The sequence below is a fragment of the Acidovorax sp. GW821-FHT09A11 genome, from assembly GCF_059418365.1.
Genome location: NZ_JBWKPS010000008.1, coordinates 115,343 through 172,216, shown reverse-complemented (window position 1 = coordinate 172,216; position 56,874 = coordinate 115,343). Strand labels below are relative to the sequence as shown.

The 56,874-nt window shown below is 68.0% G+C and carries 47 protein-coding genes and 1 pseudogene (1 of these 48 running past the window's edge); 27 read left to right on the top strand and 21 right to left on the bottom strand.

Going from position 1 to position 56,874, the window contains the following annotated elements; genetic code table 11:
• Positions 1-35: 35 nt before the first annotated feature.
• From eno (AC07PV_RS19810) to pyrG, 4 genes are all read right to left on the bottom strand, one after another.
• Positions 36-1,322: a phosphopyruvate hydratase gene (gene eno / locus AC07PV_RS19810; RefSeq protein WP_494631120.1), complete on the bottom strand. Its 1,287-nt coding sequence runs from the start codon at positions 1,320-1,322 to the stop codon at positions 36-38.
• Between the two features lie 183 nt (positions 1,323-1,505).
• Entirely contained in the window at positions 1,506-1,796 is a 291-nt protein-coding gene (locus AC07PV_RS19805; RefSeq protein WP_218295463.1) for a DUF1330 domain-containing protein, read from the bottom strand.
• A gap of 3 nt (positions 1,797-1,799) precedes the next feature.
• On the bottom strand, positions 1,800-2,657 hold the full coding sequence (kdsA, locus tag AC07PV_RS19800; protein ID WP_494631119.1) for a 3-deoxy-8-phosphooctulonate synthase: 858 nt from the start codon (positions 2,655-2,657) through the stop codon (positions 1,800-1,802).
• Between the two features lie 10 nt (positions 2,658-2,667).
• Positions 2,668-4,326, bottom strand: a complete 1,659-nt coding sequence (gene pyrG / locus AC07PV_RS19795; RefSeq protein WP_494631117.1) for a CTP synthase — start codon at positions 4,324-4,326, stop codon at positions 2,668-2,670.
• Between the two features lie 91 nt (positions 4,327-4,417).
• Between pyrG and coaBC the strand changes: the two genes are divergently transcribed.
• The 4 genes from coaBC (at position 4,418) to AC07PV_RS19775 (ending at position 7,273) form a co-directional block, all read left to right on the top strand.
• Positions 4,418-5,641, top strand: a complete 1,224-nt coding sequence (gene coaBC / locus AC07PV_RS19790; protein WP_218340192.1) for a bifunctional phosphopantothenoylcysteine decarboxylase/phosphopantothenate--cysteine ligase CoaBC — start codon at positions 4,418-4,420, stop codon at positions 5,639-5,641.
• Positions 5,642-5,663: 22 nt separating this feature from the next.
• Entirely contained in the window at positions 5,664-6,128 is a 465-nt protein-coding gene (locus tag AC07PV_RS19785; protein ID WP_494631116.1) for a hypothetical protein, read from the top strand.
• Positions 6,128-6,574 (top strand): dUTP diphosphatase, encoded by a 447-nt coding sequence (dut, locus tag AC07PV_RS19780; protein WP_218295459.1) that lies wholly within the window; start codon positions 6,128-6,130, stop codon positions 6,572-6,574. The genes AC07PV_RS19785 and dut overlap by 1 nt, the downstream gene beginning before the upstream one ends.
• A gap of 192 nt (positions 6,575-6,766) precedes the next feature.
• A complete protein-coding gene (locus tag AC07PV_RS19775; RefSeq protein WP_218295458.1) occupies positions 6,767-7,273 on the top strand; it encodes an outer membrane lipoprotein in 507 nt (168 codons plus the stop codon).
• Between the two features lie 72 nt (positions 7,274-7,345).
• Here AC07PV_RS19775 and AC07PV_RS19770 read toward each other — a convergent pair whose 3' ends face one another.
• Positions 7,346-7,870: an FKBP-type peptidyl-prolyl cis-trans isomerase gene (locus tag AC07PV_RS19770; protein ID WP_218295457.1), complete on the bottom strand. Its 525-nt coding sequence runs from the start codon at positions 7,868-7,870 to the stop codon at positions 7,346-7,348.
• A gap of 53 nt (positions 7,871-7,923) precedes the next feature.
• Here AC07PV_RS19770 and AC07PV_RS19765 point away from each other — a divergent pair, with 53 nt between their 5' ends.
• The 3 genes from AC07PV_RS19765 to AC07PV_RS19755 all read left to right on the top strand — a co-directional run bounded on the left by AC07PV_RS19765 (position 7,924) and on the right by AC07PV_RS19755 (position 10,072).
• On the top strand, positions 7,924-9,054 hold the full coding sequence (locus AC07PV_RS19765; protein ID WP_218295456.1) for a JmjC domain-containing protein: 1,131 nt from the start codon (positions 7,924-7,926) through the stop codon (positions 9,052-9,054).
• A 31-nt stretch (positions 9,055-9,085) separates the two neighbouring features.
• Complete coding sequence (locus AC07PV_RS19760; RefSeq protein ID WP_218295455.1) at positions 9,086-9,607, top strand: hypothetical protein; 522 nt, start codon at positions 9,086-9,088, stop codon at positions 9,605-9,607.
• A 201-nt stretch (positions 9,608-9,808) separates the two neighbouring features.
• The gene (locus AC07PV_RS19755; RefSeq protein WP_218295454.1) at positions 9,809-10,072 is read left to right on the top strand and encodes a hypothetical protein; all 264 of its coding nucleotides are present in this window, start codon (positions 9,809-9,811) and stop codon (positions 10,070-10,072) included.
• A 155-nt stretch (positions 10,073-10,227) separates the two neighbouring features.
• Here AC07PV_RS19755 and AC07PV_RS19750 read toward each other — a convergent pair whose 3' ends face one another.
• From AC07PV_RS19750 to AC07PV_RS19725, 6 genes are all read right to left on the bottom strand, one after another.
• The gene (locus tag AC07PV_RS19750) at positions 10,228-11,019 is read right to left on the bottom strand and encodes an MBL fold metallo-hydrolase (protein ID WP_218340196.1); all 792 of its coding nucleotides are present in this window, start codon (positions 11,017-11,019) and stop codon (positions 10,228-10,230) included.
• A 104-nt stretch (positions 11,020-11,123) separates the two neighbouring features.
• Complete coding sequence (gene bamC / locus AC07PV_RS19745; RefSeq protein ID WP_218295452.1) at positions 11,124-12,218, bottom strand: NlpB/DapX family lipoprotein; 1,095 nt, start codon at positions 12,216-12,218, stop codon at positions 11,124-11,126.
• Positions 12,219-12,263: 45 nt separating this feature from the next.
• Complete coding sequence (gene dapA, locus AC07PV_RS19740) at positions 12,264-13,160, bottom strand: 4-hydroxy-tetrahydrodipicolinate synthase (RefSeq protein ID WP_218295451.1); 897 nt, start codon at positions 13,158-13,160, stop codon at positions 12,264-12,266.
• Between the two features lie 30 nt (positions 13,161-13,190).
• Positions 13,191-13,745, bottom strand: a complete 555-nt coding sequence (locus AC07PV_RS19735) for a class I SAM-dependent methyltransferase (RefSeq protein WP_494631114.1) — start codon at positions 13,743-13,745, stop codon at positions 13,191-13,193.
• A gap of 80 nt (positions 13,746-13,825) precedes the next feature.
• On the bottom strand, positions 13,826-13,996 hold the full coding sequence (locus AC07PV_RS19730; protein ID WP_494631113.1) for a hypothetical protein: 171 nt from the start codon (positions 13,994-13,996) through the stop codon (positions 13,826-13,828).
• 27 nt (positions 13,997-14,023) lie between these two features.
• A complete protein-coding gene (locus AC07PV_RS19725; protein ID WP_218295449.1) occupies positions 14,024-15,241 on the bottom strand; it encodes an MFS transporter in 1,218 nt (405 codons plus the stop codon).
• Between the two features lie 237 nt (positions 15,242-15,478).
• Between AC07PV_RS19725 and AC07PV_RS19720 the strand changes: the two genes are divergently transcribed.
• From AC07PV_RS19720 to AC07PV_RS19705, 4 genes are all read left to right on the top strand, one after another.
• Positions 15,479-17,464, top strand: coding sequence for a DNA topoisomerase IV subunit B (locus tag AC07PV_RS19720; protein ID WP_494631112.1), 1,986 nt, complete (start codon positions 15,479-15,481; stop codon positions 17,462-17,464).
• A gap of 27 nt (positions 17,465-17,491) precedes the next feature.
• Positions 17,492-18,340, top strand: a complete 849-nt coding sequence (locus tag AC07PV_RS19715; protein ID WP_494631110.1) for a lytic transglycosylase domain-containing protein — start codon at positions 17,492-17,494, stop codon at positions 18,338-18,340.
• Positions 18,337-20,694 carry a DNA topoisomerase IV subunit A gene (parC, locus tag AC07PV_RS19710; RefSeq protein WP_218295446.1) on the top strand — a complete coding sequence of 786 codons (2,358 nt, stop codon included), beginning with the start codon at positions 18,337-18,339 and terminating at the stop codon, positions 20,692-20,694. Before AC07PV_RS19715 ends, parC begins: the two co-directional genes overlap by 4 nt.
• A 117-nt stretch (positions 20,695-20,811) precedes the next feature.
• Positions 20,812-21,915, top strand: a complete 1,104-nt coding sequence (locus tag AC07PV_RS19705; RefSeq protein WP_494631134.1) for a DNA glycosylase AlkZ-like family protein — start codon at positions 20,812-20,814, stop codon at positions 21,913-21,915.
• Positions 21,916-21,944: 29 nt separating this feature from the next.
• Here AC07PV_RS19705 and AC07PV_RS19700 read toward each other — a convergent pair whose 3' ends face one another.
• Positions 21,945-22,328 (bottom strand): hypothetical protein, encoded by a 384-nt coding sequence (locus AC07PV_RS19700; protein WP_218295445.1) that lies wholly within the window; start codon positions 22,326-22,328, stop codon positions 21,945-21,947.
• Between the two features lie 419 nt (positions 22,329-22,747).
• Between AC07PV_RS19700 and AC07PV_RS19695 the strand changes: the two genes are divergently transcribed.
• The gene (locus AC07PV_RS19695) at positions 22,748-24,526 is read left to right on the top strand and encodes a methyl-accepting chemotaxis protein (RefSeq protein ID WP_494631109.1); all 1,779 of its coding nucleotides are present in this window, start codon (positions 22,748-22,750) and stop codon (positions 24,524-24,526) included.
• A gap of 122 nt (positions 24,527-24,648) precedes the next feature.
• On the opposite strand, the gene AC07PV_RS19690 is transcribed toward AC07PV_RS19695, so the two are convergent.
• The 5 genes from AC07PV_RS19690 to AC07PV_RS19670 form a co-directional block, all read right to left on the bottom strand.
• Positions 24,649-25,530, bottom strand: a complete 882-nt coding sequence (locus tag AC07PV_RS19690; protein ID WP_218295443.1) for a LysR family transcriptional regulator — start codon at positions 25,528-25,530, stop codon at positions 24,649-24,651.
• 21 nt (positions 25,531-25,551) lie between these two features.
• Positions 25,552-26,637 carry an ABC transporter ATP-binding protein gene (locus tag AC07PV_RS19685; RefSeq protein ID WP_218295442.1) on the bottom strand — a complete coding sequence of 362 codons (1,086 nt, stop codon included), beginning with the start codon at positions 26,635-26,637 and terminating at the stop codon, positions 25,552-25,554.
• A gap of 131 nt (positions 26,638-26,768) precedes the next feature.
• The gene (locus tag AC07PV_RS19680) at positions 26,769-27,854 is read right to left on the bottom strand and encodes an ABC transporter ATP-binding protein (RefSeq protein ID WP_218295441.1); all 1,086 of its coding nucleotides are present in this window, start codon (positions 27,852-27,854) and stop codon (positions 26,769-26,771) included.
• Between the two features lie 34 nt (positions 27,855-27,888).
• Entirely contained in the window at positions 27,889-29,640 is a 1,752-nt protein-coding gene (locus tag AC07PV_RS19675) for an ABC transporter permease (protein WP_492807235.1), read from the bottom strand.
• 10 nt (positions 29,641-29,650) lie between these two features.
• Positions 29,651-30,970 (bottom strand): ABC transporter substrate-binding protein, encoded by a 1,320-nt coding sequence (locus AC07PV_RS19670; RefSeq protein ID WP_218295808.1) that lies wholly within the window; start codon positions 30,968-30,970, stop codon positions 29,651-29,653.
• 375 nt (positions 30,971-31,345) lie between these two features.
• Here AC07PV_RS19670 and AC07PV_RS19665 point away from each other — a divergent pair, with 375 nt between their 5' ends.
• The 4 genes and pseudogenes from AC07PV_RS19665 to eno (AC07PV_RS19650) all read left to right on the top strand — a co-directional run bounded on the left by AC07PV_RS19665 (position 31,346) and on the right by eno (AC07PV_RS19650) (position 35,997).
• A complete protein-coding gene (locus AC07PV_RS19665) occupies positions 31,346-32,050 on the top strand; it encodes an acid phosphatase (protein ID WP_494631107.1) in 705 nt (234 codons plus the stop codon).
• Between the two features lie 148 nt (positions 32,051-32,198).
• Positions 32,199-33,161, top strand: a complete 963-nt coding sequence (locus AC07PV_RS19660) for a porin (RefSeq protein WP_369642911.1) — start codon at positions 32,199-32,201, stop codon at positions 33,159-33,161.
• A 79-nt stretch (positions 33,162-33,240) separates the two neighbouring features.
• Positions 33,241-34,698: a pyruvate kinase gene (gene pyk / locus AC07PV_RS19655; RefSeq protein ID WP_494631105.1), complete on the top strand. Its 1,458-nt coding sequence runs from the start codon at positions 33,241-33,243 to the stop codon at positions 34,696-34,698.
• A 5-nt stretch (positions 34,699-34,703) separates the two neighbouring features.
• Positions 34,704-35,997 (top strand): annotated as a pseudogene (eno, locus tag AC07PV_RS19650) (phosphopyruvate hydratase).
• 49 nt (positions 35,998-36,046) lie between these two features.
• Here the strand turns inward: eno (AC07PV_RS19650) and AC07PV_RS19645 are convergent.
• Positions 36,047-36,511, bottom strand: a complete 465-nt coding sequence (locus tag AC07PV_RS19645) for a RidA family protein (protein ID WP_218295435.1) — start codon at positions 36,509-36,511, stop codon at positions 36,047-36,049.
• Between the two features lie 156 nt (positions 36,512-36,667).
• Here AC07PV_RS19645 and AC07PV_RS19640 point away from each other — a divergent pair, with 156 nt between their 5' ends.
• The 3 genes from AC07PV_RS19640 (at position 36,668) to AC07PV_RS19630 (ending at position 41,806) form a co-directional block, all read left to right on the top strand.
• Positions 36,668-39,217: a DNA internalization-related competence protein ComEC/Rec2 gene (locus tag AC07PV_RS19640; RefSeq protein WP_494631103.1), complete on the top strand. Its 2,550-nt coding sequence runs from the start codon at positions 36,668-36,670 to the stop codon at positions 39,215-39,217.
• A gap of 116 nt (positions 39,218-39,333) precedes the next feature.
• Positions 39,334-40,845 (top strand): circularly permuted type 2 ATP-grasp protein, encoded by a 1,512-nt coding sequence (locus AC07PV_RS19635; RefSeq protein WP_218295433.1) that lies wholly within the window; start codon positions 39,334-39,336, stop codon positions 40,843-40,845.
• A 1-nt stretch (position 40,846) separates the two neighbouring features.
• Positions 40,847-41,806 (top strand): alpha-E domain-containing protein, encoded by a 960-nt coding sequence (locus AC07PV_RS19630; protein ID WP_218295432.1) that lies wholly within the window; start codon positions 40,847-40,849, stop codon positions 41,804-41,806.
• A gap of 54 nt (positions 41,807-41,860) precedes the next feature.
• Here the strand turns inward: AC07PV_RS19630 and AC07PV_RS19625 are convergent, their stop codons facing one another.
• Entirely contained in the window at positions 41,861-42,823 is a 963-nt protein-coding gene (locus tag AC07PV_RS19625; RefSeq protein WP_494631101.1) for a LysR family transcriptional regulator, read from the bottom strand.
• A gap of 82 nt (positions 42,824-42,905) precedes the next feature.
• Between AC07PV_RS19625 and AC07PV_RS19620 the strand changes: the two genes are divergently transcribed.
• Both AC07PV_RS19620 and AC07PV_RS19615 read left to right on the top strand, forming a co-directional pair.
• The gene (locus tag AC07PV_RS19620; RefSeq protein ID WP_218295430.1) at positions 42,906-43,829 is read left to right on the top strand and encodes a carbon-nitrogen hydrolase family protein; all 924 of its coding nucleotides are present in this window, start codon (positions 42,906-42,908) and stop codon (positions 43,827-43,829) included.
• A 49-nt stretch (positions 43,830-43,878) separates the two neighbouring features.
• Positions 43,879-45,078, top strand: a complete 1,200-nt coding sequence (locus AC07PV_RS19615; protein ID WP_492244060.1) for a trans-sulfuration enzyme family protein — start codon at positions 43,879-43,881, stop codon at positions 45,076-45,078.
• Positions 45,079-45,103: 25 nt separating this feature from the next.
• Here AC07PV_RS19615 and AC07PV_RS19610 read toward each other — a convergent pair whose 3' ends face one another.
• Together AC07PV_RS19610 and AC07PV_RS19605 are read right to left on the bottom strand one after the other, a co-directional pair.
• The gene (locus AC07PV_RS19610; protein ID WP_494631099.1) at positions 45,104-45,439 is read right to left on the bottom strand and encodes a VF530 family protein; all 336 of its coding nucleotides are present in this window, start codon (positions 45,437-45,439) and stop codon (positions 45,104-45,106) included.
• 31 nt (positions 45,440-45,470) lie between these two features.
• Positions 45,471-46,388, bottom strand: coding sequence for a LysR family transcriptional regulator (locus AC07PV_RS19605; protein ID WP_494595217.1), 918 nt, complete (start codon positions 46,386-46,388; stop codon positions 45,471-45,473).
• Positions 46,389-46,574: 186 nt separating this feature from the next.
• On the opposite strand from AC07PV_RS19605, the gene AC07PV_RS19600 reads away from it, so the two are divergent.
• The 6 genes from AC07PV_RS19600 to AC07PV_RS19575 all read left to right on the top strand — a co-directional run.
• Entirely contained in the window at positions 46,575-47,477 is a 903-nt protein-coding gene (locus AC07PV_RS19600; RefSeq protein ID WP_494631098.1) for an alpha/beta hydrolase, read from the top strand.
• Between the two features lie 447 nt (positions 47,478-47,924).
• A complete protein-coding gene (locus AC07PV_RS19595; protein WP_218295425.1) occupies positions 47,925-49,181 on the top strand; it encodes an efflux RND transporter periplasmic adaptor subunit in 1,257 nt (418 codons plus the stop codon).
• A gap of 28 nt (positions 49,182-49,209) precedes the next feature.
• Positions 49,210-52,443, top strand: coding sequence for an efflux RND transporter permease subunit (locus AC07PV_RS19590; protein WP_492253571.1), 3,234 nt, complete (start codon positions 49,210-49,212; stop codon positions 52,441-52,443).
• Between the two features lie 91 nt (positions 52,444-52,534).
• A complete protein-coding gene (locus AC07PV_RS19585; RefSeq protein WP_492253570.1) occupies positions 52,535-54,031 on the top strand; it encodes an efflux transporter outer membrane subunit in 1,497 nt (498 codons plus the stop codon).
• 208 nt (positions 54,032-54,239) lie between these two features.
• Entirely contained in the window at positions 54,240-55,676 is a 1,437-nt protein-coding gene (locus AC07PV_RS19580) for an NAD-dependent succinate-semialdehyde dehydrogenase (RefSeq protein WP_494595213.1), read from the top strand.
• Positions 55,677-55,918: 242 nt separating this feature from the next.
• Positions 55,919-56,874, top strand: the 5' portion of a protein-coding gene (locus AC07PV_RS19575; protein ID WP_494631097.1) for an IPTL-CTERM sorting domain-containing protein. It continues 3,175 nt past the right edge of the window; only the first 956 of its 4,131 coding nucleotides appear in the window; its start codon is at positions 55,919-55,921; the stop codon falls past the right edge of the window.

The following is a 56,874-nucleotide window of genomic DNA, read 5'->3' as shown; positions in this document are numbered from 1 at the left end:
AGGGAGCCACAGGCAGTGGGCGACCGTGGGGGCCATTACTTCAGGTTATAGAACGCAGCGCGGCCGGGGTAGTGCGCGATCTCGCCCAGGTCTTCCTCGATGCGCAGCAGCTGGTTGTACTTGGCGACGCGGTCCGAACGCGACAGCGAGCCGGTCTTGATCTGGCCCGCATTCGTGCCCACGGCGATGTCGGCGATGGTGCTGTCTTCGGTTTCGCCCGAGCGGTGCGAGATCACGGCGGTGTAGCCGGCGCGCTTGGCCATCTCGATGGCGGCGAAGGTTTCGGTCAGCGTGCCGATCTGGTTGATCTTGATCAGGATCGAATTGGCGATGCGCTTGTCGATGCCTTCCTTCAGGATCTTGGTGTTGGTCACGAACAGGTCGTCGCCCACCAGCTGCACCTTGTCGCCCAGGCGTTCGGTCAGGTGCTTCCAGCCATCCCAGTCGCCTTCGTGCATGCCGTCTTCGATGCTGATGATGGGGTACTTGTCCACCCAGGCCGCCAGCATGTCGGTCCATTGCTGGGCGGTGAGCTTCAGGCCGCCTTCGCCTTCGAGCACATACATGCCGTCCTTGTAGAACTCGCTCGCGGCGCAGTCCAGGCCCAGGGCGATCTGCTCGCCCGCCGTGTAGCCAGCGGCTTCGATGGCTTGCAGGATGAGGCGGATGGCCGCTTCGTGGTTCTCGACGCTGGGGGCAAAGCCGCCTTCGTCGCCCACGGCGGTGCTCATCCCCTTGTCGTGGATGATCTTCTTGAGCGCGTGGAACACCTCGGCGCCCCAGCGCACGGCTTCGCGGAAGGTCGGTGCGCCCACGGGGATGATCATGAACTCCTGCAGGTCCAGGCTGTTGTTGGCGTGCGCGCCGCCGTTGATCACGTTCATCATGGGCACGGGCAACTGCACGCTGCCCATGCCGCCCAGATAGCGGTACAGCGGCAGGCCGGACTCTTCGGCGGCGGCGCGGGCCACGGCCATGGAGACCGCCAGCATGGCATTGGCGCCCAGGCGGCTCTTGTTCTCGGTGCCGTCGAGGTCGATCAGGGTCTTGTCCAGGAAGGCCTGTTCGGAGGCATCCAGGCCCAGCACGGCTTCGCTGATCTCGGTGTTGATGTGCTCCACGGCCTTGAGCACGCCCTTGCCCAGGTAGCGGCTCTTGTCGCCATCGCGCATTTCAATTGCTTCGCGGCTGCCGGTGGACGCACCGGAAGGCACGGCGGCACGGCCCATCACGCCCGATTCCAGCAGCACGTCGCATTCGACGGTGGGGTTGCCGCGGCTGTCCAGCACTTCGCGGCCTACGATGTCAACAATGGCACTCATGATTTTCCTTGAGGTTTTTGAAATTCATTCAGACGGGCGGGACGGGCTTTGCTTGTTCAGGCCAAATGGCAAAATGGTCGCTTGGGCGCGTCTGTAGTCATTTTATGCTACTGATTTGATAGTAAATCAGCCTGCAGGTACGAACCGGGTACAACCCGACCGGCGTGAGTTGGCCGCCGCGTATCAGACGCCCTCGACGCACACCATGCGCATGATGGCGGCGCCTTCGCGGGCGGCCTTGGCTTTCTGGTATTCGGGTGTGTCGTAGAAGGCGCGCGCGGCCTCGAAGCTGGGGAACTTGAGCAGCACGGTGCGGCCGGGGTTCCAGTCGCCCTCCAGCACTTCCACCTTGCCGCCGCGAATGCACACCTCGGCGCCATGCGCCTGCATGGCCACGGTGCTCCATTTTTTGTACTCTTCGTACTGCTCAGGGTTGGTGACGGTGACGGATGCGATGACGTAACCACTGCTCATGTCTCAGGCTCCAAAGTTGTTTTCGAGGAATCCATTTTTCTTGGTGATGTCGTCCAGCGCCACCAAGGTCTCCAGCAGCGCCTTCATGTGCTTCAAAGGCACAGCATTGGGGCCGTCCGACCAGGCCTCGGCGGGCCGGGGGTGGGTTTCCATGAAAAGGCCCGCCACGCCCACGGCCACGCCCGCGCGGGCCAGCACCGGCACCATGTCGCGCGCGCCGCCGCTCACGGCGCCCAGGCCGCCGGGCTTCTGTACCGAGTGGGTCACGTCGAACACCACCGGCGCGCCGGAGTTGCGCATCTCGGCCAGGCTGGTCATGTCGGCCACGAGGTTGTTGTAGCCAAAGCTCACGCCGCGCTCGCAGGCCAGGAAGCGGTCTTCCGAGAGGCCGGCTTCCTGCGCGGCCGCGCGGGCCTTGTCGATGACGTTCTTCATGTCCCAGGGCGCGAGGAACTGGCCCTTCTTGATGTTCACCGGCTTGCCGGACTGCGCCACCGCGCGGATGAAGTCGGTCTGGCGGCAGAGAAAGGCCGGGGTTTGCAGCACGTCCACCACGCTGGCCACCTCGGCCACGTGCGAGGTGTCGTGCACATCGGTCAGGATGGGCAGCTGCAACTGGCGGCGCACTTCATCGAGGATCTTCAGGCCCGCCTCCAGCCCCACGCCGCGCTTGCTGGTGCCGGAGGAGCGGTTGGCCTTGTCGAACGAGCCCTTGTAGATCAAGGGGATGCCCAGCGCCGTGCAGACCTCCTTGAGCTGGCCCGCGACGTCCAGCGACATCTGCTGGCCTTCGATGGAGCAGGTGCCCGCGATCAGGAAAAAGCGCTGGTCCAGGCCGACATTGAATCCGCACAGCTGCATAGGTCTCCAATCAGGCTTTAGTAGCCGCTTGCTGGTGTTCGACGGCCGCCTTGATGAAGGCGTTGAACAGCGGGTGGCCGTTCCACGGCGTCGACTTGAACTCGGGGTGGAATTGCACGCCGATGAACCAGGGATGTACGTTGTTCGGCAGCTCCACGATCTCGGTGAGCTGCTCGCGCTGGGTCAGCGCGGAGATCACGAGGCCCGCCTTGCGCAGCTGGTCCAGGTAGTTCACGTTGGCTTCGTAGCGGTGGCGGTGGCGCTCGGTCACCACGTCGCCATAGATGCTGTGGGCCAGTGTGTTGGCCGACACGTCGGAGCTTTGTGCGCCCAGGCGCATGGTGCCGCCCAGGTCGGAGTTCTCGTCGCGCTTCTTGATGGTGCCGTCGGCGTCCTTCCACTCGGTGATCAGGGCGATCACGGGGTGGGGGGTGGTGGCGTCGAACTCGGTGCTGTTGGCGTTGGCCAGGCCCGCCACGTGCCGGGCGTACTCGATGGTGGCCACTTGCATGCCCAGGCAGATGCCCAGATAGGGCACCTTGTGCTCGCGGGCGAACTGGGCGGTGGCGATCTTGCCTTCCACGCCCCGCACGCCGAACCCGCCGGGCACCAGGATGGCGTCGTACTTGGCGAGCTTGGCGGCGGCATCGGTGCCGTCGATGGTCTCCGAGTCGACGTGGTCGATCTTCACGCGCACATGGTTGCGCATGCCGGCGTGGCGCAGGGCCTCGTTGACGGACTTGTAGCTGTCCGACAGGTCCACGTACTTGCCCACCATCGCGATGGTGACTTCGCCCTGCGGGTGCTCGGTTTCATGCACCAGGTCGTCCCAGCGCTTGAGGCTGGTGGGCGGCGTGTTCAGGCGCAGCTTGTCGCAGATCAGGCCGTCGAGGCCCTGCTCGTGCAGCATGCGCGGCACCTTGTAGATGGTGTCCACGTCCCACATGCTGATCACGCCCCACTCGGGCACGTTGGTGAACAGCGAGATCTTGGCGCGCTCTTCCTCGGGAATGCGGCGGTCGGCGCGGCACAGCAGGGCGTCGGCCTGGATGCCGATCTCGCGCAGCTTCTGCACGGTGTGCTGGGTGGGCTTGGTCTTGAGCTCGCCGGCCGCTGCGATCCAGGGCAGGTAGGTCAGGTGCACGAACGCCGCATTGTTGGGGCCCATGCGCAGGCTCATCTGGCGCACGGCTTCCAGGAACGGCAGCGACTCGATGTCGCCCACCGTGCCGCCGATCTCGACGATGGCCACGTCCACGGCATCGGGCGTGCCGATGCCGGCGCCGCGCTTGATGAATTCCTGGATCTCGTTGGTGACGTGCGGGATGACCTGCACGGTCTTGCCCAGGTAGTCGCCGCGGCGTTCCTTCTCCAGCACGGACTGGTAAATCTTGCCCGTGGTGAAGTTGTTGGTTTTCTTCATGCGCGTTTCGATGAAACGCTCATAGTGGCCCAGATCCAGGTCGGTTTCTGCGCCGTCGTCGGTCACGAAAACCTCGCCGTGCTGGAACGGCGACATGGTGCCCGGATCTACGTTGATGTAGGGGTCAAGCTTGATGAGGGTGACTTTGAGTCCCCGCGATTCGAGGATCGCGGCAAGGGAGGCTGAGGCGATTCCCTTACCGAGGGAAGACACCACACCGCCGGTGACGAAGACAAATTTGGTCATGTCTTTTTTGGTGGTGGGAAATTGGGATTATAGATGGCGCCCCGGCGACACCCCTGCCGGCAGGGACACCCCCGTCTGCTAAATTCGCCGCATGAATGAGCTTGCTGGCAAACACATTGTTCTGGGTCTGAGCGGGGGCGTGGCTTGCTACAAGGCAGCCGATCTGTGCCGCCAGCTCATCAAGGAGGGCGCCACCGTGCAGGTGGTGATGACCGAGGCGGCCGCGCAATTCATCACGCCGGTGACCATGCAGGCCCTGTCGGGGCGGCCCGTCTACGGCTCGCAGTGGGATGCGCGCGAGCCCAACAACATGCCGCACATCAACCTCAGCCGCGAGGCCGATGCGATCCTGATCGCGCCCTGCAGCGCCGATTTCATCGCGCGGCTGGTGCAGGGCCGTGCCGACGAGTTGCTGAGCCTGCTGTGCCTGGCACGCCCCATCGACCGCGTGCCGCTGCTGCTGGCCCCAGCCATGAACCGCGAGATGTGGGCCCACCCCGCCACAGCGCGAAACCTGGCCCAGGTGGCCAGGGACGGCGCCCGCGTGCTGGGCGTGGGCAATGGCGACCAGGCCTGCGGAGAAACTGGCGATGGCCGCATGCTGGAGCCTTCAGAGCTGCTCGAGGAGCTGGTTGCCTTCTTCGCGCCCAAGGTGCTGGCGGGGCGCAAGGTGCTGGTCACCGCCGGACCGACCTTCGAAGCCATCGATCCGGTGCGCGGCATCACCAACCTCTCCAGCGGCAAGATGGGCTTTGCCATCGCCCGCGCGGCGCGCGAAGCGGGGGGCGATGTCACGCTCGTGGCCGGTCCCGTGCATCTGCCCACGCCGCGCGGGGTGCAGCGCCTGAATGTCCAGTCTGCACAGGAAATGCTGGCAGCGGTTGAGGGGCAAGCGCATGACGCTTCTATTTTTATAGCAACGGCGGCAGTGGCAGACTGGCGGCCTGCTGCGCCGTCCACACAGAAGATCAAGAAAGACGGCTCCGGCCAGACCCCCACGCTGGGCTTTGTGGAGAACCCCGACATCCTGGCGGGCGTGGCGCGGTCGCCGCGCGCGCAGGCGGGCCAGCTGTACTGCGTGGGATTTGCCGCCGAGAGCCACGATCTCCTGGCCCACGCCACCGCCAAGCGTGCGCGCAAGGGGGTGCCGCTGCTGGTGGGCAATATCGGGCCCGCCACCTTCGGACAGGACGACAATGCCCTGCTGCTCGTGGATGCCGATGGGCACCGCGAGCTGCCCCGCGCGTCCAAGCGGGTGCTGGCGCGGCAGCTCATCGAGGACATCGCGGCGCGGTTGCCGCCATCGGATTCGTGACGTTCGTTTCCCCGGAGGTTGTATGAAAACTGGCTCCACCAAGCCTGAATGGGACACGCCGCCCGACGGCGACTTTGCGCGCTATGTGGAGCGGCTGACGGCGCCGGCCCCGTCCAGGAAAGCCCAGGTCCTCTCTCCGGGGGCCACCGGCCCTGCGCCACCGGTGTCCCCGGGCGGCTCCCGGTCGACCCCCCGCGCCGGTCCGCCCGATCTCGCGCAGGCGCTCGGGCCCCTGATGGGCGTGCTGCGAACCGTGCGCGTGGTGCTGTTGCTGCTCATCGCCGCGCAGGGGGTCGCGCTGTTCCTGTTCAGCCAGGGGTCCTTGGCCGGCCTGGTCGCCATGGCGGCCATCTGGTGGGCGCTGGGCTGGCTGATGGACGCGGCGCCCAGGGCCATTTCATCCCCAGGCGCCGCGCCAGGCGTGCAACCATTGCAAGAGCGACTGCGGCAAGTGGCCCAGCAGCGCAAGACAGGAAAGAAGAAGTAGTGAAGATCGATGTCAAGATTCTGGACCCGCGCATGGCGGATCAACTCCCCTCCTATGCCACGCCCGGCAGCGCGGGCCTGGACCTGCGGGCCTGCCTGGACGCGCCGCTGACCCTGCAGCCGAACGCATGGCAGCTGGTACCCACGGGCATCTCCGTGTACATCAAGGACCCGGGATATGCCGCGCTCATCCTGCCGCGCTCGGGCCTCGGCCACAAGCACGGCATCGTGCTGGGCAACCTTGTCGGATTGATCGACAGCGACTACCAGGGCCAGCTCATGGTGAGCGCCTGGAACCGCAGCGGCACGGCATTCACGCTGGAGCCGATGGAGCGGCTGGCGCAACTGGTGATCGTGCCGGTGGTGCAGGCGCAGTTCAACGTGGTGGCCGAGTTCGCGGCGACCCAGCGGGGAGAGGGCGGCTACGGGTCCACCGGCAAGGCCTGAAGGGGCGGGTCCCTCTGGCCTGGGAGCTGGCGCCTGTCAGACACGGCTTACTTTTCGAAGGGTCTGTTACGGACAGGGCCTCAGCCCCTTGTCCACGCGACAAGCCCCTTGCGCGTTGTTCCAATCAAGGCATGCGTACCCGGACCGGATTGTCGGACCATGCGCCAGCCCCTGACTTTAGGAGATTGAAAAATGCTGCAATTTAAGCGTTCGTTTGCCATTGTGGGCGCCGTTGTCCTCGCGGGATCCCTGGCGGCCTGCGGCCACAACCGGTCGGCCCCCCAGCCCCAGTATTCGGGAGGCTATTCGGGCGGATACCAGTCTGCGCCCGCCTACCCGAACAACCCGGCGGGCACCGAGTATGGCCGTGTGTCGAACATCGAAGTGCTGCAGGGCCGCTCGCAAGGGCAGACCTCGGGCGCGGGCGCCGTGCTGGGCGCGGTCGTGGGCGGGGTCCTGGGCAACCAGATCGGCAAGGGTTCCGGCCGCGCGGCGGCCACTGGCGTGGGCATCCTGGGCGGTGCCGTGGCAGGCAATGCCATCGAAGGCCGCAACAACAGCCAGGAATATGCCCAGGGCTATCGGCTCTCTGTCCAGCTGGACCAGGGCGGCTATCGTGCCTACGACGTGAGCAGTCCGGGCGATCTGCGCATCGGCGACCGCGTGCGCCTCTACAACGGCCAGATTTCGCGCCTGTAAACCGAACCCCGCAGCCGCCACCGCGGGAATCCTGAGCTGTTCAGGATTCCCGGGCCTGGCTCACCCGCTCAATCAATGCAGCAGGGAGCCGCCGGGCGCCTGCGGCTGTACCCGAAAGAAGCCGGTGCCCGCGGTGCCCCGGCCAATCTCATCTTCCGTGGCTTCGCGCACGGCCTGCACCGTCAGCTGCAGCCGCAGGGCGATGCCCGCGAGCGGGTGGTTGCCGTCCAGAACCACGTGCTCTGGATAGATCTCCGTCACGGTGTACAGCCCGCTGCGCGGTGCATCGGGGTTGCAGCCCTCCGGCAGGGCCATTCCATCAAACGTCATCCCTTCTTCCAGCTCCGCCGGAAACAGGGACCGGGGTTCCAGAAAAAGCAGTTGATCGTTGAAGTCGCCAAAAGCGTCCTCGGGTTCCAGGTGCAGAGCCAGCGTGGCCCCCGGGCCGTGGCCTTGCAGGGCTTCCTCGATGCGCGGCAGCAGGTCGTCGCCCCCTACCAGGAACTCCACGGGGTCATCGAGAACATCCAGTTCTTCGCCAAGGGTGTCTTTGAGCGTCCAGGTCAGTGCGACTACGCATTGTTGGGTAATTTCCATAGGAGAATTGTCGCAGTTTGACCAATGCCTCCGCAAAGGAGCGCCACTCTCCCATGGATATCCAGCAACCCCTTTCCCTGCTCGGCGGCATGACCCCCGCGCAATTCATGCGCCGCCACTGGCAGAAGAAGCCCTTGCTGGTGCGGCAGGCCATCGCGCAGTTTTCGCCGCCTGTACTGCGTGCCGAGCTTTTTGCGCTGGCTTCCCAGGAGGGGGTGGAGTCCCGCCTGGTGCAGTTGGCCAAGGGCGCCTGGAAGCTGCGCCACGGACCGTTCAACCGCCGCGCCCTGCCGGCGCTGCAGCAGCCCGACTGGACCCTGCTCGTGCAAGGGGTGGACCTGCACAACGACGCGGTGCACGCGCTGATGCAGCAGTTCCGTTTTGTGCCCGAGGCGCGCCTGGACGATCTCATGATCAGCTATGCCGCCGACGGCGGGGGCGTGGGTCCGCATTTCGACAGTTATGACGTCTTTCTGCTGCAGGCCCACGGAAAGCGGCGCTGGCGCATTGGCCGCCAGAAGGACTTGTCGCTGCGCGATGACATTCCGCTGAAGGTGCTGGCCCACTTCGAGCCGGAAGAGGAGTTCGTTCTCGAGCCTGGCGACATGCTCTACCTGCCGCCCCGCTATGCGCACGACGGCATCGCCGAAGGCGAATGCATGACTTATTCGATAGGCTTTCGGGCGCCGGCCCGTGCCGAGCTCGCGCAGGAGCTGCTGGTGCGTCTGGCGGAGGATGCAGGCGATGAAGAGGGCAGTCCCTTGCTGTACCGCGATGCGCAGCAGGCGGCGGTTGCCCAGCCCGCCGCCATTCCGGCGGGGCTGCACGATTTCGCGCGGACCGCTCTGGCCCGCGCCTTGGCGCAACCCCTGGTGCTGGAGCGTGCGCTCGGGGAATATCTGACCGAGCCCAAGCCCAGCGTATGGTTCGAGCCCGGGGACGCGGGCGTGATGCTGGAAGGCGTGCGCCTGGATCGCCGCAGCCGCATGATGTATGACACCCACCACGTGTTCATCAACGGCGAAAGCTACCGTGCCGCGGGCCGCGACGCGACGCTGATGCGCCGCCTGGCGGACGAACGCCAACTGACTGCCCGCGAACTCGCGCGCGCGAGCGACGATGCGCTCGAGCTGCTGTCGTCCTGGTGCGATGCCGGCTGGGCGCATGCATGGGCTGAAGGCTGAAAAGACTGGTGCATCCCAAGGAGACGCTCCCATGACCGAGGCTTCCTCCATCCCCGCGGATCCGCTGCGTGAACTGCCGTCCGGGCGGTTCAGCGGCCGTGAGGCGTTTCAGCAACTGGTGCGCGACGCGATGGCCACGGCCGCACGCGACGGGTGGCCGGAAATCGTGATCAGCGACGCGAACTTCCACGACTGGCCGCTGGGTGAGCGCAGCGTGGCAGAAGCCCTTCAGCACTGGGCGCACGGGAGCCGGCGCTTGACGATGCTGGCGTGCAGCTATGACGATGTGGTTCGCCGCCACGCCCGTTTTGTGCGCTGGCGCGGTACCTGGGACCACATCATCACGTGCCGCCGCAGCCCCGCGGCGGACCCGCTCGATATCCCCAGCGCGTTGTGGTCCCCGCAGTGGGTGCTGCAGCGCCTGGACCCCGAGCGGTGCGTGGGCGTCACGGGCAGCGAACCCGATCGGCGGGTGCTGCTGCGCGAGAATCTCAACGAGTGGGTGCGTGGCAAGAGTTCACCCGGTTTTCCCGCCTCGACCCTGGGTCTGTAGATGAAATACCTGCTTTGCGCCGTGTCAATGGGGTGTAAAGCTTTCGTCAGTGTTAGTCAGTATTGACTAAATACCAATATAATTAGCGGCTGCGCCGAAAAGGTGCAAGCCAAAGCGCATTGTGCCGACGCGTTCCGAGGCTTCCAGGAGCCCGACGCCGCGGCTTTTCAAGATTCTGTCTGTCCAACTAGGAAAATCGAAATGAAGAACTCTCTCGTTCTGGCCGCCCTGATCGCTGCTGCAGCACTCGCCGCTTGTGGCAAGAAGGAAGAACCCGCTCCAGCACCAGCACCTGCTGCCGTGGAAGCACCAGCTCCTGCACCCGCACCTGCTCCTGCCGCCTCCGACGCAGCTCCTGCTGCTTCCGACGCCGCTTCGGCTGCCGCTGCACCTGCTGCTGACGCTGCCAAGGCTGCTGCCGACGCTGCTGCCACCGCTGCCGCTGGCGCTTCCGCAGCCAAGTAATTTGCTGCAGGCCCTGGTTGGTTGCAAGACCAGCCACTGCCCGAAGGCCCCGCACCGCAAGGTCGGGGCTTTTTCTTTTCCGGGCGCGGAACGTGTTTTTGTGGTGCGCCGTCCGTGGGGGGGGGCGGGCGGGGTGGCCGGTGGGCGCGCTCGTGTCAGATCGGCGCCTGCGCCACCGGCAGCCATGCCGTGCCTGCCGTCGGGCAGGCCACGGCGATGGCCTCCACGGGCCAGTCCATGGCGGGGGCCAGCGCCTCACGTGCGATGGAGGGCGCATTGTTCTTGGCGCTCAGGTGGGCCGCCACCACCGTCCGCAGGCCCGGATGGCGGACGGCGCGAAGGATGTCCGCCGTGACCCGGTTGGCCAGGTGGCCGAAGGGGCCGCCTACGCGGCGCTTCAGAAAGAGGGGGTAGCGGGATGCCGCCAGCAGCGCGGGGTCGTGATTGGCTTCGATCATCAGCGCGTGGCAGCCCTCGAGCTGCTGCAGCACATGCTCGCTGGCATGGCCCAGGTCGGTCAGCACCCCCAGGTGGGCGGCGCCGTCGGAGCAGCGCAGCTGCAGCGGCTCGCGGGCGTCATGCGGCACGGTGAAGGGCCGGGCCTCGAACGTGCCCAGGTCGATCGGTGCCATGTCGTGCGCGACGCGCAGCATGTCGCCAAAGTCCGGCTGGCCCAGGGCGGCGTAGGTGCCCTGGCTCATCCAGACGGGAATGCCGTAGCGCAGGGCCACGGCCTGCGCGCAGCCGATGTGGTCGGAATGTTCGTGGGTGATGAAAACCGCGTCCAGGTCCTCGATCTGCAGCTGCGCCTGCGCCAGCCGGCCCTGCAGTTGCCGGATGCCGAAGCCGCAGTCGATCAGGAGGCGGCGCACCTGCGTGTCGCAGCGGCCTTCCACCACGGTGGCATTGCCGGTGCTGCCGCTCCCCAGGTTTTTGAAACGCAGCATGGAGGGCGAGGATATTGCGTCGTGCCGCGGGGCGGACCGGGGCCGGTCCTCGCGGACTCCGCACAGCACGCAGGCAGACGCGTGCCGCGCGGCGATGCGGCGGGTTACTTGAGGTCGTCCGCGATCACGCGCACGATGCGCTCGGCGTTGGCCGAGGACTCGGGGGCGCCTGCTTCGTTGAGTACCGACACGGTGGTGGATTCGCCCTGGCTGCGCACGACGATGCGGTACTTGAGCGGGGGCGTGGCCGACGAAGAGCCGCTGAACAGCTTGCCGAAGAACCCTGGTTCCTTCTTGTCGGCGTTGGGCGCCACATAGCGGACGAAGTAGGTGCCTTCATTGCGGTTGCGGTCTTCGACCGTGAAGCCGGTGCGGTCCAGCGCCAGGCCCACGCGGCGCCATGCGCGGTCAAAGCCTTCGTCCAGCTGGACCACGGGCTTGTTGTCCACGGTGGCCATGCGGGCGGATTGCGTGCGCAGGGCGGGGGCTGCCACCACGGCCTTGGACTGTTCCTGGCTCACGCCCAGCTTGACCATCAGGCGGCGCAGGAATTCGGTTTCAAGCTCCGGGTCCGACGGGCGGGGCTGCCAGACGGTGTTGTCCTTGGTCTGCGTGCCATACACCTCGATCATGCCCCGGTGGGTGATGTAGATCTCGGTGCCGCCATTGGCATTGCGCTCCAGGCGGGTGCGGAATTTGTCGCGCTCGCCGGTGGAATACAACGAATCCAGGAGCTTGCCGATGGTGGAGCGGATGAAGTCCTGTGGCAGCTTGGCGCGGTTCTCGGCCCAGTCGGTTTCCATGATGCCGACGTTGGGCTCGGCCTGGGCCAGGTTGAAGCCGCTTTCCTGCCAGAAGTCGCGCACCGGCTCCCAGAGCTTGTCCGCCGGGCGGTTGACCACCAGCCAGCGCTGGTTGCCATCGCGCTCGATGCGCACGTCGCCCAGTTGCACGGCGGCGGCGTTGGCGGTGCCCGAGGGCTGCGCGGCCTGGCCGGCCTGCATGGCGGCCGCCGAGACGGGGCCGCCGGGTACGGCATAGCGCGAATCGCGCGACAGCTGCGTCAGGTCGGGCGGAACCTCCAGGGTCGAGCCCTTGGCGGCGCTCTTGTAGTCGATCTTGTCGCCCTCCAGGGCGGCGCAGGCGGACAGGGCCATGGCAAGGGCCAGCAGGCTCAGGCGGGTGGTAGCAGCTTTCACGCGGAAATCCTTGGAGAGTGTCTCGGGGAGCGGGCGCAGCCCGGATTAGATCAGGCCGCTGGTGCGCAGCGCGGATTCGACCACAGCCTCGTTGCTGCTGGCCAGCGGTGTCATGGGCAGGCGCATGGTGCCACCACACAGGCCCATGCGGGCCACGGCCCACTTGACCGGGATGGGGTTGGCTTCGACAAACAGGTTCTTGTGCACGGGCATCAGCTGGAACTGGATCTGCATCGCGCGCTGCACATTGCCTGCCAGCGCTGCCACGCACAGCTCGTGCATGAGGCGCGGCGCCACGTTGGCCGTCACGCTGATGTTGCCGTGGCCGCCGCACAGCATGAGCGCCACGGCGGTCGGGTCGTCGCCCGAATACACGGCGAAGCCCTTGGGCACATCGCGGATGAGCCACTGCGCACGCTCGATGTTGCCGGTGGCTTCCTTGATGCCGATGATGCCGGGCACCTGGGCCAGGCGCAGCACGGTGTCGTGCTGCATATCGGCCACCGAGCGGCCGGGCACGTTGTACAGCACGATGGGCAGGTCGCCCGTGGCTTCGGCGATCGCCTTGAAATGCTGGAACTGGCCCTCTTGCGTGGGCTTGTTGTAGTAGGGCACGACCTGCAGCTGGCTGTCGGCCCCGACGCCGCGCGCGAACTTGGCCAGTTCGATGGCTTCGGCGGTGGAGTTGGCGCCGCAGCCCGCCATGATGGGCACGCGCTTGGCGGATTGCTCGACGGCCACGCGGATGATTTCGCAGTGTTCTTCGACATTGACGGTGGGCGATTCGCCCGTGGTGCCCACCACACCGATGCAGTCGGTGCCTTCGGCGATGTGCCAGTCGATCAGTTTGCGCAGGGCCGGGTAGTCCACGCTACCGTCCTCGTGCATGGGGGTGACGAGGGCGACGATGCTGCCGGTAAGGGGGACGGAGGAAGAGGTCATGTCCGCAGTGGTAAACGGTAAAAGGGCATTCTAACTAGGCGGCATGGCCAAAAGATTCCGCGAGGGGCCGCCAGCGTGCGGGAGTTCCCGCACGGCCGTGATGCGTTGCACGAAACGGTTGGGGTTTTGCAGGAAGCCGTCCTCGTAGGCCACGGTGCGCAGCCCGGCGCAGGCGCTCAGCAATTCCCCGGGCGCCAGCAGGAATTCCGGCCGGGCAGGGCGGCCCACGGTGCCGTTGCCGTGCGCAAAGGTTTCGTAGATCAGCACGCCACCCGGTGCGACGCTCTCCACCAGGGTGGGCAGCAGGGGCCGCCACAGGTAGTTGGTGACGACCACGGCGCCAAACCGGCGGCCCGCCAGCGGCCATGGGCCGTTCTCGATGTCGGCCAGGACGAGTTCCCCCTGCCCCTCGCAGGCGGCCAGGGCCTCGGCAGAGCGGTCCACCCCCACCACGGGGTGGCCCAGGCCATGCAGCCAGCGCAGGTGACGCCCGGCGCCGCAGGCCACGTCGAGCACCGTGCTGCCCGGCGCGATCAGGTGGGACCAGCGGCGGACCCAGTCGGAAGCGGCTTCGTTACCGTGCATTTGCTATTGAAGATATAGCTATCAGCGCTTATTCATCAAGCGCTGGCGGCCAAAAAGACTTGAAAGTGGATGGCGCGGGCTCAGAAACACGCCCACATCTGGTCGGCCAGCATCACCATGAAGTCCGGCACCGTGTACATGCCAAACACCGCCAGGCACAGCACCACGGCAACTGTCCAGGCCAGCCAGCGCCAGGCCCGTGGCATGCCGTGGCTGGGCGAGGTCGAGGGGGCGCTGCTGGCGGTGGACATGGGGATGTTCGGATGCAAGGGCCGTGTTCAGGCGGGCTGGGCGGCGCCGCGCGGGATGGGGCTTTCCCGGACCGGCAGGTTCACCAGCCCGGCAAACACCCCCAGCGCGATGGCGATGTACCAGACGATATCGTAGCTGCCCGTGGCGTCATACAGATAGCCGCCCAGCCACACGCCCAGGAAGCTGCCGATCTGGTGGCTGAAGAACACGAAGCCGCCCAGCATCGACAGGTGCTGCACGCCAAAGATCTGCGCGATGGTGGCGTTGGTGGGCGGGATGGTGGACAGCCACAGCGTGCCCATCACGGCCGAGAACACATACACCGACAGCGGCGACAGCGGCACGAGCAGGAACACGGTGATCACCGCCGCGCGGGCAAAGTAGATGAAGGCCAGGATGAACCGCTTGGGCATGCGCTGGCCGAGGGTGCCGGCCACGTAGGTGCCCAGCACGTTGAACAGGCCGATCAGCGCCAGCGCGTAGCTGGCCACCTGGGGCGACAGGCCATGGTCCTTCAGGTAGCTGGGCATGTGCACCCCGATGAACACCACCTGGAAGCCGCACACGAAATAACCGGCCATCAGCAGGTTGAAGCTCGGGTAGCGGAACGCCTCGCCCAGCGCCTGCACGATGGTCTGCTCGCGCTTGGGCGGCGCGGCGCCCTTGAAGCCCGGCTCCCGCAGGCCAAAGGCCAGCGGCACGATGAGCAGCACGGCCATCGACAAGGCCAGCAGCGCCTGCTGCCAACCCAGTCCGGCGATCAGCCAGCCCTCCACGGGCACCATGAGGAACTGGCCGAACGAACCTGCGGCCGCCGCCACGCCCATGGCCCAGGACCTGCGCTCCGGCGCGATCTGGCGGCCCAGCACACCGTAGATCACGGCGTAGGTGGTGCCCGCCTGCGCGGCGCCGATCAGTACGCCGGCCGTCAACGCAAACAGGGTGGTCGTGGGCGACAGCGCCATGCCCGCCAAACCCAGGCCATAGAGCACCGCGCCGCCGATGAGCACGCGGAACGCCCCGAACCGGTCTGCCGCCATGCCCGCAAAGATGCCGATCAGGCCCCAGGACAGGTTCTGGATGGCGATGGCCAGCGCGAACGACTGGCGGGTCCAGCCCATCTCCTGCGTGATGGGCAGGAGCCAGAGCCCGAACCCATGGCGGATGCCCATGGACAGGGTCACGATGGCCGCGCCGCATGCGAGCACCTGGAACATGGACAGTTTGGGAGGATTCATATGCATGCGCAGGAATGTAGCGAGATTGGGCGAAACGCGCTGATACACCGGGGACCAATACAGTTGGCAGCGGGGTTGCCGCCAGGCCTGCTGCGCGGGACCGTCCTTTGTGTTGCAACCCGCCCCCAGCCACTCTGTCTGCCGCCGCCCCCGGGCCTGGGGGGCCCGGAGCACGCTGCCAGTGTTGTCATGACTGTTTTTTCATCCAGCTATTGCGCTGCTGCCGCACTACAATCCGCCGCTATGTCTGCCAAACCGTCTTCCGTGTCCCCCAGTAGTGACTATTCCGAAGGGTCGATCCGCGTGCTCAAGGGCCTGGAGCCCGTCAAGCAGCGCCCGGGCATGTACACCCGCACCGACAACCCCCTGCACATCATCCAGGAGGTGCTGGACAACGCCGCCGACGAGGCGCTGGCCGGCCATGGCAAGAAGATCAAGGTCACGCTGCACGCCGACGGCTCGGTGAGCATCGAGGACGACGGGCGCGGCATCCCCTTCGGCATGCACCCCGAGGAAAACGCGCCGGTGATCGAGCTGGTCTTCACCCGCCTGCACGCGGGCGGCAAGTTCGACAAGGGCAAGGGCGGTGCCTACAGCTTCTCGGGCGGCCTGCACGGCGTGGGCGTGAGCGTGACCAACGCGCTGGCCAACCGCCTGGAAGTGAGCAGCCACCGTGAAGGCAAGGTCGCCCGGTTGGTGTTTTCGGCCGGCGACGTGGTCGAGCCCCTGGTGACCCGCGCGCTGGAAGCCGGCGAGCGCAAGCAGGGCACGACCGTGCGCGCCTGGCCTGATGCCAAGTATTTCGAGTCGAGCGCGCTGCCCATGGGCGAGCTCACCCACCTCCTGCGCAGCAAGGCGGTGCTCATGCCCGGCGTGTCGGTGACCCTGGTCAACGAGAAGACGCGCGACACCCAGACCTGGCAGTACAAGGGCGGCCTGCGCGACTACCTGATGCAGACGCTCAGCGGCGACCCGGTGATCCCGCTCTTCGAGGGCGAGGGCTTTGCCGACCGCAACAACGAGAGTTTTGCCGAGGGCGAGGGCGCCTCCTGGTGCGTGGCCTTCACCGAAGACGGCCAGCCCATGCGCGAGAGCTACGTCAACCTGATTCCCACCAGCGCCGGCGGCACGCACGAAAGCGGCCTGCGCGACGGCCTGTTCAACGCCGTCAAGAGCTTCATCGAGCTGCACAGCCTGCTGCCCAAGGGCGTCAAGCTGCTGCCCGAAGACGTGTTCGCCCGTGCCAGCTACGTGCTCTCGGCCAAGGTGCTCGATCCTCAGTTCCAGGGCCAGATCAAGGAGCGGCTGAACTCGCGCGACGCGGTGCGCCTGGTCAGCGGCTTCGTGCGCCCGGCGCTGGAGCTCTGGCTCAACCAGCACGTGGACTACGGCAAGAAGCTGGCAGAACTCGCCATCAAGGCCGCGCAGACGCGCCAGAAGGCCGGCCAGAAGGTCGAAAAGCGCAAGGGCTCGGGCGTGGCCGTGCTGCCCGGCAAGCTCACCGACTGCGAAAGCCGCGACATCGCCCACAACGAAGTCTTCCTGGTCGAGGGCGACTCCGCCGGCGGCAGCGCCAAGATGGGCCGCGACAAGGAAAGCCAGGCCATCCTGCCGCTGCGCGGCAAGGTGCTCAACACCTGGGAGGTGGAGCGCGACCGCCTGTTCGCCAACAACGAGATCCACGACATCTCGGTGGCCATCGGCGTGGACCCGCACGGCCCGAACGACACGCCCGACCTCACGGGCCTGCGCTATGGCAAGGTCTGCATCCTGTCGGACGCCGATGTGGACGGCTCGCACATCCAGGTGCTGCTGCTCACGCTGTTCTTCCGCCACTTCCCCAAGCTCATCGAGACCGGCCACATCTACGTGGCGCGCCCCCCGCTGTTCCGCGTGGACGTGCCCGCGCGCGGCAAGAAGCCCGCCGCCAAGATGTATGCGCTGGACGACGGCGAGCTCACCGCCATCCTCGACAAGTGCGCCAAGGACGGCGTGGCCCGCGAGAAGTGCCAGATCAGCCGCTTCAAGGGCCTGGGCGAGATGAACGCCGAGCAGCTGTGGGAAACCACGCTCAACCCCGACACCCGCCGCCTGCTGCCGGTGCAACTGGGCGACATGGACTTCGCCGCCACCGAAGGCCTGATCACCAAGCTCATGGGCAAGGGCGAGGCGGCCTCGCGGCGCGAGCTGATGGAACTGCACGGCGATGCGGTCGAGATCGACATCTGACCGGACCCGCCACCCACGGTATCTGTGATGAGGAATCCACACAAAAACAGGCTCTTACGCTTGTATTTATTGGGCTTGCTGCTATGTTTTGTGCAGCAATCGGCCCAGGCGGACCTGTGGGCGCACGTGGACGAGCGGGGCGTGACGTATTTCGCCGCCGAGCAGGTGGACACGCGCTACCAGCTGTTTTTTCGTGGCAATGATTTCGACTCGACCCGCGACGCCCCGGCCAACGCACCGCCCATGCCCTACGCGCTGCCTGCGGCCGGCGCGCGCTTGCTGGCCTTTTTTGACATCGCGCCCGACTACAAGCGCGTCAAGCACCACCTGCGCGCCGCCGCCAGCAAGCACGGCGTGGACTACGAATTGCTGCAGGCCGTGATCGCCACGGAATCCGGCTTCGACGCCACGGCCGTGTCGCCCAGGGGCGCCGTCGGGCTCATGCAGGTGATGCCCGCCACGGCCAGCCGTTTTGGCGTGAGCGCGGATGCCAGGCGCTCGGTGGAGCAGAAGCTGGCCGACCCGGCCGTGAACGTGCCCACCGGCACGCGCTATCTGCGCCACCTGCTGGACCTGTTCCCCGGCCGCATGGACCTGGCCGTGGCCGCCTACAACGCCGGTGAAGGCGCGGTGCAAAAGGCGGGCAACCAGATTCCGGCCTTCAAGGAAACGCAGAACTATGTGCGCACCGTGCTGGGCCTGTACGCCCAGCTCAAGCCGCCAGCGCCGGTGCTGGCGCAGCGCGCCGTGCCCGGCCGCGTGCGCATGGAGCTTTCGGGGGGCGCGCAGAACCGGGGCAACCTGCCGCCCACCCGCGTGGCGCAGACGCAAAGCGCCCCCCAGAACGTGAACCCAGAAACTGTACCCAACGAATGAGCGACCAACCCACTCTCGATTTCACCACCGCCGGCGATGACGGAGGCGACTCCCTGGGCCTGGCGGGCTATGCCCAGCGCGCCTATCTGGAATACGCGCTGTCGGTCGTCAAGGGCCGTGCGCTGCCCGATGTGTGCGACGGCCTCAAGCCCGTGCAGCGGCGCATTCTGTATTCGATGGACCGCATGGGCCTGGGCTACAGCGGCCCCACGCGCAACACGGCGGCCAAGCCGGTCAAGAGCGCCCGCGTGGTGGGCGACGTGCTGGGCCGCTTCCATCCGCACGGCGACCAGTCGGCCTACGACGCCCTGGTGCGCATGGCGCAGGACTTCGCCCAGCGCTACCCGCTGATCGACGGCCAGGGCAACTTCGGCAGCCGCGACGGCGATGGCGCCGCGGCCATGCGCTACACCGAGGCGCGCCTGTCGCGCATCACCAGCCTGCTGCTCGACGAGATCGACGAGGGCACGGTCGATTTCATGCCCAACTACGACGGCAGCACGGAGGAGCCGCGCCAGCTGCCCGCGCGGTTGCCGTTCGCGCTGCTCAACGGCGCCAGCGGCATCGCCGTGGGCCTGGCCACCGAGATCCCGAGCCACAACCTGCGCGAGATCGCCGATGCCTGCATTGCGCTCATCAAGACGCCTTCGCTCAGCGCCGAAGACCTGCTGGCCCTGGTGCCCGGGCCCGACTACCCGGGTGGGGGGCAGATCATCAGCGCTGCGTCCGACATCGCCGACGCCTACCGCACCGGCCGCGGCAGCCTCAAGGTGCGCGCGCGCTGGAAGATCGAGGAACTCGCGCGCGGCCAGTGGCAGCTCGTCGTCAACGAGCTGCCCCCGGGCGTGAGCTCGCAGAAGGTGCTCGAGGAGATCGAGGAAATCACTAACCCCAAGGTCAAGGCCGGCAAGAAGGCGCTGAGCCAGGACCAGACCCAGCTCAAGGCCAGCATGCTGGCCGTGCTGGACGTGGTGCGCGACGAGTCGAGCAAGGACGCGCCGGTGCGCCTGGTGTTCGAGCCCAAGACCGGCAAGACGCCGCAGCAGGAGCTGGTCACCGCGCTCCTGGCCCACACCAGCCTGGAGACCTCGGCGCCGATCAACCTGACCATGGTGGGCCTGGACGGCCGGCCGGTGCAGAAGTCGCTGCGCCTGATGCTGGAGGAGTGGATCTCCTTCCGCCAGGGCACCATCACCCGCCGCTCGCAGCACCGCCTGGGCAAGGTGCTGGACCGCATCCACATCCTCGAGGGGCGGCAGACCGTGCTGCTCAACATCGACGAGGTGATCGCCATCATCCGTGCGGCCGAGGATCCCAAGGCCGCGCTGATCGCGCGCTTCAACCTTAGCGATCGCCAGGCCGAGGACATCCTTGAAATCCGCCTGCGCCAGCTCGCGCGGCTCGAAGCCATCAAGATCGAGCAGGAGCTCAAGGAACTGCGCGAAAGCCAGGGCAAGCTCGAGGACATCCTGAACAACCCGGGTTCGCTGCGCCGCCTGATGGTCAAGGAGATCGAGGCCGACGCCAAGACCTTCGCTGACGCGCGCCGCACGCTGATCCAGGCCGAGAAGAAGGCCGTGGCCGAGGTCAAGGTGGTGGACGAGCCCGTGACCGTGGTGGTCTCGCAAAAAGGCTGGGTGCGCGCGCGCACCGGCCATGGCCACGAGGCGGCGAGCTTCGCCTTCAAGGCCGGCGACGGCCTGTACCGCACCTTCGAGTGCCGCACGGTGGATACCCTGCTGGCCTTCGGCAGCAATGGCCGGGTGTACTCGGTGCCGGTGTCGGTGCTGCCCGGTGCGCGCGGCGACGGCCAGCCCGTGACCACGCTGATCGAGCTCGAGTCGGGCACGCAGCTCCTGCACTACTTCGCCGGGCCGGCCAGTGCCAGCCTGCTGCTGTCCAACTCGGGCGGCTATGGCTTCCTGGCCTCGGTGGAGAACATGGTCTCGCGCCAGAAGGGCGGCAAGGCCTTCCTCACGCTGGGCGAGGGCGAGACCGTGTGCCCCCCTTCGCATGCGGCGGGCAGCACCGGCGGCCAGCCGCTCGCGCCGGCCACGCACGTGGCCTGCGCCTCGGCGGGCGGGCGCATCCTGACCTTCGAGATCACCGAGCTCAAGACCATGGCCAATGGCGGCCGTGGCCTGATGCTGATCGACCTGGAGGCCAAGGACACGCTGGCCGGTGCCGCGGCCTATACGCGCAGCATCCGCATCGAGGGCATCGGCCGGGGTGGCAAGGAGCGCGAGGAGACCCTGGAGATCCGCTCGCTCAACAACGCCCGGGCCGCGCGCGGGCGCAAGGGCAAGGCGGCCGACCTGGGCTTCAAGCCTGCGGCCGTGGCGCGCGTGGAGTAACAGCGTGTTCAATGCCTTCTGGGAGGTTGCATTGGAGTGCAATCGCCCGATTTCACTCCAACCCTTGGGTCAAGGTACTTGTGCGACTCCAAAAAGACGTTGAACACGCTCCAAGCGATGGCGCGCTCACCCACGCTGGATGATCTGCGCCGCTACGCGATTGCACGCAGCCTGTTCAAGCCACTGACGCTGCCCGGCGCGATCCGCAAGCTTGGTTTTGTGCAGGCCGACCCGATGCGGGCGCCCGCGCGGGCGCAGGACCTGATCCTGCGCATGCGGGTGCGCGGCTACCGCGCGGGTGACCTGGAGCGCCGCTACGAACGGCTGGGCATCGAGGAAGACGCCTTCGTCAACTACGGCTTCGTGTCGCGCGACATGCTGGCGCTGCTGCACCCGCGCACGCCGCGCCGGCCCTGGGATGCGGCCACCACCGGGCGTGCGCGCGAGGTGCTGGCCTTCGTGCAGGAGCGGGGCGTGGTGCACCCGCGCGAGGTCAGCGAGGCGTTTGCGCACCATGGCCGCGTGGCGGGCTATTGGGGCGGAGAGCTCAACGCGAGCACCCGCCTGCTGGATGCCATGCACCACCACGGCTGGCTGCGGGTGTGCCGCCGCGAATCGGGCACCCGGGTGTATGCGCCGGTGGAGCACCCCGGGCAGGATGCCAGCCCCGCCGCCCGCATGGCGCGTGCCGAAGCCCTGGTTGACCGCATCGTGGCGCTGTATGCGCCGCTGCCCGCGCCCAGCCTGGGCTACCTCGTCACTTTGCTGCGGTACGGCGCCCCACAACTGGCGGCCGAAGCGCGCGCGGTGGCCAAGGCCGCGCAGTCGCGCTACGGCCATGCGGTGGTCGACGGCACGGCCTGGTTCTGGCCCGCGCAGGAGAACCCGGCATCGCGCCGCCACCAGCCGGACGCGGGCGTGCGGCTGCTGGCACCGTTTGATCCCGTGGTCTGGGACCGCCGCCGCTTCGAGATGCTGTGGGGCTGGGCGTACCGGTTCGAGGCGTATGTGCCCGCCTCCAGGCGCACCATGGGCCACTATGCGTTGCCCGTGCTGTGGGGCGAACAGATGGTGGGCTGGGCCAACCTGCGCATGGAGCGCGGGCAACTGCGGCACGCGCTGGGTTTTGTGGCGGGTCGCCCGCCCCGCGGCGCGGTTTTTCGGCGCGCGCTGGACGAAGAGCTGGCGCGCTTCGAAACCTTCCTGGGCGCCGGGGCCTGACGGCCTGCTGCCGTGCCTGGATCAGCGCTTCAGCATTTGCCCGCGGCTTTGCTGAGCGCGTTGCAGGAGGCCGGGGCGGCTGCAGGTGCCGCCGCCTTGCCCGCCATCGGCGTGCAGATGGCATCCGAATTCGGCGTCTGTCCGAACGACATGGCTTTCTGGAACCCCGTGGCGGAGTACATGTAGCACTGGTAGGTGGCGCCGTCGGTGGTCTTGGCGGTGTAGTTGATGCGTCCGCCGGTTTCTTCGCTCTTGTGGGTGATGGTGAAGGCGCCCACCTGGCGGCCAATGGCCGCCGAGGTGCGCTGTTCCAGTCCCTCCTGGCTGATGGTGGCGGCGCATCCGGACAGGCCCAGTGCGATCAGGAAGGGGGCGCCGAGGTGCGCGCGGCGGAACGTGCGGGAGGTTGTCATGTGATGGTGGCCTTGGGAGATGGATTCGGGCCAGTTTGACGGCTGCGCCGCCGCGCGTGAACCCGACCACGGTAGGGTTGCCATGCCGGTCCGTGAAAGACCGGTGTTGATCCTGCCGCCGGCTTGGCGGCAAAGCGGCCCGTGCGTGCAGCCCAGTGCGTGGGCCTCGCCCATTGCCAGCTATCTCGCAGACTGCCCGATTCGCCCCCCCCTGGAAGGGCCGGATGGCTGGGCCAGGTGGCACCCGGGCGCCCCTGCTGCCCCGAGCCCTTGCACAGCGTGGTTCGGGGCTGCAATGCGGGGTCTTGCCGTGCAGCGCGGGCCCTGGGGATGACCCTCATGCATCAGGCCCGGGTTTGTGCAATGGTGTAACAGCGTGCAAATATCTGCGCGCCAACACAAGGCTGCAGGAGAACACCATGCCCAAGCGATTCCGGATGGCCCATAAACTCTGGATGGCGGTCTTGCTGATCGTGGTGCTGCTGGCGGCGGTGGTGGGGTTTTCCGGCTATCGCTCGGCCAAGGTGCAGGCCGAGGCGGACATGATGACCAAGGACATGGAGGCGCGTGTGCAGGCGGCGCTGCGCTGGTCCGGCCTCACCGAGACCAATGCGGCGCGCACGCAGGCGCTGATCGTGAGCAGCGACACCGCCGTCGAGGCCGAGTTCAAGGACCTGATCGCGGCGACTTCCGCGCAGATCAGCGAGGTGCAGAAATCGCTCGAATCCATGGCGCTGTCCGAAGCCGACAAGGCGCAGATGGCCAAGATCGCCGCCGCCCGCAAGACGATGACGGACCTGCGCGGCCAGGCCCGCAAGCTCAAGGGCGATGGCCAGCAGGACAAGGCGGTGGTACTGGTCAAGCAGTCGTACAACCCGGCCGTGGCCGCCTACCTGCAGACACTGCGGGACTTCGTGCAGCAGCAGCAACAGACCGCCGAGGTCCGGCAGCGGGAGATGGCCGCGTCGCGCATGCTCACCGTGAAGATTGCCGCCGTGGCCGTGGGCCTGCTGCTGCTGGCCATCGTGGTGGGCGCCTACTACCTGATCGGCAGCATCCAGCGGCCGCTGGAGCAGGCCAGCGGGCTGGCCGAGCGCATCGCGGGTGGCGATCTGAGCATGCAGGAATCCGTGACCCGGGGCGATGAGTTCGGTGACCTGCTGCGCTCGCTTTACACCATGAGCAGCGCCCTGGGCCGGATGGTGCACCAGGTGCGCCAGAGCACCGACAGCATCGCCATCGCCAGCGCCGAGATCGCCACCGGCAACCATGACCTGTCGTCCCGCACGGAGCAGACCTCCAGCAACCTGCAGCAAACAGCCGCGGCCATGGAGCAGTTCACGAGCACCATCCAGCAAAGCGCGGGCAGCGCGCAGCAGGCCAGCAGCCTCGCGGCGGGCGCCACGGGCGTGGCGCGCCGTGGCGGCGAGGTCGTGACCCAGGTGGTGGTCACCATGCAGGACATCAACCACAGCAGCAAGAAGATTGCCGACATCATCGGCGTGATCGACGGCATCGCGTTCCAGACCAACATCCTGGCGCTCAACGCGGCGGTGGAGGCGGCGCGCGCGGGCGAGCAGGGGCGTGGCTTCGCCGTGGTGGCCAGCGAGGTGCGCAGCCTGGCGCAGCGCAGTGCCGAGGCCGCCAAGGAAATCAAGCAGCTCATCAGCGCATCGGTGGAAAAAGTGGAGGCGGGCTCGCGGCTGGTGACCGATGCCGGCACCACCATGACCGACATCGTGCAGTCGGTGCAGCGCGTGACGGACATGATTGGCGAGATCACCGCCGCCTCCTCGGAGCAGAGCGCCGGGGTCTCGCAGGTCAACCAGGCGATTGGCAACCTGGACCAGATGACCCAGCAGAACGCGGCGCTGGTGGAGGAGAGCGCCGCCGCCGCGCAGAGCCTGCGGGAGCAGGCGGACCAGCTGGCGCAGGTGGTGTCGATGTTCAAGGTGAATGCCGCCAGCCATGGACCGGCGCAGGCGGCCATTGGCGCCGCCCGTGCCGCGGCCGCCCAGCGGGCGCCCCTGCCCGCGGCTTCCGCCACGGCACCGCGGCCTCCCTCCGCAGCCCCGGCGGCCAAAGCGGCCCACCGGCCGGCGGCTGCCAAGGCGCAGGCGGCGCCTGCCGTGTCCGGGCCTTCCAGCCGCAAGCCGGCGGTGGCCCAAGGGTCTGAAGAGGAGTGGGAGTCCTTCTGACCCCTGCTGCCTGTGTGCGGTGATTGGGCCGCCGCGGGGCATGCCGCGCGGCCGGGCCACTCGATCTGGCCGTCCAGCATTGCGGGCACCGGCAGCGCGGCGTTCCCCCCCCCGCCTATTGCCTATTGATTCCAGACCCCGCGGATCATCGACGTCAGCGCCACCGTGAGCGGATCGCTGGCCCCTTCCGCCGAGGTGACGAGATAGAGTTTTGCATCAAGCTGCGCAGGCCCCCAGATCATCCAGTCCTGGCGCTCGCTGCCCCGGACTGCGACCTCTTCGCGCAGCAGCGCGCACCCGCTGCCAGCGCGCACATAGGCGTCCAGCCCGCTGGTTTCCTCTGCCTGCATGACAATGCGCGGCGCCAGGCCCTGGCGCTCGAACAGTGCCCGCATCAACTGGTGGATGTGGGAGTCGGCCAGGCCGTCGACCCAGGGCAGTTCGGCCAGCGTGCGCCACCCGCCCCGCTGCACGGACTCGCTCATCCGCACAGGCACCGCCACCCGGTAGGTCACCGAACGCAAGGCGACCCATTGCAGGTCGCGCGGCGGATTGGCGTCGATGAAGTAGCCCGCGGAAAGTGTGCCGGCGCGGATGAGGTCCAGCAATTGCAGCGATGAGTAGCTGCGCGTGCGCAGCTCCACCAGGGGCAGTGCCTGGTGCACGCTGGCGGCCATCTCGCCCAGCCGCAGGAAGTCGGCAGGCTCGCTGGGCAGGCCGAAGTCAATGCGTCCCGTCAGCTCGCCGCGCAGCTGCCGGGCCACCGAACTCAGTTCGCTGCCCGCGGCCAGCAACGCCTCTGCCTTGGGCAGCAGCAGTTCACCGGTGCGCGTGAGCGTGAGCCGGCCGGCGCTGCGGTCGAACAGGGTCACGCCCAGGCTCTGCTCCAGGCTCTTGAGTTGTCCGGTGACCGCCGGCTGGGTGACGTGCAGTGCTTCGGCCGCCTTGGTGACGTTGCCGATGCGCGCGACGGTGACAAAGGCCCGGACTTGATAGAGTTCCATCGCTCACACGCTGCGCACGGCTCATCTGCTGTACAGGCGGACCAGGGAGGGATCGATGCCGACCGACACCGCACCGCCGGCCGGAAATTTCGACAGGCCTGCGTGGTGTGGCTGGTCGATGACCACGGCATGCGGGCCGACCTGCACCTGGTAGCGCGCAAATGCACCGTGGAACTCGACCGTCTCGACCATGCCTGGCAGCCACACGAAGCGCGCGTCGAGCCGCGCGTCCGCCACGTCGAGCCGGATGGTCTGCGGCCGGATGGCCACGATGACGCGGCGGCCATCCTCGGGCACCGCATCGGAGCTGATCACGATCTCGCCCCAGCCCGGGACGTCAAGGGAAACGGCGTTTCCGCGGCTGCAGCGGACGGTTCCCTCCAGCATGTTCATGGTGCCGACAAAGCCGGCGACGAACGGGGTGGCGGGGTAGTCGTAGAGCGCGATCGGGGTGCCGATCTGCTGCACACGCCCGTTGTTCAGGACGGCAATCCGGTCGGCGCTGGTCATTGCTTCTTCCTGATCGTGTGTCACAAAAATCGTGGTGATGCCCAGCCGCCGCTGCAGCTTGAGCAGTTCCTGGCGCATCTGCACGCGCAGTGAACGGTCGAGGTTGGACAGGGGCTCGTCGAGCAGCAGCACCTGGGGCTGGGTTACCAGCGTGCGCGCCAGCGCGACCCGCTGCTGCTGGCCGCCCGACAGCTGGCTCGGGTTGCGGTGGGCGAAGGCGCCCAGTTCCACCTGGTCGAGCACCTCCGACACGCGCTGCTCGATCACCTTGCCGGGAAGCCTTCGCTCCACCAGCCCGAAGGCGACGTTCTCCCGCACGTTCAAATGGGGCCACAAGGCGTAGTTCTGGAACACCACGCCCACGCGCCGCTCCCATGCGGGCTCGGTGGTGAGTTCCCGCCCGTCGATGACAAGCCGCCCGGCCTGGTGCTGGAGAAAGCCCGCGATGACGCGCAGCAGGGTGGACTTGCCGGAGCCGGAGGGCCCCAGCAGGGCGAAGAACTCGCCCGGCTCGATCTCCAGCGTCACGCCGTCCAGCACCACGACGCTGCCGTAGGAGAGCTGCAGTTGCTCACATCTGACACTGACCCTGTTCATGCGCGCTGCTGTTCCTGATGTCTGGCGGTTGCACACGCCATTGCCACGAGTGTCGTTGCGATGGCCGCTTCTACGCATCGGGACTAATGCCCGGTAGGGAAAAGCCCCGGGGGTTGAGCCGGGGGCTCGATTCAGGCGGGCAGCAGCCGTGTCTGCGCCGGCTCCAGGCCAATGCCCACGGGGCTGCCGGCCACGAACTTGGATGCGCCCAGGTGGTGCGGCTGGTCCACGGCCACGGACTGCGTCCCCACCCGGACCTGGTAGCGCGTGGCCTCGCCCAGGAATTCGCTGGATTCGACGATGCCGTTCATCCAGACGTAGCGCATGTCACTGCGTGCCGCCGCGGCATCGATCTGCAGCGCATGCGGCCGGAAGCTGAGTACCGCCCGTCCGCTGGCCGGGGCATGGCCGTGCGCGGGCACCTGCAGCCGTCCCACACCCTCGATGTCGAGGGTGACGTCATGTCCGTCGCGGGCTTGCACCGTGCCCTGCAGCAGGTTCATGGTGCCGACGAAGCCGGCCACGAACTCGTTGGCAGGCAGGTCGTACAAGTCCTGGGGCGTGCCCACCTGCTGCACCACGCCCTTGTCGAGCACCGCCATGCGGTCGGCCGTGGTCATGGCCTCTTCCTGGTCGTGCGTGACGAAGATGGTGGTGATGCCCAGGCGGCGCTGCAGCTGCAGCAGTTCCTGGCGCATCTGTACGCGCAGCGACTTGTCCAGGTTGGACAGGGGCTCGTCCAGCAGCAGCACCTGCGGCTCGATCACGATGGTGCGCGCCAGCGCCACGCGCTGCTGCTGCCCGCCGGACAGCTGGCCCGGCCGGCGCCGGGCAAAGCGCTCCAGGCCCACGGTGGCCAGCGCGGCCTCGACCTTGCGGACCTGCTCGGCCTTGGAGACCCGGCGCTCCACCAGGCCGAAGGCCACGTTGTCCCAGACGCTCAGGTGCGGCCACAGCGCATAGCTCTGGAACACCATGCCCACGTTGCGTTGCCAGGGCGCCATCCCGGTGACGTCGCGCCCGTCGATCAGCAGCTCTCCGTGCTGGTGCTGGTTGAAGCCGGCGATCAGGCGCAGCAGGGTGGACTTGCCGGAACCGGACGGCCCCAGCAGCGCAAAGAACTCGCCCGGCCTGATCTCCATGTGGATGTCCTTCAGGACTTCGTTGCTGCCATAGGCCAGGCGGATGCCGCGGCATTGGACACTGATTTTTTTCATGGTGCTTGTCTCCAATCGGGGGGAAGGGCAGGGCTCAGGTGCGTACCGGAGCAACTTCTGCGGGAAGGATGGGCAGGGGAGGCAGGTCTTCATCGACCGGCCGCTGCTTCAGGCGGCTGCCGGTGCGCTCCACGATCACGTGGGAGGCATAGGTGCCGATCGCGACGACCGCGATCGCCAGAACGCCCAGTGCCGCGCCAGGGCCACGGCCGGCGATGCTCTGCATGTACAGGTAGATGCCATAGCTCATGGGCGCCTGCGACTGCGAGGAGGTCAGCAGGATGGTGGCCGACAGCTCGACCGCCGCCGTGATGAAACTGGTGACGAAGCCAGCCAGGATCCCGCCCGCCATCAGCGGCACGACGACGCGCCGGATGGTGCGCATCTTGGTCGCGCCGAGGCTTTCGGCGGCCTCCTCCAGCGAAATGTGCACCTGCTGCAGCGCGGCGACGCAAGAGCGCAGGGCATAGGGCAGCCGGCGCACGGCATAGGCAATCATGATCACCACCCAGGTGCTGGTGAGCAGCACGTCGGTGCCTGGCACCAGGACACCCTTGAAGAAACGCAGGTAGCCGATCGCCAGCACCAGCCCCGGCACGGCCAGCGCCGCCGTGGCGATCCAGTCCAGCCACTGGCGGGCCGGCAACCGGGTGCGCATGATCAGATAGGCGATGGTCGTGCCCAGCAGCACGTCGATGCCGGCCGCCATGCCGCAGTACAGCAGGGTGTTGGAGATCATGCCGCCAGCGTCCTGGAACACGGTGGCGTAGTGGGCCGCCGTGAAGCCGTCGGGCAGCGGGGCGAAGCTCCACACGGAGGCGAACGACAGCAGCAGCACGCCGATGTGGGGGGACAGCGTCAGCAGCAGGATGAAGCCGATCCACGCGTAAGCCAGCGCCGTGCCCAGCGGGGAAAGCCTGCGGCGCTGGATGGCGCCGCCGCCCTTTTGCGTGGTCGCATAGTCCTTGCCCTTGAGCACGCGGGCCGACAGCGCCATGGCCGCGATCGAGAAGGCAATCATCAGCACGCTGATGACGTAGCCCAGCGGGTCGTCGATGCCCACCTGGGTGATGCGCAGGTAGGCCTGCGGCGCCAGCATGTTGGTGGTGCCCAGCACCAGCGGCGTGCCCAGGTCGTCGAACACCTTGACGAACACCAGCGACGCCCCCGCCACGAAGCCGGGCATCGCCAGCGGGAAGATGACCCGGCGGAACAGGCGCCAGCCGCGGCAGCCCAGGTTCAACGCCGCCTCCTCCATGGCGCCATCGATGTTCCGCAGCGCCAGCGTCAGGTTCATGAGGATGAAGGGGAAGTAATGCAGCGCCTCGACGAAGATCACGCCGTTGAGGCCGTCCATGATCGGAACCGTGAAACCCAGGTGCTGCTCGAGCAGCAGGTTCACCGTGCCCGAGCGGCCGAAGATCAGCTGCATCGCCACCGCGCCGACGAAGGGCGGCATGATCAGCGGCAGCACCCCCAGGGTCTGGATCAGCAGCGCGCCGCGGAACTCGAAGCGCACCGTGAAATAGGCCAGCGGCACGGCGATCAGCGCCGCCGCGATCGTGGCCATGGTGGCGACGTAGAGGCTGTTCCAGAAAGCCTCGGTCATCAGCGGCTGGTGGAAGAAGGCCGCGAAATGGCCCAGGGTCAGGCTGCCGTCGGCGTTGACGAAGGCCGAGAAGAACACCCAGGCGACGGGCAGCACCAGGAACAGCAGCAGGAAGGCCAGCACCAGGCCGGCCGCCAGCCAGGCGCCCGGCCGGGCCAGATGGAAGATGCGCGACATGAGTGGTCCTTTACTTGGCAAGGGCCCGGGCTTCTTCGGCGAGCTGGCGCGCCATCCGGTAGTTGTCGAGCGCCTTGCTGTTCCAGCCGCCTTCGGTGGCCGTCACCTCCCTGTTGGTGTCCGCGTTCTTCTTGTTGGACGTGAACAGGTTCAGGAACGCCGGGTCCTTGGCCATGGCCTCGGTCACGGGGGGCGTGAAGGCCAGTTCGCGCGCCCGCCTGACGCGGTTGGCGGCCTCGGTGTTGGGTTTTCCGGCCAGGGCTGCCTCGGCCTGGTGGATGGCCAGCGTGGCCGCCTGCAGTTCCTTGTGGCGGAAGGTGATCACCTGGTCGAACAGGGCGGTCACCACGTAGTAGCGCGCGGCGGACAGCTCGGGGTCGAACTTCACCTTGGCGCGCTTGGCGACCTCGAAGGCGTTGGGGTAGCCGGCGGGCATTTTCATCTTGTCCGGCGGCAGCACCGGCAGGCGCGCCAGCTGCGGGAGCGTGAGCAGTTCCTGTCCTTCCCTGGACAGGGCGAAGCTGATGAAGCGCCGCGCCTCGGCCGGGTTCTTGCCCCCGCTGATGAGCGCAATGTTGGCTGGCACCACCGCGGTGACCGACGGGTAGGCGAACTCCACCGGAAAGCCCGAATACTTGCCGCTCAGGCCGAAGAAGTCGATCACCAGGCCGATGCCGAACTGTCCGTTGTTGACGCCGTCGGGCACGCCGAAGCTGCGTTCGGTGATCGCGGCCGAGTTGCCGGCAATCTGCAGCACCTGGTTCCAGCCCTTGTCCCAGCCCTCGCCCTGCAGGATGGCCTCGATCGTCAAGTGCGTCGTGCCCGAGCGGGAGGGCGAGCTCAGGGCCACGTGGCTGTGGTAGACCGGCTTGGTCAGGTCCGCCCACTCGGCGGGCGTGGGAAGCTTCTTGGCCGCGAGGTAGCGGGTGTTCCACATCAGCCCATAGCCCCCCAGGGCCTGGCCCAGGTAGAAGCCGTCCGGATCGTTGATGGGATAGCCGGCGATGTCCTTGGGCACCGCGGGATTGGCGAGGTCCGGAATGCGCTCGAGCAGCTTGCCCTTGCCCAGCACCTCGAACGCATCGGGCGCCGACGCCCAGAACACTTCGGGGCGCTGCCCCGCGCTGAGTTCGCGCACATAGGCCACGCCGGCGGTGGTGCTCTTGTTGAGGATTTCCAGCTTGATGTCGGGATGGGCCTTTTCGAAGGCGGTCTTGTAGGCCTGGGTCAGTTCCTTGGGAAAGGAGGTCACCACCGAGACGGTGCCGGCCTGGGCCCCGGCGGCGAGCAGGAATGCCGCCAACGCGGCAGTTTTGAGAATGGGGCGGATTGTCACGGATGTCTCCTTCAACGTTATGCGCGGCGGGTGCCGACAGGTCTTCTTGGGTCGGGTGAATGCTCCGCCAAAACCGGCAAGCGCGTCCAATCAGACTTTGTGATGCGCATCATCAAGCCGTGCATGCGCCTGGTGGTGCCGGGCGGCGGGCCTGCCGGGGGACATCCGGGAAAGTCCCAGGCCGGCGCGCCCTGCCGGGGGGGCGCCACAGGCGCGTTGCCTCCCGCGAGGCCACGCTGATCCTGGGCATCAGAAATGGTGATTGGATTCCCGCCAGCGCATTCCGTAGGCTTCGCCCGGCTCGATATGGCACGGGCCCCACGGCCTGCCACCGCATCGGCGTATCCATACCCACCACTGGAGACCTCCATGAAGATGAACAAGCTATTGCTCAGCATCTGCTTTTCGTTGCTGGCACTGACTGGCAACGCTGCCCTGGCCAAGGGCGAGGCGCCTGCTGTCTACCTCGATGCCGCGCAACTCGATTCCACCCGCTTCATGGCGCCGCCCCCACCCGCGGAGGTGGCGGGCAAGGAGATCGAGTTGATGCTCGAACTGCAGCGATTGCGGACACCCGAACAGGCGGCCAGGTCGGTGGCCGATCTGGAGCAGAGCGTGTTCCGGTTTGCCGATGTCATGGGCCCCAAGTTCACGGAGCAGGGCCTGCCCCTGGTCGCTGCCTTCTTCAAGCGGCTGTACAAGACCGAGAGCGGCTTCAACAAGCAAGGCAAGGAGCTCTGGAAGCGCGAACGTCCGCCCGTGGTGGACAAGCGCCTGCAACCGGTGGCCAAGTATTCGCATAGCGGCTCGTATCCGAGCGGCCATGCCGCCTTCGGTTTCCTGACCGGCATGGCGCTGGCGGACATGGTGCCCGAGTGGCGTCCGCAGATCCTGGCGCGCGCCAGGGAGTTTGGCGACAACCGGGTGCTGGGCGGGGTGCACTACCCCAGCGACGTGGAGGCCGGCAGGCAACTGGCCGTGCTGATCGCCGCATTGGCGCCGCAAAACCCCAGCTACCGCGCCGACTTCGAGGCCGCGAAGGCTGAACTGCGCCGGGTGCTCGAACTGCCCTGAGCGCCGGCCGCCCACATCGCCGCCGCTGCGATCCCCGCAGCGTCCCCCCCGCCACACCGCGCCACCACCGCCGTCGATCTGCATGCACACCGCATGCAGTGGCGCAGCGCGCCCGGCGTGGCTTCACAAGACCCCAAGGATTTCCACCATGCACAGCAACATCCACAAGTCGCTCCTCCTCGCCGCCGCGCTCGGTGCCACCGCCGTGCCCGCGCAGGCCCAGTCCTCCAACCTCACGCTGTCCGGCAAGCTGGACCTCGGGATCGGCAAGAACATCGGCGCCACGTCCAGTGAAATGCTGGACGGGGCGGGCAGCCGCCTGGCCTTTCGCGGCCAGGAGGACCTGGGCGGGGGCTGGCACGCCGCCTTCGGGCTGGAGCACCGTTTCTCGCCGGACACGGGCCAACCCGCCAATCCGAACATCTTCTGGCAGGGCTACTCGACCCTGGGCATCGGGCACGCCGCCTGGGGCACGGTCAACCTGGGCCGCCAGTACACCGCCGCCTACTCCACGGTGCAGAACGTGATCGATCCCTGGGGCGGCGACACCGTGGCCCAGCTGCGCACCGCATGGCGTGGCGGCATCTCGAAGACCCGTGTCTCCGATTCCGTGCGCTATGACTTGCGGCGCAAGGACCTGCACATCGCGGTCTCGTCCGCCGAGGCCCAGCAGGAGGCTTCCAACGCGGGGCCCCGCCGTCCGTTCTCGGTCGGGGCCAACACCCACGTCGGCCCGGTGCTGCTGGCCATCGGCTGGGAAGACCCCGCCCATGCGGACGACCACCTGCTGAGCCTGGGCGCGGCCTACAAGGTCGGCCAGGCCCGGCTGGCCCTCGGCCTGGCCCGGGGCGTGACGACCCGCAATGACGACTTCAAGTCCATGCTGCTGGGCGTGACCTACGGGGTGGGAGTGGGTGAAATCAAGGCCGGCTTCGTCACTGCCAAGACGCGCAAGCCGGATGGTTCGCTGCGTTCGGAAGCCCGCAAGTTCGGCATCGGCTACTTCCACCACCTGTCCAGGCGGACCTTCCTGTACACCAACGTGGCCCGCGACAGCAAGGCGGCCACGGAAAAGCTCGGCTACGACGTCGGTCTCCAGCACAACTTCTGAGCGTCAAGGGCCGGCACTGCCCGCAAGGGCGCTGCCGGCCAGCCGCCGCATTCCGCAACCCTTCCAGGAAGCTTTACCCATGACCACGCTTGCCGTCTCCCCCTTGAGCGGGGCCGCCGCCTCGCGCCGCGACCGCCGCGCCAAGATCGTCGCCACCCTGGGCCCCTCCAGTTCCGACGCCGCCACGATCCGGGCCCTGTTCGACGCCGGGGCCGATGTGTTCCGCCTGAACTTCAGCCACGGAAGCCATGCCCAGCACCGCGCCAGCCTGGAGATGATCCGGCGGATCGAACAGGAGCGTGGCCGGCCGATCGCCATCCTGCAGGATCTGCAGGGCCCCAAGCTGCGCATCGGCACGTTTGCCGATGGTCCGATCGAGCTGCGGGCCGGTGCGCGCTTCAGGCTCGACCTGGAAGACCGCCCCGGGGACGCCAGCCGGGCGCCACTGCCGCACCCCGAGATCTTCGCGGCCCTGGTCGCCGGTACGGACCTGCTGCTCGACGACGGCAAGCTGCGGCTGCGCGTGACGGACTGCGGCCCCGGGTTCGCGGACACCGTGGTCATGGCGGGCGGGACCCTGTCCGAGCGCAAGGGGGTCAACGTGCCCTCGGTGCTGCTGCCGATCTCGGCGCTCACGCCCAAGGACCGGGCCGACCTGGCGTTTGGCCTGTCGCTGGGGGTGGATTGGGTGGCGCTGTCCTTCGTCCAGCGCCCCGAGGACCTGGACGAAGTCCATGCCATCGTGCAAGGGCGCGCCGGTGTGCTGGCCAAGCTGGAGAAACCGGCGGGGATCGATGCCCTGGACGCGATCATCGCGCGGGCCGACGCGATCATGGTCGCGCGCGGCGACATGGGGGTGGAGCTGCCGGCAGAGCAGGTGCCGCGCATCCAGAAGCGCATCGTCGGCGCCTGCCGCGCCGCCGGCAAGCCGGTCATCGTCGCCACGCAGATGCTGGACTCCATGGTCCATGCGCCGGTGCCGACACGCGCCGAGGCCTCCGATGTGGCGACGGCCGTCTACGAGGGCAGCGATGCCGTCATGCTGTCGGCCGAGTCGGCCTCTGGCCGCTACCCGCGCGAGGCGGTCGCGATGATGGGCCGCATCATCCGCGAGGTGGAGTCCGATCCGCACTACCGCGAGATCGTGGAAGCCTCGTCGCGCGCGCTGGACGGCGGCGTGGCCGATGTCATTTGCCAATGCCTGCGCACGGCGGCGGCACTGCTGCCCATGGCCGCCATCGTGACCTACTCGCGCTCAGGGGCGACGGCGCTGCGTGCGGCGCGGGAGCGGCCGGCCGCTGCCGTGCTCAGCATCACCCCGGACATGCACATCGCCCGCCGCCTGGCGCTGGCCTGGGGCATCCACTCGGTCCATGCCGATGCGCCGGTCAGCGGCGTGCCCGAGCTCGTCGAGCAGGCCCGCCGCGTGGCGCGCCAGGAGGGCATTGCCCGGGACGGTGACCAGCTGTGCATCGCCGCCGGTACGCCCTTCGGCGTCGTGGGCAGCACCAACTTCATCCACATCGCAAAGGCTTGAGCACCATGACAGCCATCAAGGACATTCACGGCATCGAGATCCTGGACTCCCGGGGCCACCCCACGGTGGCGGCCACGGTCGTGCTCCAGGACGGCAGCAGCGGCTTTGCGGCCGTGCCTTCCGGGGCCTCCACCGGGTCGCGCGAGGCGGTCGAGCTGCGCGACAGGGACATGCGGCGCTATGGCGGAAGGGGTGTCGCCCTGGCGGTGTCGCACGTCAATGGCGAACTGCGCCAGGCGTTGTGCGGCATGGACGCCAGCGACCAGGGGGCGCTGGACCGGCACATGATCGCGCTGGATGGCAGTGCGGACAAATCACGCCTGGGTGCCAATGCGATCCTGGCGGTTTCGCTGGCGGCCGCCAAGGCCCGGGCCGCGCAGCGCAAGCTGCCGCTGTACCGCGCGCTCGCCACTGGCGGCGTGGCGCCTCAGCTGCCGGTGCCGATGATGAACATCATCAATGGCGGGGCGCATGCCGACAACAACGTGGACATCCAGGAGTTCATGATCCTGCCCGTGCAGGCGCCCAGCTTCAAGGAGGCCTTGCGCCAGGGCGCCGAGGTGTTCCATGCGCTCAGGAGCCTGCTCAAGGCACAGGGCAGGACCACCGCGGTGGGCGACGAGGGCGGCTTCGCGCCCGACCTGCCCTCCAACGCCGCCGCGCTGGACATGATCCTGGCGGCCATCGAAACGACCGGGCTGCGCGCGGGCAAGGACATCTGGCTCGGCCTGGACGTCGCCAGTTCCGAGCTTTTGCACGAGGGCCGCTACGAGCTGGCTGGGGAGCACAAGGCCTACACGCCGGCCGAGTTCGTCGACTACCTGGCGCAACTGGTCGCGCACTACCCCATCCTGTCCATCGAGGATGGCCTGGCCGAGAGCGACTGGGAGGGCTGGGCGCTGCTCACGCGCAGGCTCGGCCAGCATGTTCAGCTGGTGGGCGACGACTTGTTCGTCACCAACACCGCGATCCTGGAGCGCGGCATTTCCGACGGCGCGGCCAACGCCATCCTCATCAAGCCCAACCAGATCGGCACCCTCAGCGAGACGCTGGCCGCCATCGACATGGCGGCGCGCGCCGGGTTCTCGGCCGTCGTGTCGCACCGCTCGGGAGAAACCGAAGACGTCACGATCGCAGACCTGGCCGTTGCCACCCGCGCGCGCCAGATCAAGACCGGCTCGCTGTGCCGTTCCGACCGCGTCGCCAAGTACAACCAGCCTGCTGGCGATCGAGGAAGAGCTGGGCAGCGCGGGTGTCTATGCGGGCGCCGGGGCTTTCCCCGTGCCGGTTCGGCCTTGACCGCGAAGCGCCTGCACGCAGGGGCGCTTCGCCCGCTGTCCGCCGGGGCTCAGCCCTGTCCCAGTTCGGCGATCAACTCGATTTCCACGCAGGCACCCATGGGGATCTGCGCCACGCCGAAGGCGCTGCGTGCATGGACGCCGTTTTCGCCAAAGACCTGGCCCAGCAGCTCGCTGGCGCCGTTGGTCACCAGATGCTGTTCGGTGTAGTCGCCCGTGGAGTTCACCAGGCTCATCAGCTTGACGATGCGCCGCACGCGGGTGAGGTCGCCGCCGCAGGCCGCCTGCAGGGTGCCCAGCAGGTCGATGGCCACCGCGCGGGCAGCCTGCTTGCCTTCGTCGGTGCCGATGTCGCGGCCGAACTGCGCCACCCAGGGCTTGCCGTCCTTGCGCGCGATGTGGCCGCTCAGGAACACGAGATTGCCCGTCTGCACGTAGGGCACGTAGGCGGCCGCGGGCACCGACACGGGGGGCAGGGTGATGTTGAGTTCCTTCAGCTTGTCGTAAACGCTCATGGTCTTCCTCGGTATGAAGTCAGTGAAAGGGATGGTGGGACGGCCGGTGCGGCGCTGCCGGCCATGCTGGCGGCACCGGGGGTGGCCGCGAGTGTTACACAGCCCGGTGCGCGGAATCCAGCGGCAGCGGCCCTGGCGCCGCATTAGCATCAGCCCATGCCCGCCATAAGCACCACTAATGCGATTGCGCCAGCCCCCGCGGGCACGGTCGGCGCGGGCGCCGCGGCCCCCGTGCCCTGGCTGGTGCCCGCATTGTTGCTGGGGGCGGTATCGGGTGCTGCGCTGCAGTTGCAGCAGCCCGCGCTGTGGTCCGCGGCCGCCTATGCGGCGCTGCTGGTGGTGGCATGCGCGCTGGGGTGGTGCGCGCGCGCGGTCCACGGGCGCCCTCGTGCGGCGGCGGGGCGCGGGGCCCGCGCGGCGGCCACCGTGCTCGCGCTGTGCGCCGGCTCGCTGGCGATGTTCGCGGGGGCCGGGCTGCGGGCCGTGGACTACATGGAAGAAGGCCTGGCGCCCGCGCTGGAAGGGCAGGACATCCGTGTCACCGGCGTGGTGGCCGCCATGCCGCAGGCCAACGAGGCCGGAACCCGGCTGCGCATGGACGTGGAGGCCGCGCGCCTGAACGGCTCCCCCGTGGCCCTGCCCACGCGCATCGAAGTGGCCTGGTACGGGGGGCCGTTCCTTGATCCCGGCGGAGCGGTGGACCTGCAGCGCCAGCCGCCCGCCTTGAAGGCGGGTGACCGCTGGGCGCTGACGGTGCGGCTGAAGGCTCCGCACGGGCTGCGCAACCCGCACGGGTTTGACTACGAACTGTGGATGTGGGAGCAGGGGGTGCAGGCCACGGGATATGTGCGCGCGGGCCCCAGGGATGAGCCTCCGGTGCATCTGCAATCGACCTGGCGGCATCCCGTGGAGCGGCTGCGGCAATCCGTGCGCGACGCGATCCTGGACCGCCTGGCCCGCGACGTGCACGGCGACGACCCCGCCCGCGCACGCATCGCGGGCGTGGTGGCGGCTTTGGTGACGGGTGACCAGCGTGCCATCGACCGTGCCGACTGGGACGTGTTCCGCGCCACGGGCGTCGCGCACCTCATGAGCATTTCGGGCCTTCACATCACGCTGTTCGCATGGCTGGCCGCGCTGGCGGTGGGGGCGTTGTGGCGAAGGTCCACGCGGCTGTGCCTGGCGGTGCCCGCGCCGTCCGCCGCGCTGGCCGCCGGGGTGGCGCTGGCCGCGGCGTACGCCGTTTTCAGCGGCTGGGGCGTGCCTGCGCAACGCACGGTGACCATGCTGGGCGCCATCGCCCTGCTGCAGCTGTGCGGCCGCCGCTGGCCGTGGCCGCAGGTGTGGCTGCTGGCGTGCGCGGCCGTGGTGGTGGCGGACCCCTGGGCGCTCGCGCAGGCAGGCTTCTGGCTCAGCTTTGTCGCCGTGGGTATCTTGTTTGCTACTAATTCAGTAGCTGATGGCGCTTATCCATCCAGCGCTAGGCAGCGTTTTCATGCCTTGGTGCGCGAGCAGTGGGTGGTGACGCTGGCCCTCACGCCCCTGACCCTGCTGCTGTTCGGCCAGGTGTCCGTGGTGGGCTTTGCCGCCAATCTGGTGGCGATTCCCTGGGTCACCCTGGTGGTCACTCCGCTGGCACTGGGCGGGGTGCTGTGGCCGCCGCTCTGGAGCCTGGCCGCCTTCGGCCTGCAGCCGCTGGCGGTACTGCTGCAATGGCTGGCGCAGTGGCCCTGGGCCGTGCTCCACATGCCCGCGGCGCCGCTGTGGGCCGGCGTGCTGGCCGTGGCCGGGGGGGCGCTTGTGGCCGCGAGGTTGCCCTGGCGTCTGCGGTGGCTGGCCCTTCCGCTGCTGTGGCCCGCGCTGTGCTGGCAGCCCGCGCGGCCGGCGGCGGGACAGTTCGAATTGCTGGCGGCGGACATCGGCCAGGGCAATGCGGTGCTGGTGCGCACCGCGACCCACACCCTGCTGTACGACGCAGGGCCGCGTTTCAGCCGCGAAAGCGACGCGGGCCACCGCGTGCTGGTGCCGCTGCTGCGGGCGCTGGGCGAGCGCGTGGACGTGCTCATGCTCAGCCACCGCGATGCCGACCACACGGGCGGCGCGGCGGCGGTGCTGGCCCAGCAGCCGGGGGCCGAACTCACTGGTTCCATCGAGGCTGAGCACACGCTGCAGGCACTGCGCCCCGTCAGGCCCTGCGTGGCGGGCCAGCGGTGGACATGGGATGGCGTGTCTTTCGAGGTGCTGCACCCGGGGGCACAAGACGCCGCCGCGCCCACCGCCCGGCCCAACGCGCTCAGTTGCACGCTGCGCATCGCGGCCGCCGCAGAAAAAGGGGAAAGGGGCTCCGTCGCGCTGCTGGCCGGTGACATCGAGGCCGCCCAGGAGCAGGCCCTGCTGGCGCGGGGCGCCGCGGTGCAGGCCGACGTGCTGCTCGTGCCCCACCACGGGAGCAAGACCTCGTCCTCGCCGGCGTTTCTGGGGGCCGTGGCACCGCGCACTGCTTTGGTGCAGGCGGGCTACCGCAACCGCTTTGGCCACCCTGCGGCCGAGGTGCTGCAGCGCTACCGGGAGCGGGGGATCCGCGTGGTGGAGTCGTCCCGCTGCGGGGCTGCCGCGTGGTCGTCGGCGCAACCCGCGCGGGTGGCGTGTGAACGCGACGTCGGCGCGCGGTACTGGCAGCATCGCATGGCACCGTGGCCGGAGTGATCTGCGGGCGCGGCGGGCCCGCCGGCCTGCCGATGCACGGGGCCCCGGAAAGATTTTGAGCTGGTTCGGGGAGTGCGGGCGTACAACTTGCTATCCTGACAGCAGGAGGCCAGTTCATGCAGAAATTTGACGAGATGTACGCCATGCTGCCTTTCGATGGCAGCGATGTGCGGGAACACTACAAGCGCTATGCGCAGTGGTTGAACAAACAGCCCCCTGACGTGATGCAGGCCCGCCGGGCCGAGGCCGAGATGATCTTCCGGCGCGTGGGCATCACCTTTGCCGTCTACGGCGCCAAGGATGAGGGCGGGGCGGGCAACGAGCGGCTGATCCCGTTCGACCTGATTCCCCGCATCATCCCGGCCCACGAGTGGAGCAGCATGCAGCAGGGGCTGGTGCAGCGGGTCACGGCCCTCAACCGCTTCATCCACGACGTGTACCACGGCCAGGACATCATCCGCGCCGGCATCGTGCCCGCCGATCTCATCCTCAACAATGCCCAGTACCGGCCGGAGATGGCCGGCGTGCAGGTGCCCAAGAACATCTACGCGCACATCGCCGGCATCGATATCGTGCGCGCCCCCAATGCACAGGGCGAGGGCGAGTACTACGTGCTGGAGGACAACCTGCGCGTGCCCAGCGGCGTGAGCTACATGCTCGAGAACCGCAAGATGATGATGCGGCTCTTCCCCGAGCTGTTCAGCCTGCACAAGGTGGCGCCGGTGGCGCATTACCCCGACATGCTGCTGGAGACCCTGCGCGCCAGCGCGCCCGCCACGGCCGACGAGCCCACGGTGGTGGTCCTGACACCCGGCATGCACAACAGCGCGTACTTCGAGCATGCCTTCCTGGCCCAGCAGATGGGCGTGGAGCTGGTCGAAGGGCAGGACCTCGTGGTCAAGGACAAGTTCGTCTACATGCGCACCACGCGCGGCCTGCAGCGGGTGGACGTGATTTACCGCCGCGTGGACGACGACTTCCTCGACCCGCAGGTGTTCCGCCGCAACTCCACGCTGGGCTGCCACGGCCTCATGGAGGCGTACCGCGCCGGCAATGTCGGCATCTGCAATGCGGTGGGCACGGGCGTGGCCGACGACAAGTCGGTCTACCCCTACGTGCCCGAGATGATCCGCTTCTACCTGGGCCAGGAGCCCATCCTGAAGAATGTGCCCACCTGGATGTGCCGCAAGCAGGACGACCTGCAGCACGTGCTGGCGAACCTGAAGGACCTGGTGGTCAAGGAAGTGCACGGCGCGGGCGGCTACGGCATGCTCATCGGCCCGGCGGCCACGCAGGCCGAGATCGAGGACTTCCGCCGCGCGCTGCTGGCCAACCCGGCAGGCTACATCGCGCAGCCCACGCTCAGCCTGTCCAGCTGCCCCACCTACGTGGAGAGCGGCATCGCGCCGCGCCACATCGACCTGCGCCCCTTCGTGCTCAGCGGCCGCGAGGTGCAGATGGTGGCGGGGGGGCTCACGCGCGTCGCGCTGCAGGAGGGTTCGCTGGTGGTGAATTCCTCGCAGGGCGGCGGGACAAAGGACACCTGGGTGCTGGGGGAGCACACCGCCGCGCCGGCGCTGCAGTCGCAATCCATGGGCGGCATGACGCAATCACAGGGAGGATTCTGAAATGCTGAGCCGCACCGCCGACCATCTGTTCTGGATGTCCAGGTACACCGAAAGGGCGGAAAACACCGCCCGCATGCTCAACGTGAGCTACGAAACCTCGCTGCTGCCCCAGTCCGCCGACGTGGCGCAGGAAGGCTGGGAAGGGCTGCTGTCCATCAGCGAGCTGATCCCGGCCTATGCCGCCAAGCATGGCAAGGTCACGCCGCAGCGCGTGCTCGAGTTCATGGTGCGCGACGGCGACAACCCCTCGTCCATCCTCTCGTGCCTGCGTGCCGCCCGCGAAAATGCGCGGGCCGTGCGTGGCGCCCTCACCACCGAGGTGTGGGAGACGCAGAACCAGACCTGGCTGGAACTGCACCGCCAGCTCGAAGGCAGCGCCTTCGAACGGGATCCGGGGCAGTTCTTCGAATGGGTGAAGTACCGCTCGCACCTGTCGCGCGGCGTGGTGCTGGGCACCATGCTGCAGGACGAGGCTTTTCATTTCCTGCGCATGGGCACCTTCCTGGAGCGGGCGGACAACACCGCGCGCCTGCTGGACGTGAAGTTCCATGCGGTGAAGAACGACTTCTTCGGCCGGGCCAGCGAGCGCAACCAGGAGAACGACTTCTACCATTGGAGCGCCATCCTGCGCAGCGTCTCGGCCTTCGAGGTCTACCGCAAGGTCTACCGCGACGTGATCACCCCCGGCCGCGTGGCCGACCTGCTGATCCTGCGCCGCGACATGCCCCGCTCGCTGCACGCCTGTCTGCGCGAAGTGGTGGACAACCTGGGCGTCGTGGCCAATCAGCAGTCGGCTGAAACGCAGCGCCGCGCGGGCCGCCTGCTGGCCGACCTGCAATATGGCCGCATCGACGAAATCCTGTCGACAGGGCTGCACGCGTTCCTCACGCAGTTCCTTGACCGGGTCAACGACCTGGGAGGGGGCATCAGCCGCGACTTCCTGGTGACCACGGGCGACTGAGCCGGCGCGATACCGAAAGAAACCCCGCACGGCAGGCGGGCGCAGGCTGGGGGCTCAGGCCCCCATGGCAGCAGATCCCTGGGGCCACTGCTGCGCCACGATGGTGCGGACATGTGCCACCGCCGAATCGCGGAGCGCATCGGTGCGCCAGCCGAGCTCGATGGCATAGCGCGGCATGGCGATCGGGCAGGGCAGAACCTGCAGGCCGGTCATCCGCGCGATCGCCTGGGCCGCATGCGCGGGCAGCGTGGCGACCGCGCGGGTTCCCGCCAGCAGGTAGGGCAGGGCGGCGAAATGCGTGGTGGATGCAATCACACGGCGCTTGTGGCCCGTGGCGGCCAGCACCTCGTCCACCACGCCGATGAAGCCGCCCGACGAGATGAGCACATGCTCGCGGTGCACGTAGTCCTCCACGCTCAGGCCGGGCGGGGCTGCGCCGCCGCGCCGCTTGCCCGCCCTGGCGACGGGGCCCGGCGCCACTGCGTCGATGAGGCAGGCGTACCCCCCTTCGCCCAGCGCCTGGTGGCTGAGCCAGCGTGTGGCGAATCCGCCGGCCGTGATCGCCAGGTCGATCTCGCGCGCCATGAGCATCTCGGCCACGATCTGGCTGTGCGTCTGCCGAAAGGCCAGGCGCAGGCCGGGCGCGTGCTGCGCCACGGCCCTCACCAGCGCCTGGCCCATCGCGATCTCGAAATCATCCGACATGCCGATCACCACGGACCGCCCCTGATAGCGCGCCCGGGGCGTGGAGCCCAGGGCGAGGCTCTCCCTGCATTTGTTCAGCGCTTCGCTGATCACGGGCTTGAGCTCCTGCGCGCGCAGCGTGGGCGCCAGGCCACGGCCAGTGCGGGTGAACAGCGGGTCGCCATATACATGGCGCAGCCGTGCCAGCGCCGCGCTCACGGCCGACTGGGTCACGCCCAGCCGCAGCGCCGCGCGCGTGGCCCCACCTTCCTCGTGCAAGGCCTCGAAGACGCGCAGGACGTTGAGATCAAATCCGATATCAATATCATTCATATCACTAAGCAACGGTGGCGGATTGATTCATCTTAGGGCTTTGGCAACACTGGGGGACCTCTTTCTCCCAAGGACTTCCACCATGCCCCTCACGACCGTTGCCGCCCTGCAGATCGGCTCTTCCCCCGCGGGTACCGCGCAGACGCTGGCCGATGTGCTCGCCCACGAGGCCGATATCCAGGCATCGGGCGCGCGGCTGGTGGTCATGCCCGAGGCCCTGCTGGGCGGCTACCCCAAGGGCGAGATCTTTGGCACGCGCCTGGGCTATCGCCTGCCGGAAGGGCGTGAGGCCTTCGCCCGGTACCACGCCAGCGCCATCGACGTGCCAGGGCCCGAGACGCAGGCACTGGCTGGCCTGTCGGCACGCACCGGCGCCACGCTCGTGCTCGGCGTGATCGAGCGCGCGGGCAGCACGCTGTACTGCACTGCCCTGTACTTCGACCCGGTGGAGGGGCTGGTGGCCAGGCACCGCAAGCTGATGCCCACCGGCACCGAGCGGCTGATATGGGGCATGGGAGATGGCTCCACCCTGCCGGTCGTCGAATCGGCCGCGGGCCGCGTGGGCGGCGTGATCTGCTGGGAGAACCACATGCCGCTGCTGCGCACCGCCATGTACGCGCAGGGTGTGCAGGTCTGGTGCGCGCCCACGGTGGACGAACGCGACATCTGGCAGTGCTCCATGCGCCACATCGCGCACGAGGGGCGCTGCTTCGTGATCAGCGCCTGCCAGGTGCAGCCGTCGCCGCGTGAGCTGGGGGTGGAGGCGCCGGGGTGGGAGCCGGACCGGCCGCTCATCCGCGGCAACAGCGTGATCGTCGGGCCGCTGGGCGACGTGCTGGCGGGTCCGCTGCAGGGCCGGACAGGCTTGCTCACCGCGCAGATCGATGTGGAGGAGCTGGTGCGCGCGCGCTATGACTTCGATGTGGTCGGCCACTATGCACGGCCGGATATCTTCAATCTGCAGGTCGACCGCCGCGCCAGGCACACCGTGGCGTTCACCGACTGAGCGCGCGGCCAAGGCCCGCAGTGAGAGTGCCAGGAAAGCCGCATACGCCATGACCACACAGATTCCCCCCACCCCCGATCCATCACACGCCTGGGGTTTCCGCACCCTTGCGGTCCATGCGGGCCAGGCACCCGATCCCGGCACGGGGGCCATCGCGACACCCATCGTCGCAACCTCGGCCTTTGCCTATGACGATTTTGATGCGGGCGTGAGCCGCTTCAATGGCGATGCGCCTGGCTACGTCTACAGCCGATTCGCCAACCCGACCGTCGCCGCCTTCGAGCGCAAGATGGCCCTGCTGGAAGGTGCCCCCGCCGCCGTCGGGTTCGCCAGCGGCATGGCGGCCATCAGCGCGAGCCTGATCGGCCTGCTCTCGGCGGGCGATACCGTCGCCTGCGTCGGCACGCTCTATGGCGGCACCGATGGCGTGATGCGCACGCTGCTGCCGCGCCTGGGCATCGGCGTGCGGCATTTCGCCACCGTGGAGGGTTTGCAGGAGGGCCTCCCCACGGGCACGCGCATCGTCTACGTGGAGACGCCCAGCAACCCGACGCTGGAAGTGACCGACCTGGAGCAGGTGGCGCAGGTGGCCCGGCGGGCGGGCGCGATCAGCATCGCCGACAACACCTTCGCCACGCCTTACCTCACCCGGCCACGGGCGCTGGGCATCGATGTGGTGGTGCATTCGGCGACCAAGTTCATCAGTGGCCACGGCGACGCCACTGGCGGAGCGGCCGTGGGCTCCGTGGAGCTGATGAATGCGATTCGTTCGGCGGGCATGGGCCAGCTGGGCGGGTGCCTCAGCCCGCACGAGGCGGCGATGCTGCTGCGCGGGCTCAAGACGCTGCCGCTGCGCGTGCAGGCCGCCTGCGCATCGGCGCATGCGCTGGCCCACGGCCTTGACCGCCATCCTGCGGTGGAGCGCGTGTATTACCCCGGCCTGGGCGACCATCCCGGGCATGCGGTGGCGGCGCGCCAGATGCGCCACTTCGGCAGCATTCTGGCGTTCGACCTGCGGGGCGGGCGCGAGGCCGCGCGGCACTTCCTCGACCGCTTGTGCATCGTGACCCAGGCCGTGTCCGTGGGCGATGCCGATTCGCTGGCCTGCCACCCCGCATCCACCACCCACCGCGGCATGCCCGAGGCCGTGCGGCGCGCCAACGGGGTGTCGGATGCGCTGGTGCGCATGAGCATCGGCATCGAGGATGTGCAGGACCTCCAGGCCGACGTGGTGCAGGCGCTAGGCTGACGCCGGCGGCTGCTGCCTGCTGCTACTACTCCTGGGCGTTGCGCTTTTGGTCGCGCAGCATGAAGAGGTACAGGCTTTCGACCTTCTCGCGCGCCCACGGCGTCTTGCGCAGGAACTTCAGGCTGGAGCCCACGCTGGGGTCGCTCTGGAAACAGCGGATGGGGATTTGCCGGCCGAGTTCATCCCAGCCAAAGTAGTCGGCCAGCCCGACCACCATGGCTTCCAGGGTCACGCCGTGCAGGGGGTTGCGCTGCTGCCTGGCGGGGGCTTGGGGTGTGGACGCCGGCGCGCCGGCGGGTGCTGCTGTGGGCGCGGGGGCTTCCTGGGTCGCGGGGTCTGGGCGGGGCTCGGTGGCGTTCATGGACCCAAGCATAAGGCCGCGGGCGGCGGGGTCAAGCAACCCGCTGGAGCCCGGTTTCACGCTGGCACAGCTCTGCCGCCCAGTCCACGAAGGCCCGCACCTTCGCGCTCAGGTGCCGGTTGGGGGGGTACACCACATACACGGGCAGCAGCGGCTGGGTCCACTCCGGCAGCAGCCGCACCAGCGTACCCTCTTGCAGGTGCCGCTCGGCCTGGTAGCTCGTGATCTGGCCGATCCCGAGGCCCGCCACGATGGAGGTCACGTAGGCATTGCTCTCGTTGACGCTCAGCTGGTAGGGGCCCGTGATGTCGATGGACTCGTCGCCCTTGCGGAACTCCAGCGGGTAGTGCCGGCCGGTCTGGGGGGAAAAGTAGATCACGCTGGCGTGCTTTTCCTCGATCTCCAGCGGGTGGGCGGGCGAGCCCTTGCGCGACACGTAGTCGGGCGAGGCCACCGTGATGAATTCCAGGTTGCCGATGCGCCGGGCCACCAGCGACTGGTCGCTGAGCTCGCCCCCGCGGATCACGCAGTCCACGTTGTCGCCGATCAGGTCCACGATGCGGTCGCTCACCCCCAGGTCCAGCTGGATGTCGGGGTAGCGGGCATGGAACTCCGCCAGGTGCGGGATGATGAGCAATTGCGCCATGGACGTTCCGACGTCGATGCGCAGGCGCCCGCGTGGATTCGCGCGCGCGTTGGTCATGCTGGCCTCGATGTCGTCCAGATCGGTCAGCAGGCGCACCGTGCGGTCGTAGTAGGCGGCGCCGTCCGGCGTCACCGTCACACGCCGGGTGGTGCGGTTGAGCAGCTTCACGCGCAGGCGCTCCTCCAGCGCCTGCACATGCTTGGTCACGGTGGCTTTGGGCAGCGAGAGCGAATCCGCCGCCCGGGTAAACGTGCCGGCCTCCACCACCCGCACGAATATGCGCATGGCCTGTATCTGGTCCATGGCTTCTCCTTGAATCTGGAACTACAGCACCCACCAGTGGGTGCTGAGGAATTCTCACACGCGCGCCACCCCGTGATTGTTGAGCTTTTGGAAACAGTGCGGTGGTGTTTGGCCTGTTTATCCCGAAGGCACAAGCTACTACATTTGACCCATCGTTCACCTACCTTCACCCACTGGGTACATGCCATGCAGCCCGACCAACCGTCTTCGCCATCCTCCACACCGCAGCCTGCCGCAGCGCCCGCCAAGGCAGCCCGTGCGCCTGGGTCCGCTTCCAAGGCGGCGGCGTCCGTGTGCTCCGATGCCACCATCGAGGTGACCAAGGGGCAGGACGTGGCGGTGCGCATGTACGGCCGCAAGAAGTCCGGACAGGCCTCGCCCGTGGTGGTGCATTTTCATGGCGGGGCCTTCGTGTCGGGGGATCTCGACAACGGCTGCACCGTGGCGTCCCTGCTGGAGGGCGTGGGGGCCGTGGTGGTTTCCGTGGCTTACCCGCTCACTCCGTTTCCGCAGCCCGTGGACACGGGCTATGACGTGCTCAAGTGGGTGCACCGCAACCGGGTCAAGCTCGGCGGGCAGGGCGCGCTGGTCTATCTGGCCGGGGAAGAGGCGGGCGGCAACCTGGCTGCCGCCGTGGGCCTGATGGCGCGGGACCAGTCGCACCCGCCGCTGGCCGGGCAGATTCTCCTGTCCCCCATGCTCGACCCCTGTGTGGGCACGGCCTCGTTGCGCGAAGCCACGGGCAACGCCACGGGCTGCAAGTGGACGGAAGGCTGGCGCAATTTCCTGCGCTGCCCCCGCGATGCCGAGCACCCCTATGCCGTGCCGGCGTCCGCGCACCGGCTCTCGGGCCTGCCGCCCACGCTCGTGCTGGTGGGGGACACCGACCCCATGCACGACGAGGCACTGGCCTACGCCGCGCGGCTGGAGGCTGCGGGCCTGCAGGTCACGCGCCATGTGTTCTCCAAGACCGCCCAGTGGCCCGATGCGCTGCTGCAGACCGGCCAGCACGAATGTCCGTGCGCCGCGGGCGCCCAGGACCAGTTCCGGATGTTCTTTGAGGCCACCCGATGTCCGGTGCCCTCCTGAAGACCCTGGCCGCAGAAAGTCATTGACCTCAACTTAAGTTGAGGTTCGATACTTCGGCCTCTCAACAATCCATTTGCATTCTTTGCACTGATTTTCCGGCCTGGCGTGCCGGAGGGAGAGGCTTTGCCCGCGCATGCCTCCCCCCTGTGCCCGACGCCACTGATTTGAACGACACGGAGGAAAGAAAACACCATGAGCACACCCATCTTTTTGCCCGCCGGCTGCGGCGGCTGTCACACCACCCAGCGCCAAAGCGTCTGTTGACGTGCAAGCGCCCATGGGCCCGCGCGCTGCGTTCCGGGCTTGACCTTCTCACCGTGTCATTGCCCAGATTCGCACCTGCGCCGCCGCACTGACACCTGCCTGCACCAGTGCACTGACACCTGCTGTGGCAGAAAACCTTCCATGGCGTGCCCGCGAAGGCCGCCCTTATGACCGAAAGTGACCATGAACTCCAATCCTCTCTCCCACAAGAGCCGCCCGCTGGGCCTGGCCACCCTGGCCACCGCCGTGACGGCCGCCGTAGCCGCCGCCATCCTTGTTTTCCAGGCGCCCGTGGCGCAGGCCGATGGCACCCCTGCGGCGCCACCGGCCATGCCCGTGTCGGTGGCTGCCGTGCTGCAAAAGGACATCGCCCTGTGGGACGAGTTCTCCGGCCGGCTCGAAGCCGTGCAGCGTGTGGACGTGCGGCCGCGCGTCTCGGGTGCCGTGCAGGCCGTGCACTTCCGTGAAGGCTCGCTGGTGAAGCAGGGTGATCTGCTCGTGACCGTGGACCCGGCACCCTACGCCGCCGAGGTGGACCGTGCCGAGGCGCAGGTGGTGGCCGCGCAGGCCCGCGTGTCGTACACCCGCAGCGAAATGGAGCGGGCCACGCGCCTGCTCGAAGAGCGCGCCATTGCCCAGCGCGAGCACGACGAACGCCTGAACGCGCAGCGCGAGGCCGATGCCAACCTGCGCGCCGCCCAGGCCGCGCTGCAGACCGCCAGGCTGAACCTCGGCTACACCCAGGTGCGCGCCCCGGTGGCGGGCCGTGTGGGCCGCATCGAAGTCACCGTGGGCAACCTGGTGGCCGCCGGTGCGGGCGCCCCCGTGCTGACCACGCTGGTGTCCGTGAGCCCCATCTACGCGAGCTTCGATACCGACGAGCAGATCGTGGTGAAGGCCCTGGCGGACCTGCAAAGCGGCCAGCGCGGCCACAGCGCGCGCCAGCTCATCGAGCGCATTCCCGTGCAGATGGGCACCGGCACCACGGGCGGCACGCCGCATGCCGGCCGCCTGCAGCTCATCGACAACCAGGTCGATGCCAAGAGCGGCACGGTGCGTGTGCGCGCGGTGTTCGACAACGAAGACGGCGCCTTGATGCCCGGCCAGTTCGCGCGCATCCGCATGGGCCAGGCCCGCAACACGCAGGCACTGCTCATCAACGAGCGTGCCGTGGGCACCGACCAGAACAAGAAGTTCGTGATGGTGGTGGGCGAGGGCAACAAGGCCGAGTACCGCGAGGTCACCCTGGGCGCGCCGATTGACGGCCTGCGCGTGGTCACCTCGGGCCTCAAGGCGGGCGAGAACATCGTCGTCAACGGCCTGCAGCGCGTGCGCCCCGGTGCCGTGGTGGCACCCCAGCCCGTGCCCATGACCGCGAAGGCCGAGATTGCGGGTGATCGCAAGGAAGCCAAGAACAACAGCAAGTCGCCCGCCGCCTGAGCGGGAGCGACGCAAGGAATTTGCATCCATGAATCTATCCCGCTTCTTCATCGACCGCCCCATCTTTGCGGGGGTGCTGTCGGTGCTCATCTTCCTCGGAGGGCTCATCGCATTGCGCGGTCTGCCCATCTCCGAATACCCTGAAGTCGCGCCGCCCTCCGTGGTGGTGCGCGCACAGTACCCCGGCGCCAACCCCAAGGTGATCGCCGAGACCGTGGCCACGCCGCTGGAGGAGTCCATCAACGGCGTGGAAGGCATGCTCTACATGGGCAGCCAGGCCACCACCGACGGCGTGATGACGCTCACGGTGACGTTCCAGCTGGGCACCGACCCCGACAAGGCACAGCAGCTGGTGCAAAACCGCGTCTCGCAGGCCGAGCCGCGCCTGCCCGAGGAAGTGCGCCGCCTGGGCGTCACCACCGTGAAGAGCGCGCCGGACCTGACCATGGTGGTCCACCTGGTCTCGCCCAACAACCGCTATGACATCGACTACCTGCGCAACTACGCGGTGCTCAATGTGAAGGACCGGCTCGCCCGCATTGGCGGCGTGGGCCAGGTGCAGATCTTCGGCGGCGGCGACTACTCCATGCGTGTGTGGCTCGACCCGCAGAAGGTCGCGCAGCGCGGCCTCTCGGCCAGCGACGTGGTGACCGCCATCCGCGGCCAGAACGTGCAGGCCGCCGCCGGCGTGGTGGGCGCATCGCCCGGCCTGCCGGGCGTGGACCTGCAACTGTCCATCAACGCGCAGGGCCGCCTGCAGACCGAGGAAGAGTTCGGCGACATCATCGTCAAGACCGGTGCCGACGGCGCGGTGACGCGCCTGCGCGACATTGCCCGCCTGGAGCTGGGTGCGGCCGACTACTCGCTGCGCTCGCTGCTCAACAACGACCCGGCCGTGGGCATGGGCGTGTTCCAGGCGCCGGGCTCCAACGCGCTCGACATCTCGGCCAACGTGCGCAAGACCATGGACGAGATCCAGAAGAACATGCCCGAAGGCGTGGAGTACCGCATTGCCTACGACCCCACGCAGTTCGTGCGTGCCTCGATCAAGTCCGTGATCCACACGCTGCTCGAAGCCATCGCCCTCGTGGTGCTGGTGGTGATCCTATTCCTGCAGACCTGGCGCGCCTCCATCATCCCGCTGCTGGCCGTGCCGGTGTCGGTGGTGGGCACGTTCGCGGTGCTGCACCTGCTGGGATTTTCGATCAATGCGCTGTCGCTCTTCGGCCTGGTGCTGGCCATCGGCATCGTGGTGGATGACGCCATCGTGGTGGTGGAGAACGTGGAGCGCAACATCGAGGCGGGCCTGACCCCGCGCGAGGCCACCTACCGCGCCATGCGTGAAGTGTCTGGCCCCATCATCGCCATCGCATTGGTGCTGGTGGCGGTGTTCGTGCCGCTGGCCTTCATCAGCGGGCTCACGGGCCAGTTCTACCGCCAGTTCGCGGTCACGATCGCGATCTCCACGGTGATCTCGGCGATCAACTCGCTGACCCTGTCGCCCGCACTCAGTGCATTGCTGCTCAAGGGCCACAACGAGCCCAAGGATGCGCTCACGCGCGGCATGGACAAGGTGTTCGGTGGCCTGTTCCGGGGCTTCAACCGCCTGTTCCATCGCGGCTCCGAGGCCTACAGCGGCGGCGTCAAGCGCGTCATTGGCCGCAAGGCACTGATGTTTGTGATCTACCTGGCCCTGGTGGGTGCCACGGTGGGGCTGTTCAAGATCGTGCCCGGCGGCTTCGTGCCCGCGCAGGACAAGCAGTACCTGATCGGCTTTGCCCAGCTGCCCGACGGCGCCACGCTGGACCGCACCGAGAACGTGATCCGCCGCATGGGCGAGATCATGAAGGAGAACCCGAACGTCGAAGACGCGATCGCCTTCCCGGGTCTGTCGATCAACGGCTTCACCAACAGCTCGAACTCGGGCATCGTGTTCGCCACGCTCAAGCCCTTTGCCGAGCGCACCCGCGCCGACCAGAGCGGCGGCGCCGTGGCAGGGCAGCTGAACCAGGCGTTCGGCGGCATCCAGGATGCGTTCATCGCCATGTTCCCGCCGCCCCCGGTGGCGGGGCTGGGCACCACGGGTGGCTTCAAGCTGCAGATCGAAGACCGCGCCTCGCTGGGCTACGAAGCCATGGATGGCGCCGTGAAGGCCTTCATGGCCAAGGCCTACCAGACGCCCGAACTGGCCGGCCTGTTCACGAGCTGGCAGGTCAACGTGCCGCAGCTGTACGCCAACATCGACCGCACCAAGGCGCGCCAGCTGGGCGTGCCCGTGACGGATGTGTTCGACACGCTGCAGATCTACCTGGGCAGCCTGTACGCCAACGACTTCAACCAGTTCGGACGCACCTACAGCGTGCGCGTGCAGGCCGATGCGGCCTACCGCGCGCGGGCCGAGGACGTGGGCCTTCTCAAGGTGCGCTCCACCACCGGCGAGATGGTGCCGCTGTCGGCGCTGATGAAGATGGAGCCCAGCTTCGGCCCCGAGCGTGCCATGCGCTACAACGGTTATCTGGCGGCGGACATCAATGGCGGCCCCGCGCCCGGCTTCTCGTCGGGCCAGGCCCAGGCGGCCGTCGAGCGCATCGCCGCCGAGACGCTGCCCCAGGGCATCACGTTCGAGTGGACCGAGCTGACCTACCAGGAAATCCTGGCCGGCAACTCCGCCGTGCTGGTGTTCCCGCTGGCCATCCTGCTGGTGTTCCTGGTGCTGGCCGCGCAGTACGAAAGCCTGACGCTGCCCATTGCCATCATCCTGATCGTGCCCATGGGCCTGCTGGCGGCGATGACGGGTGTGTGGCTGAGCAAGGGCGACAACAACGTGTTCACGCAGATCGGACTCATCGTGCTGGTGGGGCTGTCGGCCAAGAACGCGATCCTGATCGTGGAGTTTGCGCGCGAGCTGGAGTTTGCGGGCCGCACACCGGTGCAGGCCGCCATCGAGGCCAGCCGCCTGCGGCTGCGCCCCATCCTGATGACCTCGCTGGCCTTCGTGATGGGGGTGCTGCCCCTGGTGCTGTCCACCGGTGCGGGCGCCGAGATGCGCAGCGCCATGGGCGTGGCGGTGTTCGCCGGGATGATTGGTGTGACGGCCTTCGGCCTGTTCCTCACGCCCGTGTTCTACGTGCTGCTGCGCAAGCTGGCAGGCAACCGCCCGCTGGTGGAGCATGGCGCGCATGTGGCGCCCATCTCGCACACCCCGGGCAGCGGCGGCATCTCCCACCCCGTGCTGGCCGCGCCCCGCAAGGAGCACGAATGATGCACACGACCACAACGACCTTTGTGGCCCTGGACGCTCGCGCCACGCTGCAGGATGCAGCGGGTGTATTCGATGGGGCCGGAGACCAAGCATGACCGATTCGTTATTGAAGAACTCCCCTGACGTCGCCCCAGCGGTGCGCAAGCGCAGCCTGCTGGCGCCCCTGGCCGCCGCCCTGGTGCTGGCCGGCTGCATGACGCAGCCCGTGGCCCCCGCGCCGCATGCGGGCGTGCCCGTGCCCACCCGCTTCACCGCCGGCGGCGACACGCTGCCCACGGCACCCTGGACGGTCGCCGCCCCCGCCGAGGCGCAGCCGCGCGGCGAATGGTGGCTGGGCTTTCAAGACCCGGTGCTGGCCGACCTGGTGCAGCGTGCGGGCACGGCCAATACCAGCATCCAGCAGGCCGCCGCGCGGCTGGCCGAGGCGCGCTCGCTGCTGCGCTCTGCCGACGCCGCCCGCTCGGTGCAGGTGGGCGCCTCGGCCGGCGTGGCGCGCCAGGCAGGCGCTGCCACCACCGGCAGCGCGGCACCCGCCACGCTGGGCACTGCGGGGCTCAACGCCTCCTACGAGCTGGACCTGTTCGGCCGCCTCTCGCAAACCAGCGACGCCGCGCGCCTGGACGCCGACACGCGCGAAGCCCTGCTGCAAAGCACGCGCCTCATGGTGCAGGCCGATGTGGCGCAAACCTATCTGCAACTGCGCGCCGTGCAGGCCGAGCAGGTGCTGGTGCAGGAGAGCCTGGCCGCCTACGAAGGCACGCTGCGCCTCACGCAGCGCCGCCTGCAGGCGGGCGACGTGGCTGAACTGGACGTGGCCCGCGTGCAGACCGAAGTGGCCGCCACGGAGTCCGACGCCCTGGCCCTGCAGCGCCAGCAGGCCCTGCTGACCAACGCCCTGGCCGTGCTGGCGGGCGAGGTGGCCAGCGGCTTTGTTCTGGCCCCCGCCACGGGCGACGCGGCGCTGCCGGTGATCCCGCCCGGCGTGCCCGGCACCGTGCTGGCCCGCCGCCCCGATGTGTCGGCCGCCCAGACCGCCGTGCTGGCCGCGCAGGCCCGCGTGGGCGTGGCGCAGAAGGCGTGGTTCCCGGCCGTCACGCTCACGGGCAACGCGGGGCATGCATCGCCGGAGCTGGGTGATTTGTTCAAGTGGTCCGCCCGCGCCTGGGGTGTGGGTGCGCTGCTGTCGCTGCCGATCTTTGACGGCGGCCAGCGCGATGCGCAGATCGAGGGGGCGAAGGCCCGGCTCGAAGCCGCGCTGGCCGACCACCGGGGCCAGGTGCTCAATGCCTTCCGCGACGTGGAGGATCAGTTGACCTCGCTGCGCCTGTTGTCCGGCCAGGCCGAGGCCCAGGCGCGAGCGGTGACCGCCGCGCGCCGTGCGACGCAGCTGTCGGACGCGCGGTACCGCAACGGCCTGGTGAGCCAGCTCGAACTGCTGGACGCCCGCCGCAGCGAGCTGCGCAACCGCCGTCAGGCATTGCAGGTGCGCACGGCGCAATACGTCGCCACGGTGGGCCTCATCCGGGCGCTGGGGGGTGGCTGGGGTGGGGAGGCAACCGCCCAGGTGGCCGCCGCGTCCGCGCAGTAGGTGCAAGCGGGGAGCGGCGGCGCGCCCTGCGCGTGGCCACCGCACGGGTGGCCCACGGCCGCCAATAGCCAGCTCCGCGGGGCGGGGTTGCACGGCCTTGTCTGCGGGGCGGCGCGCGGGCGCCTATAGTGTCCGGTTTTCCGTCTGGTCCGGCCCGCGCCGGGCCCGAGGTTGTCCGTACCACCGTTTTGTCATCAGGAGCCTTTGCATGAGCTACCCCAGCACCCAACTTTTCATTGCCGGTCAATGGCAGGATGCCGCCGATGGCAAGACCATCGCGGTGTTCAATCCGTCCACCGGCCAGGAAATCGGCCGCGTGGCCCATGCCGGCAAGGCCGACCTGGACCTGGCGCTCGCCGCCGCGCAAAAGGGATTCGAGGCCTGGCGCGGCATGCCCGCCGCCGAACGCGCCAAGACCATGCGCCGCGCCGCCGCGCTGATGCGCGAGCGCGCCGAGGCGATTGCGGCCGTCATGGTGCAGGAGCAGGGCAAGCCCCTGGCCGAAGCCAAGGTCGAGACCATGGCCTCGGCCGACATCATCGAATGGTTCGCCGACGAATCCCTGCGCGTGTACGGCCGCATCGTGCCCTCGCGCAACCTCAAGGCCACGCAGATGGTGCTCAAGGACCCGGTGGGCCCCGTGGCGGCCTTCACGCCCTGGAACTTCCCCATCAACCAGGTCGTGCGCAAGCTCGCCGCCGCGCTGGCCGCGGGCTGCTCCATCCTGGTGAAGGCCCCCGAGGAAACCCCCGCCAGCCCGGCCGAGCTGATCCGCGCGTTTGCCGATGCCGGCGTGCCCGCGGGCACCGTGGGCCTGGTGTATGGCGACCCGGCTGAAATCTCCAGCTATCTCATTCCGCACCCGGTCATCCGCAAGGTCACGTTCACGGGTTCCACGCCCGTGGGCAAGCAGCTGGCGGCGCTGGCCGGCAAGCACATGAAGCGCGTGACCATGGAGCTGGGCGGCCATGCCCCCGTGATCGTGGCCGAAGACGCCGACCTGGAGCTGGCCATCAAGATCGGGAGCGGCGCCAAGTTCCGCAACGCGGGCCAGGTCTGCATCTCGCCCACCCGCTACCTGGTGCACGAGAGCATCCGTGCCGAGTTCGTCGCGGCCTTCGCCAAGTACGCCCAGGGCCTGAAAGTGGGCGACGGCCTGGCCGCCGGCACGCAGATGGGCCCGCTGGCCAACCCGCGCCGCATCACCGCCATGGCCGACCTGCTGGCCGACGCGGTGCAGCAGGGCGCCAAGGTGCTGGCCGGTGGCGAGCGCATCGGCACCGAAGGCAACTTCTTCCAGCCCACCGTGCTCAACGACGTGCCGCTGTCCGCCCGCATCGTCAACGAAGAACCCTTCGGCCCCGTGGCGGCCGTGCGCGGCTTCGAGAAGATCGAGGACGCGATCGCCGAGGCCAACCGCCTGCCGTTCGGCCTGGCCGGCTATGCCTTCACCACCTCGCTGAAGAACGCCCACCTGCTGGCGCAGCGGCTGGAAGTGGGCATGCTGTGGATCAACCAGGCTGCTGCTCCTGCCGCAGAGCTGCCGTTCGGCGGCTTGAAGGATTCGGGCTACGGCTCCGAAGGCGGCCCGGAGGCCATCGAGGCACACATGAACACGCGCCTGGTGTCGATCATGAACGTGTGAGACAACGCGAACCCGATAAAAAGGCCCCGGCCGGTGATCACCGGCCGGGGCCTTTTTTGTTTTTTGGGTGGCTTTTCTGCAGCGGGCGGCGGAACGAGAAGACGCCGGCCGGGTCATTCGCCATGTGGTTTTTGTCTGGTGTTGCATTTCAAGCGCTTTATTGCTGAATTTAATATATCAATGGTTATTTATAAGGGATCATGATTTACTGCATTCAATTTCAAATTTACTGATTGCAATTAGTGAAAAAAATCAATGAGGGATATCTGGGGAAAAAACTTTCAGAAGTTGTTTTTCTCCGGGCGCTGTGGGTGGCGGGTTTTTTCTGGATATTGGGGGCGGCTTCTTCGCTGGCGTTCGCCGCGGCGCTGCCGACCCCTGCCCTGGCACGCACGGCGGTACTTTTCATTGAAGATGATGTGGCCCACCACGAAGCGTTGATGGCTGGCGCGGGTTCAGCGGCAGAGGTTGTCGTGCTGGATGCCAGGACTGATGGCTTGCGCCAGATGGCCGACGCGCTGTCGGGCCGCAAGAACATCTCCGCCGTACATTTGATCTCGCATGGTGCGCAAGGTGCATTGGCCCTGGGCTCGCTGACCCTCGACAGCCAGGCATTGCGGGGGAGGGGCCCGGACCTCGCGCGCATTCGCGAGGCGCTTGGCGACGAGGCCGACCTGCTGCTGTACGGTTGCGAGGTGGGGCGGGGCGCTGAAGGCCAGGCATTCATGGCCCTGCTGGCCGAGGCAACCGGTGCACAGGTTGCCGCGTCCACCAACCTCACGGGTGATGCCGGTCAAGGCGGCGACTGGCTGCTGGAACACCGTACCGGCCCATTGCGCAGCACGGTCCTGGCCTTCCCCTCGTACCGCCATGTCCTGCCCACCGTCGCTGGCACCTTGTCGATCAATCCGACCCTCGCGGACAACACCTTCACGGTCTCCAAGTTCCTCGACAGCAATCTCTCGGCCCAGATCCATTTTCCCAACATCGAATACGAGATCTACTTCGCCAACGTCGGCAATACGCTCAGCGGCAGTGTCACGAACTTCGACCTGACCAGCAGCGGCAGCAACTCCATGCTGATCTTCAGCACCTTGAACCCGGTCGGCGCGCTTGTCATCAAAAGCCAGTTGAACCGTCTGTTCGGCATCACCAGTTTCGTCATCCAGGACGTGCAGGCGCTGGGAGCGACCTATAC

Bases quoted from the DNA above. Each gene is read 5' to 3' on its own strand.
- AC07PV_RS19595 (WP_218295425.1), top strand. From the start codon at position 47,925: ATGAACTCCAATCCTCTCTCCCACAAGAGCCGCCCGCTGGGCCTGGCC.
- AC07PV_RS19630 (WP_218295432.1), top strand. From the start codon at position 40,847: ATGCTGAGCCGCACCGCCGACCATCTGTTCTGGATGTCCAGGTACACC.
- AC07PV_RS19725 (WP_218295449.1), bottom strand. From the start codon at position 15,241: ATGCATATGAATCCTCCCAAACTGTCCATGTTCCAGGTGCTCGCATGC.
- AC07PV_RS19640 (WP_494631103.1), top strand. From the start codon at position 36,668: ATGCCCGCCATAAGCACCACTAATGCGATTGCGCCAGCCCCCGCGGGC.
- AC07PV_RS19605 (WP_494595217.1), bottom strand. From the start codon at position 46,388: ATGGACCAGATACAGGCCATGCGCATATTCGTGCGGGTGGTGGAGGCC.
- AC07PV_RS19770 (WP_218295457.1), bottom strand. From the start codon at position 7,870: ATGGAAATTACCCAACAATGCGTAGTCGCACTGACCTGGACGCTCAAA.
- AC07PV_RS19615 (WP_492244060.1), top strand. From the start codon at position 43,879: ATGACCACACAGATTCCCCCCACCCCCGATCCATCACACGCCTGGGGT.
- eno (WP_494631120.1), bottom strand. From the start codon at position 1,322: ATGAGTGCCATTGTTGACATCGTAGGCCGCGAAGTGCTGGACAGCCGC.
- AC07PV_RS19660 (WP_369642911.1), top strand. From the start codon at position 32,199: ATGCACAGCAACATCCACAAGTCGCTCCTCCTCGCCGCCGCGCTCGGT.
- AC07PV_RS19680 (WP_218295441.1), bottom strand. From the start codon at position 27,854: ATGAAAAAAATCAGTGTCCAATGCCGCGGCATCCGCCTGGCCTATGGC.
- AC07PV_RS19580 (WP_494595213.1), top strand. From the start codon at position 54,240: ATGAGCTACCCCAGCACCCAACTTTTCATTGCCGGTCAATGGCAGGAT.
- AC07PV_RS19715 (WP_494631110.1), top strand. From the start codon at position 17,492: ATGAGGAATCCACACAAAAACAGGCTCTTACGCTTGTATTTATTGGGC.
- AC07PV_RS19590 (WP_492253571.1), top strand. From the start codon at position 49,210: ATGAATCTATCCCGCTTCTTCATCGACCGCCCCATCTTTGCGGGGGTG.
- AC07PV_RS19805 (WP_218295463.1), bottom strand. From the start codon at position 1,796: ATGAGCAGTGGTTACGTCATCGCATCCGTCACCGTCACCAACCCTGAG.
- AC07PV_RS19690 (WP_218295443.1), bottom strand. From the start codon at position 25,530: ATGGAACTCTATCAAGTCCGGGCCTTTGTCACCGTCGCGCGCATCGGC.
- AC07PV_RS19785 (WP_494631116.1), top strand. From the start codon at position 5,664: ATGAAAACTGGCTCCACCAAGCCTGAATGGGACACGCCGCCCGACGGC.
- AC07PV_RS19600 (WP_494631098.1), top strand. From the start codon at position 46,575: ATGCAGCCCGACCAACCGTCTTCGCCATCCTCCACACCGCAGCCTGCC.
- AC07PV_RS19635 (WP_218295433.1), top strand. From the start codon at position 39,334: ATGCAGAAATTTGACGAGATGTACGCCATGCTGCCTTTCGATGGCAGC.
- AC07PV_RS19760 (WP_218295455.1), top strand. From the start codon at position 9,086: ATGACCGAGGCTTCCTCCATCCCCGCGGATCCGCTGCGTGAACTGCCG.
- AC07PV_RS19620 (WP_218295430.1), top strand. From the start codon at position 42,906: ATGCCCCTCACGACCGTTGCCGCCCTGCAGATCGGCTCTTCCCCCGCG.
- AC07PV_RS19665 (WP_494631107.1), top strand. From the start codon at position 31,346: ATGAAGATGAACAAGCTATTGCTCAGCATCTGCTTTTCGTTGCTGGCA.
- AC07PV_RS19695 (WP_494631109.1), top strand. From the start codon at position 22,748: ATGCCCAAGCGATTCCGGATGGCCCATAAACTCTGGATGGCGGTCTTG.
- AC07PV_RS19700 (WP_218295445.1), bottom strand. From the start codon at position 22,328: ATGACAACCTCCCGCACGTTCCGCCGCGCGCACCTCGGCGCCCCCTTC.
- AC07PV_RS19675 (WP_492807235.1), bottom strand. From the start codon at position 29,640: ATGTCGCGCATCTTCCATCTGGCCCGGCCGGGCGCCTGGCTGGCGGCC.
- kdsA (WP_494631119.1), bottom strand. From the start codon at position 2,657: ATGCAGCTGTGCGGATTCAATGTCGGCCTGGACCAGCGCTTTTTCCTG.
- dapA (WP_218295451.1), bottom strand. From the start codon at position 13,160: ATGACCTCTTCCTCCGTCCCCCTTACCGGCAGCATCGTCGCCCTCGTC.
- AC07PV_RS19705 (WP_494631134.1), top strand. From the start codon at position 20,812: ATGGCGCGCTCACCCACGCTGGATGATCTGCGCCGCTACGCGATTGCA.
- AC07PV_RS19585 (WP_492253570.1), top strand. From the start codon at position 52,535: ATGACCGATTCGTTATTGAAGAACTCCCCTGACGTCGCCCCAGCGGTG.
- parC (WP_218295446.1), top strand. From the start codon at position 18,337: ATGAGCGACCAACCCACTCTCGATTTCACCACCGCCGGCGATGACGGA.
- AC07PV_RS19750 (WP_218340196.1), bottom strand. From the start codon at position 11,019: ATGCTGCGTTTCAAAAACCTGGGGAGCGGCAGCACCGGCAATGCCACC.
- AC07PV_RS19775 (WP_218295458.1), top strand. From the start codon at position 6,767: ATGCTGCAATTTAAGCGTTCGTTTGCCATTGTGGGCGCCGTTGTCCTC.
- AC07PV_RS19720 (WP_494631112.1), top strand. From the start codon at position 15,479: ATGTCTGCCAAACCGTCTTCCGTGTCCCCCAGTAGTGACTATTCCGAA.
- AC07PV_RS19755 (WP_218295454.1), top strand. From the start codon at position 9,809: ATGAAGAACTCTCTCGTTCTGGCCGCCCTGATCGCTGCTGCAGCACTC.
- AC07PV_RS19645 (WP_218295435.1), bottom strand. From the start codon at position 36,511: ATGAGCGTTTACGACAAGCTGAAGGAACTCAACATCACCCTGCCCCCC.
- AC07PV_RS19765 (WP_218295456.1), top strand. From the start codon at position 7,924: ATGGATATCCAGCAACCCCTTTCCCTGCTCGGCGGCATGACCCCCGCG.
- AC07PV_RS19730 (WP_494631113.1), bottom strand. From the start codon at position 13,996: ATGTCCACCGCCAGCAGCGCCCCCTCGACCTCGCCCAGCCACGGCATG.
- coaBC (WP_218340192.1), top strand. From the start codon at position 4,418: ATGAATGAGCTTGCTGGCAAACACATTGTTCTGGGTCTGAGCGGGGGC.
- pyrG (WP_494631117.1), bottom strand. From the start codon at position 4,326: ATGACCAAATTTGTCTTCGTCACCGGCGGTGTGGTGTCTTCCCTCGGT.
- AC07PV_RS19735 (WP_494631114.1), bottom strand. From the start codon at position 13,745: ATGCACGGTAACGAAGCCGCTTCCGACTGGGTCCGCCGCTGGTCCCAC.
- pyk (WP_494631105.1), top strand. From the start codon at position 33,241: ATGACCACGCTTGCCGTCTCCCCCTTGAGCGGGGCCGCCGCCTCGCGC.
- AC07PV_RS19685 (WP_218295442.1), bottom strand. From the start codon at position 26,637: ATGAACAGGGTCAGTGTCAGATGTGAGCAACTGCAGCTCTCCTACGGC.
- AC07PV_RS19610 (WP_494631099.1), bottom strand. From the start codon at position 45,439: ATGAACGCCACCGAGCCCCGCCCAGACCCCGCGACCCAGGAAGCCCCC.
- AC07PV_RS19625 (WP_494631101.1), bottom strand. From the start codon at position 42,823: ATGAATGATATTGATATCGGATTTGATCTCAACGTCCTGCGCGTCTTC.